Source organism: Thioalkalivibrio sulfidiphilus HL-EbGr7, assembly GCF_000021985.1.
Classification (GTDB): Bacteria; Pseudomonadota; Gammaproteobacteria; order Ectothiorhodospirales; family Ectothiorhodospiraceae; genus Thioalkalivibrio_A; species Thioalkalivibrio_A sulfidiphilus.
This window is the reverse complement of the sequence record NC_011901.1, coordinates 1-55,619: the sequence shown is the minus strand read 5'-3', so window position 1 is coordinate 55,619 and position 55,619 is coordinate 1. Positions and strand designations below refer to the sequence as shown.

57 protein-coding genes (1 of these 57 running past the window's edge) are annotated in these 55,619 nt (G+C 67.7%); 19 read left to right on the top strand and 38 right to left on the bottom strand.

The genetic code is table 11. From position 1 onward, the window contains the following. Positions 1-176: the 5' portion of an ATP-dependent protease subunit HslV gene (gene hslV / locus TGR7_RS00275; protein ID WP_012636649.1), read on the bottom strand. Its footprint begins 358 nt before the window's first position; 176 of the gene's 534 nt are visible here — the first part of the coding sequence; its start codon is at positions 174-176; the stop codon falls past the left edge of the window. Positions 177-357: 181 nt separating this feature from the next. On the opposite strand from hslV, the gene TGR7_RS00270 reads away from it, so the two are divergent. Further along, complete coding sequence (locus tag TGR7_RS00270; protein ID WP_012636648.1) at positions 358-1,110, top strand: ferredoxin--NADP reductase; 753 nt, start codon at positions 358-360, stop codon at positions 1,108-1,110. Positions 1,111-1,254: 144 nt separating this feature from the next. Here TGR7_RS00270 and TGR7_RS00265 read toward each other — a convergent pair whose 3' ends face one another. The 10 genes from TGR7_RS00265 to dapF form a co-directional block, all read right to left on the bottom strand. Continuing rightward, positions 1,255-1,674 carry a DUF3617 domain-containing protein gene (locus TGR7_RS00265; protein WP_012636647.1) on the bottom strand — a complete coding sequence of 140 codons (420 nt, stop codon included), beginning with the start codon at positions 1,672-1,674 and terminating at the stop codon, positions 1,255-1,257. 71 nt (positions 1,675-1,745) lie between these two features. Next, positions 1,746-3,239, bottom strand: coding sequence for a BatD family protein (locus TGR7_RS00260; RefSeq protein WP_012636646.1), 1,494 nt, complete (start codon positions 3,237-3,239; stop codon positions 1,746-1,748). Then, positions 3,236-5,005, bottom strand: a complete 1,770-nt coding sequence (locus TGR7_RS17860; protein WP_012636645.1) for a vWA domain-containing protein — start codon at positions 5,003-5,005, stop codon at positions 3,236-3,238. Before TGR7_RS17860 ends, TGR7_RS00260 begins: the two co-directional genes overlap by 4 nt. A 240-nt stretch (positions 5,006-5,245) precedes the next feature. After that, positions 5,246-6,223: a VWA domain-containing protein gene (locus TGR7_RS00250; protein WP_012636644.1), complete on the bottom strand. Its 978-nt coding sequence runs from the start codon at positions 6,221-6,223 to the stop codon at positions 5,246-5,248. Beyond that, positions 6,220-6,633: a hypothetical protein gene (locus TGR7_RS00245; protein ID WP_012636643.1), complete on the bottom strand. Its 414-nt coding sequence runs from the start codon at positions 6,631-6,633 to the stop codon at positions 6,220-6,222. Before TGR7_RS00245 ends, TGR7_RS00250 begins: the two co-directional genes overlap by 4 nt. Further along, positions 6,630-7,625: a DUF58 domain-containing protein gene (locus TGR7_RS16675; RefSeq protein WP_012636642.1), complete on the bottom strand. Its 996-nt coding sequence runs from the start codon at positions 7,623-7,625 to the stop codon at positions 6,630-6,632. Before TGR7_RS16675 ends, TGR7_RS00245 begins: the two co-directional genes overlap by 4 nt. A gap of 3 nt (positions 7,626-7,628) precedes the next feature. Next, positions 7,629-8,585 carry an AAA family ATPase gene (locus TGR7_RS00235; protein ID WP_012636641.1) on the bottom strand — a complete coding sequence of 319 codons (957 nt, stop codon included), beginning with the start codon at positions 8,583-8,585 and terminating at the stop codon, positions 7,629-7,631. A gap of 70 nt (positions 8,586-8,655) precedes the next feature. After that, positions 8,656-9,552, bottom strand: coding sequence for a tyrosine recombinase XerC (xerC, locus tag TGR7_RS00230; protein WP_012636640.1), 897 nt, complete (start codon positions 9,550-9,552; stop codon positions 8,656-8,658). Between the two features lie 172 nt (positions 9,553-9,724). Beyond that, on the bottom strand, positions 9,725-10,411 hold the full coding sequence (locus TGR7_RS00225) for a DUF484 family protein (RefSeq protein ID WP_012636639.1): 687 nt from the start codon (positions 10,409-10,411) through the stop codon (positions 9,725-9,727). Next, positions 10,408-11,244 (bottom strand): diaminopimelate epimerase, encoded by an 837-nt coding sequence (gene dapF / locus TGR7_RS00220; protein WP_012636638.1) that lies wholly within the window; start codon positions 11,242-11,244, stop codon positions 10,408-10,410. Before dapF ends, TGR7_RS00225 begins: the two co-directional genes overlap by 4 nt. A gap of 167 nt (positions 11,245-11,411) precedes the next feature. On the opposite strand from dapF, the gene TGR7_RS00215 reads away from it, so the two are divergent. Beyond that, positions 11,412-11,690: a type II toxin-antitoxin system RelE/ParE family toxin gene (locus TGR7_RS00215; protein ID WP_012636637.1), complete on the top strand. Its 279-nt coding sequence runs from the start codon at positions 11,412-11,414 to the stop codon at positions 11,688-11,690. 13 nt (positions 11,691-11,703) lie between these two features. Beyond that, positions 11,704-12,003: a HigA family addiction module antitoxin gene (locus TGR7_RS00210; RefSeq protein ID WP_012636636.1), complete on the top strand. Its 300-nt coding sequence runs from the start codon at positions 11,704-11,706 to the stop codon at positions 12,001-12,003. A 16-nt stretch (positions 12,004-12,019) separates the two neighbouring features. On the opposite strand, the gene TGR7_RS00205 is transcribed toward TGR7_RS00210, so the two are convergent. From TGR7_RS00205 to lptM, 3 genes are all read right to left on the bottom strand, one after another. After that, positions 12,020-12,691, bottom strand: coding sequence for a class I SAM-dependent methyltransferase (locus tag TGR7_RS00205; RefSeq protein ID WP_012636635.1), 672 nt, complete (start codon positions 12,689-12,691; stop codon positions 12,020-12,022). A gap of 122 nt (positions 12,692-12,813) precedes the next feature. Next, positions 12,814-14,058, bottom strand: a complete 1,245-nt coding sequence (gene lysA, locus TGR7_RS00200) for a diaminopimelate decarboxylase (RefSeq protein ID WP_012636634.1) — start codon at positions 14,056-14,058, stop codon at positions 12,814-12,816. 98 nt (positions 14,059-14,156) lie between these two features. Further along, a complete protein-coding gene (gene lptM / locus TGR7_RS16910) occupies positions 14,157-14,315 on the bottom strand; it encodes an LPS translocon maturation chaperone LptM (RefSeq protein ID WP_012636633.1) in 159 nt (52 codons plus the stop codon). Positions 14,316-14,437: 122 nt separating this feature from the next. Between lptM and TGR7_RS00195 the strand changes: the two genes are divergently transcribed. From TGR7_RS00195 to TGR7_RS00170, 6 genes are all read left to right on the top strand, one after another. After that, positions 14,438-16,405: a sensor histidine kinase gene (locus TGR7_RS00195; protein WP_012636632.1), complete on the top strand. Its 1,968-nt coding sequence runs from the start codon at positions 14,438-14,440 to the stop codon at positions 16,403-16,405. Positions 16,406-16,462: 57 nt separating this feature from the next. Then, a complete protein-coding gene (locus TGR7_RS00190) occupies positions 16,463-17,830 on the top strand; it encodes a sigma-54-dependent transcriptional regulator (RefSeq protein WP_012636631.1) in 1,368 nt (455 codons plus the stop codon). A gap of 174 nt (positions 17,831-18,004) precedes the next feature. Beyond that, on the top strand, positions 18,005-18,472 hold the full coding sequence (gene soxY, locus TGR7_RS00185) for a thiosulfate oxidation carrier protein SoxY (protein WP_012636630.1): 468 nt from the start codon (positions 18,005-18,007) through the stop codon (positions 18,470-18,472). Positions 18,473-18,523: 51 nt separating this feature from the next. Next, positions 18,524-18,832 (top strand): thiosulfate oxidation carrier complex protein SoxZ, encoded by a 309-nt coding sequence (gene soxZ, locus TGR7_RS00180; protein WP_012636629.1) that lies wholly within the window; start codon positions 18,524-18,526, stop codon positions 18,830-18,832. Between the two features lie 190 nt (positions 18,833-19,022). Continuing rightward, on the top strand, positions 19,023-19,688 hold the full coding sequence (locus tag TGR7_RS00175) for an alpha/beta hydrolase (RefSeq protein ID WP_012636628.1): 666 nt from the start codon (positions 19,023-19,025) through the stop codon (positions 19,686-19,688). Positions 19,689-19,923: 235 nt separating this feature from the next. Continuing rightward, entirely contained in the window at positions 19,924-22,344 is a 2,421-nt protein-coding gene (locus TGR7_RS00170; RefSeq protein ID WP_012636627.1) for an EAL domain-containing protein, read from the top strand. Between the two features lie 287 nt (positions 22,345-22,631). Here TGR7_RS00170 and argH read toward each other — a convergent pair whose 3' ends face one another. Next, the gene (gene argH / locus TGR7_RS00165; RefSeq protein WP_012636626.1) at positions 22,632-24,035 is read right to left on the bottom strand and encodes an argininosuccinate lyase; all 1,404 of its coding nucleotides are present in this window, start codon (positions 24,033-24,035) and stop codon (positions 22,632-22,634) included. Positions 24,036-24,226: 191 nt separating this feature from the next. Here argH and TGR7_RS17855 point away from each other — a divergent pair, with 191 nt between their 5' ends. Both TGR7_RS17855 and TGR7_RS00155 read left to right on the top strand, forming a co-directional pair. Further along, positions 24,227-25,321, top strand: a complete 1,095-nt coding sequence (locus tag TGR7_RS17855; RefSeq protein WP_012636625.1) for a sensor histidine kinase — start codon at positions 24,227-24,229, stop codon at positions 25,319-25,321. Next, positions 25,299-26,030, top strand: coding sequence for a LytR/AlgR family response regulator transcription factor (locus TGR7_RS00155; RefSeq protein ID WP_012636624.1), 732 nt, complete (start codon positions 25,299-25,301; stop codon positions 26,028-26,030). Before TGR7_RS17855 ends, TGR7_RS00155 begins: the two co-directional genes overlap by 23 nt. Positions 26,031-26,168: 138 nt before the next feature. Here TGR7_RS00155 and TGR7_RS00150 read toward each other — a convergent pair whose 3' ends face one another. Then, the gene (locus tag TGR7_RS00150) at positions 26,169-26,678 is read right to left on the bottom strand and encodes a thioredoxin family protein (protein ID WP_012636623.1); all 510 of its coding nucleotides are present in this window, start codon (positions 26,676-26,678) and stop codon (positions 26,169-26,171) included. A 110-nt stretch (positions 26,679-26,788) separates the two neighbouring features. Here TGR7_RS00150 and hemC point away from each other — a divergent pair, with 110 nt between their 5' ends. The 4 genes from hemC to TGR7_RS00130 are packed head-to-tail and all read left to right on the top strand — an operon-like array spanning position 26,789 to position 30,997. Next, the gene (gene hemC / locus TGR7_RS00145; RefSeq protein ID WP_012636622.1) at positions 26,789-27,739 is read left to right on the top strand and encodes a hydroxymethylbilane synthase; all 951 of its coding nucleotides are present in this window, start codon (positions 26,789-26,791) and stop codon (positions 27,737-27,739) included. Next, positions 27,736-28,554: a uroporphyrinogen-III synthase gene (locus tag TGR7_RS00140; protein WP_012636621.1), complete on the top strand. Its 819-nt coding sequence runs from the start codon at positions 27,736-27,738 to the stop codon at positions 28,552-28,554. Before hemC ends, TGR7_RS00140 begins: the two co-directional genes overlap by 4 nt. Continuing rightward, positions 28,544-29,818: a uroporphyrinogen-III C-methyltransferase gene (locus TGR7_RS00135; protein ID WP_012636620.1), complete on the top strand. Its 1,275-nt coding sequence runs from the start codon at positions 28,544-28,546 to the stop codon at positions 29,816-29,818. The genes TGR7_RS00140 and TGR7_RS00135 overlap by 11 nt, the downstream gene beginning before the upstream one ends. Before the next feature lie 6 nt (positions 29,819-29,824). Beyond that, positions 29,825-30,997, top strand: coding sequence for a heme biosynthesis HemY N-terminal domain-containing protein (locus TGR7_RS00130; RefSeq protein ID WP_012636619.1), 1,173 nt, complete (start codon positions 29,825-29,827; stop codon positions 30,995-30,997). A 69-nt stretch (positions 30,998-31,066) separates the two neighbouring features. On the opposite strand, the gene TGR7_RS00125 is transcribed toward TGR7_RS00130, so the two are convergent. Beyond that, a complete protein-coding gene (locus TGR7_RS00125; RefSeq protein ID WP_012636618.1) occupies positions 31,067-32,089 on the bottom strand; it encodes a CDP-6-deoxy-delta-3,4-glucoseen reductase in 1,023 nt (340 codons plus the stop codon). An 89-nt stretch (positions 32,090-32,178) separates the two neighbouring features. On the opposite strand from TGR7_RS00125, the gene TGR7_RS00120 reads away from it, so the two are divergent. Continuing rightward, entirely contained in the window at positions 32,179-33,060 is an 882-nt protein-coding gene (locus tag TGR7_RS00120) for an SDR family oxidoreductase (RefSeq protein ID WP_041440610.1), read from the top strand. A 163-nt stretch (positions 33,061-33,223) separates the two neighbouring features. On the opposite strand, the gene TGR7_RS00115 is transcribed toward TGR7_RS00120, so the two are convergent. From TGR7_RS00115 to gloA, 8 genes are all read right to left on the bottom strand, one after another. Continuing rightward, positions 33,224-33,637: a DUF4168 domain-containing protein gene (locus tag TGR7_RS00115; RefSeq protein WP_012636616.1), complete on the bottom strand. Its 414-nt coding sequence runs from the start codon at positions 33,635-33,637 to the stop codon at positions 33,224-33,226. 183 nt (positions 33,638-33,820) lie between these two features. After that, on the bottom strand, positions 33,821-35,182 hold the full coding sequence (locus TGR7_RS00110) for a sigma-54-dependent transcriptional regulator (protein ID WP_012636615.1): 1,362 nt from the start codon (positions 35,180-35,182) through the stop codon (positions 33,821-33,823). After that, entirely contained in the window at positions 35,175-36,632 is a 1,458-nt protein-coding gene (locus tag TGR7_RS00105; RefSeq protein WP_012636614.1) for a sensor histidine kinase, read from the bottom strand. The genes TGR7_RS00110 and TGR7_RS00105 overlap by 8 nt, the downstream gene beginning before the upstream one ends. A gap of 178 nt (positions 36,633-36,810) precedes the next feature. Further along, entirely contained in the window at positions 36,811-37,272 is a 462-nt protein-coding gene (locus tag TGR7_RS00100; protein WP_012636613.1) for a YqaA family protein, read from the bottom strand. A gap of 13 nt (positions 37,273-37,285) precedes the next feature. Beyond that, entirely contained in the window at positions 37,286-37,660 is a 375-nt protein-coding gene (locus TGR7_RS00095; RefSeq protein ID WP_012636612.1) for a CoA-binding protein, read from the bottom strand. Between the two features lie 13 nt (positions 37,661-37,673). Further along, complete coding sequence (locus TGR7_RS00090; protein ID WP_012636611.1) at positions 37,674-38,150, bottom strand: hypothetical protein; 477 nt, start codon at positions 38,148-38,150, stop codon at positions 37,674-37,676. A 19-nt stretch (positions 38,151-38,169) separates the two neighbouring features. Next, positions 38,170-39,117, bottom strand: coding sequence for an alpha/beta fold hydrolase (locus TGR7_RS00085; protein WP_012636610.1), 948 nt, complete (start codon positions 39,115-39,117; stop codon positions 38,170-38,172). A gap of 73 nt (positions 39,118-39,190) precedes the next feature. Next, positions 39,191-39,730, bottom strand: a complete 540-nt coding sequence (gloA, locus tag TGR7_RS00080) for a lactoylglutathione lyase (RefSeq protein WP_012636609.1) — start codon at positions 39,728-39,730, stop codon at positions 39,191-39,193. A gap of 114 nt (positions 39,731-39,844) precedes the next feature. Here gloA and ppnP point away from each other — a divergent pair, with 114 nt between their 5' ends. Then, a complete protein-coding gene (gene ppnP / locus TGR7_RS00075) occupies positions 39,845-40,126 on the top strand; it encodes a pyrimidine/purine nucleoside phosphorylase (protein ID WP_012636608.1) in 282 nt (93 codons plus the stop codon). Positions 40,127-40,221: 95 nt separating this feature from the next. Here ppnP and TGR7_RS17975 read toward each other — a convergent pair whose 3' ends face one another. Genes TGR7_RS17975 through TGR7_RS17965 form a run of 3 tightly spaced genes read right to left on the bottom strand, consistent with a single transcriptional unit; the run spans position 40,222 to position 40,974 of the window. Next, positions 40,222-40,581, bottom strand: a complete 360-nt coding sequence (locus TGR7_RS17975) for a BCCT family transporter (RefSeq protein WP_342606934.1) — start codon at positions 40,579-40,581, stop codon at positions 40,222-40,224. A 5-nt stretch (positions 40,582-40,586) separates the two neighbouring features. Further along, positions 40,587-40,754: a BCCT family transporter gene (locus TGR7_RS17970; protein ID WP_342606933.1), complete on the bottom strand. Its 168-nt coding sequence runs from the start codon at positions 40,752-40,754 to the stop codon at positions 40,587-40,589. Then, positions 40,705-40,974: a BCCT family transporter gene (locus tag TGR7_RS17965; protein WP_342606932.1), complete on the bottom strand. Its 270-nt coding sequence runs from the start codon at positions 40,972-40,974 to the stop codon at positions 40,705-40,707. Before TGR7_RS17965 ends, TGR7_RS17970 begins: the two co-directional genes overlap by 50 nt. Positions 40,975-41,258: 284 nt before the next feature. On the opposite strand from TGR7_RS17965, the gene TGR7_RS00060 reads away from it, so the two are divergent. After that, positions 41,259-41,720, top strand: coding sequence for a hypothetical protein (locus tag TGR7_RS00060; protein WP_012636607.1), 462 nt, complete (start codon positions 41,259-41,261; stop codon positions 41,718-41,720). 344 nt (positions 41,721-42,064) lie between these two features. Here the strand turns inward: TGR7_RS00060 and TGR7_RS00055 are convergent, their stop codons facing one another. The 6 genes from TGR7_RS00055 to prlC form a co-directional block, all read right to left on the bottom strand. Further along, positions 42,065-42,268 carry a tautomerase family protein gene (locus TGR7_RS00055; protein ID WP_012636605.1) on the bottom strand — a complete coding sequence of 68 codons (204 nt, stop codon included), beginning with the start codon at positions 42,266-42,268 and terminating at the stop codon, positions 42,065-42,067. 34 nt (positions 42,269-42,302) lie between these two features. Then, positions 42,303-42,620, bottom strand: a complete 318-nt coding sequence (locus TGR7_RS00050) for a DUF1840 domain-containing protein (RefSeq protein ID WP_012636604.1) — start codon at positions 42,618-42,620, stop codon at positions 42,303-42,305. A gap of 5 nt (positions 42,621-42,625) precedes the next feature. Next, positions 42,626-43,261, bottom strand: a complete 636-nt coding sequence (locus tag TGR7_RS00045; protein ID WP_012636603.1) for a nucleotide-binding protein — start codon at positions 43,259-43,261, stop codon at positions 42,626-42,628. A 143-nt stretch (positions 43,262-43,404) separates the two neighbouring features. Further along, the gene (ubiD, locus tag TGR7_RS00040; RefSeq protein ID WP_012636602.1) at positions 43,405-44,868 is read right to left on the bottom strand and encodes a 4-hydroxy-3-polyprenylbenzoate decarboxylase; all 1,464 of its coding nucleotides are present in this window, start codon (positions 44,866-44,868) and stop codon (positions 43,405-43,407) included. A gap of 147 nt (positions 44,869-45,015) precedes the next feature. After that, positions 45,016-45,783: an exodeoxyribonuclease III gene (gene xth / locus TGR7_RS00035; RefSeq protein WP_012636601.1), complete on the bottom strand. Its 768-nt coding sequence runs from the start codon at positions 45,781-45,783 to the stop codon at positions 45,016-45,018. Between the two features lie 37 nt (positions 45,784-45,820). Next, entirely contained in the window at positions 45,821-47,881 is a 2,061-nt protein-coding gene (prlC, locus tag TGR7_RS00030) for an oligopeptidase A (protein WP_012636600.1), read from the bottom strand. 323 nt (positions 47,882-48,204) lie between these two features. Here prlC and TGR7_RS00025 point away from each other — a divergent pair, with 323 nt between their 5' ends. Continuing rightward, entirely contained in the window at positions 48,205-49,080 is an 876-nt protein-coding gene (locus TGR7_RS00025; protein ID WP_012636599.1) for a substrate-binding domain-containing protein, read from the top strand. A gap of 95 nt (positions 49,081-49,175) precedes the next feature. On the opposite strand, the gene gyrB is transcribed toward TGR7_RS00025, so the two are convergent. The 4 genes from gyrB to dnaA all read right to left on the bottom strand — a co-directional run bounded on the left by gyrB (position 49,176) and on the right by dnaA (position 55,481). Next, positions 49,176-51,599, bottom strand: a complete 2,424-nt coding sequence (gene gyrB / locus TGR7_RS00020) for a DNA topoisomerase (ATP-hydrolyzing) subunit B (RefSeq protein WP_012636598.1) — start codon at positions 51,597-51,599, stop codon at positions 49,176-49,178. Between the two features lie 48 nt (positions 51,600-51,647). After that, positions 51,648-52,730, bottom strand: coding sequence for a DNA replication/repair protein RecF (recF, locus tag TGR7_RS00015; RefSeq protein WP_012636597.1), 1,083 nt, complete (start codon positions 52,728-52,730; stop codon positions 51,648-51,650). 31 nt (positions 52,731-52,761) lie between these two features. After that, positions 52,762-53,862, bottom strand: coding sequence for a DNA polymerase III subunit beta (gene dnaN, locus TGR7_RS00010; RefSeq protein ID WP_012636596.1), 1,101 nt, complete (start codon positions 53,860-53,862; stop codon positions 52,762-52,764). Between the two features lie 251 nt (positions 53,863-54,113). After that, positions 54,114-55,481 carry a chromosomal replication initiator protein DnaA gene (gene dnaA, locus TGR7_RS00005; protein ID WP_012636595.1) on the bottom strand — a complete coding sequence of 456 codons (1,368 nt, stop codon included), beginning with the start codon at positions 55,479-55,481 and terminating at the stop codon, positions 54,114-54,116. Between the last annotated feature and the right edge of the window lie 138 nt (positions 55,482-55,619).

Sequence of the window (55,619 nt, the reverse complement as noted above, 5' to 3'; positions counted from 1 at the left end):
GCATCGGCGGTGCCGCCGGCGAAGCCGGCCAGCACCTTGTCGCCGTACAGGCGGCGCACCTTGCGGGCATTGCCCTTCATCACCGTATTGCCCAGGGTCACCTGGCCGTCGCCGCCCAGGGCCACCCGGCCGTTGCGGCGCACGCAGACGATGGTGGTTCCGCGAAACTGTTCCAAGGTCTGAACTCCCGATCATGCAAAGACGGTCATTGTAGCCGCTGGCCTGCGGCAAGTCTCATGGCCACGGGCCCGCCGTGGACATGGGCCTGCGGATAATTCCCTACTTCTACACTCTGTTATTACCCGGGGCGCTCTGGTAGCGTGATGGACAGATCCACAACCAGGGAGGTTCAAGCCCGTGCCCTACCAGGAACAGCGCGTCACCTCGGTCCACCGCTGGTCGGAGAAGACCTTCACCTTCACCACCACCCGGCCCGAGGGCTTCCAGTTCAAGGACGGCGAGTTCGTCACCCTCGGTCTGCGCGACGAGGGCAAGCTGATCGCCCGGGCCTACTCCATCGCCTCCAGCAACGACACCGAGCACCTGGAGTTCCTGAGCATCCACGTGCCCGACGGCCCGCTCACCAGCCGCCTGGCCCGGGTGCGGGAAGGTGAGAGCGTGTGGGTGAACACCAAGCCCACCGGCTCCCTGACCGTGAACCACGTGCTGCCGGGACGGCATCTCTACCTGCTGGCCACGGGCACGGGACTCGCCCCTTTCATGTCCCTGGTGCGGGGCCGCGGCGTCTATGAGCGCTTCGAGCGGGTGATCCTGGTGCACAGCGTGCGCACCGTGGTGGAACTGGCCTACCGGGCAGAGCTGGAGTCTCGCAGCGGCGATAAGCTGGTGTACGTGCCCACCGTGACCCGGGAGCCCTTCGAGACCCCGGAGCGGGGCGCGGACCTGTTCCGTTCCGGCGCCCTGTTCGAGCGCCTGGGCCTGCCGCCCGCGGACATGGACCAGGACCGGGTCATGCTGTGCGGCAACCCGCACATGAACCGGGAGATGAAGGACTACCTGGAATCCATCGGCGGGGTGATGACCAACTACAAGGGCGTGGGCAGCTTCACCGTGGAGCAGGCCTTCGTGCTGCACCACGCCGGGGACTGAGGCGGTTGTCTTCCCGCACCCGGCTGATCACGCAAAGGGCGCAGAGACGCGGAGGCCGCAAAGGAATGACCTGACAAACCTTCGCGAGCTCTGCGTCTCTGCGCCCTTTGCGCTGCTTTCCTGAATCAAATCATGGCGCCCTGATCAGCAGTCCCCGATGCGCCGCCCCGTGATGTTCATGTGCATGCTCATGGGCCCCATGGGCGTGTCCATGTCGGCGCGCATGGTGCCGTCCACTTCGATGCCACGAAAACGCATGTCCGCGTTCATCTTCATGCGCACCCCCTGCTGGGTGCATTCCATGGCGTACTTCATGCCGTCCCGGCGCAGGTCCATGTGGGTGACCTGACAGTCCTCCGGCGCCTCCAGGAAGGCCTCGCCCTTCTTGATGTCCTCAATGGTGATGCATTCCCGGTTGCTGTGGGTCTGCTCGGGCATGGGCATGCCCTCGAAGCGGGTGACGTTGGTGTACTCCCACTGGCCGGGGGTGATGTTGGGTTCGGCGGCGAAGGCCGGCAGGGTCAGGCTGGCGGCCAGTAGAACGGCGATGGCGTACGGGCGCATGAGGTTTCCTTGGACTGTTCAGAATGAGGCGGGTTGCCTTTCGGGCACCTTGCCAGCCCGGCCCCGGTGGGTCAACGCGACGGGTTCACAAATCCGCCCGGCAGCACCAGGCGGTGGCCGCGCAGTGCCGCCAGCAGGTCCTTGCGCAGGGCCTCCCGATCCGCCCCGGCCTGGCCGTAACAGGCCACCTCCAGGGCGCGCACCGCCCGGGTCAGCGCGGGCCCTGCCCGCTGGGTGCGCAGCCACCGGCCCAGGGCGGCGGGTGAGCCGGGCACGGCCCGCAACGCGGCCGCCATGGCCGGGGCATCCGCCGCCTGGCGGATGCCCGCCCGAAGGGCCCGGCGCACCCGCAGCCGACACAGCCACGCCAGCAACCCCCAGAGCATCAGCAGACTCAGGGCAAGGCCCAGCAGGGCGAGCGCCGAACGCCACAGCAACACCCGAAGCGGATCCCGCACCGTCAGTGCCAGTGCAGGCAGCTCGGTCACCGCCAGTCGCCCTGTGCCGGTATCGAACCAGGGCAGGCGCAGGCCGGGCAGGGCGTGGTCGCCCCCGGCCCGGGGCGTGACCGGCACCTCCACCCGCAGCAGGCGCTCCCCCGGGGACAGGTCCGGGCCGTCCAGCTGCCGGATCACCGGCGCGTGCAGGCGCAGGCCCTCGGGGGCGGTCAGCTCACGGGCCAGCCAGCGCTCCAGGGCCCGGGGACTCAGGCCCCGCCCCCGCACATCCAGCACCCACAGCAACGGCTCCCCCCGCAGCGGCTCGGCCCCTTGCGGATCGCCCCCCTCCAGTCGCTGGCTGGCCCGGATCGGCGCCAGGGGCAGGTCCACGGGCAGGTAAGCGGGCAGTTCCCGGACCTGGGCGCGCAGCCCCGGGGCCAGGTAGCGCAGCTGCACCCCCTGGCGCTGGAAATCGTGCACGGCCAGCCAGTCCAGGGGCAGTGCCAGCTCGCCCGGATAGAGCGGCGTCAGCAGCCACTGGTAGCGCAGCCGGTAGCGGCCGTCGGCGAGCCGCTCCCGGCTGCGGCCCAGGGCCTCCACGTGCACCGCCCGGGACAGGATGCGCGGGGGCTCGCGCAGTTCGAACTGGTCGTGATCCGTGTCGATCTCCAGCCAGGCCAGCACCGGCTCGCGCAGGAAGGGCATGTCATGCTCCAGGCCCGCCCGCAAGGCCAGGCCCAGGCGCCGGGGCGCCTGTACCTGGACGGTGAGGGGCGGGCTGCGGGCATCCAGCAGCGCCAGGGCGGGCAGCGCCAGCTCGCCGCTGCGCCGGGCATAGAGCCGCAGTTGCAGCTCCTGCCGGGCCCAGACCCGGTCGGGTCCCCGGCTGCCGCGGCTGCGCTGCTCCCAGCGCCAGTCAAAATCCCGGTCCAGGGCGGACAGGTCCAGGGCGAACAGGTCCCCGGCGCTGTGCTCCGCCCGCAGGCGCAGGATCAGCGGCTCGCCCAACTCCAGGCGGGTGGTCTCCGGGAGCACCTGCAGGCGGGGCGTGTCGGCGCCCGCCGGCGCCCAGAGCAGCAGGGCCGCCAGACAGACCCACAGCCAGCGCCACCGCCACCGCCTCATGGCGCGCCCCCGCCACCGGGCGATTCGCGGTCGCGCAGGGCGCGCCAAAGGCGCAGATCCCGGTCCTCCAGCTGATCCTGCTTGAGCAGGGCTGCGTCGTATTCCCGGTCCACGGCCAGGCGCCGCCCGGGGCCGCCCGCCGGCCGCTCGGCCCGGCCCTCCAGCTCGCCCCGGGCCACCGCCTCACCCAGGGCCTCCCGGTCCCCCTCCTCGGTGGGCAGCCGGGGCGTCTCCTCGTCCTCGGGAAACCCCGGGGTCTCCTCCAGGTCCATGCGCCCCACGTCCTCGGTGGCCTGGCGGGCGCGGCGCCCCGCCAGGCCGGGGCCGCCCGCCTCCCGCTCTCGGCCTGCCGCCAGGGCCAGGTTGTGCTCGATGGCCTGGCGATGGGGCGAGGGGTAGGCCAGGGCCCCCCGGTAGGTCTCCACGGCGGCGGCGTAGTCCTCCTGGCGGAAGCGGGCATTGCCCAGGTTGAACAGGGCCTCGGCCCGCTCCCGGTCGCCGGGGGCCGTCAGCCAGGCCTGGATGAAGGCCTCGGCGGCGTGCTCGAAATCCCCCAGCCGGTAGGCGCTGGCCCCCTCCCCCAGGCGCCCGGGGTGGCCGGGCAGGCGTGCATAGGCGTTCAGGGCCCGGGCGAAGGCCCCGGCGTTCCAGGCGCTGTGTGCCTGCAGCGCCAGGGCAGGCTCGTCGGCCGACACCGGGGCGGGCTGCAGGGGCAGCAGCAGCGCCAGCACCAGGGCGGACGCGGGCGCGGGCGCGGGGCGCAGCCAGGAGAGCAGCAGCAGGACCAAGCCCGGCGCCAGCAGCCAGGGGTGGAGTTCCTGCCAGTGGGTCACGGAACGGCTGCTGGGCAGACGGACCACCGCGTCGGCGTAGAGCCGCTCCCAGGCCCGGCCCAGTGAAGATTGGCCCAGTGCGCCGGCCTGGGCATAGTGGCCGCCGCCGACCTCGGCCAGGCGGGTGAGCGCCTCGGCATCCAGGCGCGAGAGCAGGGTCTCGCCCCCCTCCCGCAGCAGGCCACCCGCGCCGTCGGGCACCGGCACCGGCTCCGTGCCCCCCACGCCCAGCACGTACAGGGTGTGGCCCGCGTCCCGCAGGGCCCGCGCCTGGGTTTGCATGGCGGCCAGCCGCGCCCCGGCAAAGGCCCGGGCGTCGCCATCGGTAATCAGCACCACCGCGCCGCTGCCTTCCAGGGCCTCGCCGGCCAGTCGCAGGCCTTCGGCCACGGCCCGGCTGGCGGACAGACCGGCGGGGTCCGCCAGGGCCTCGGGGCCCCGGGACAGGTAATGGCTCAGCAGGCGGCGGTCGTGGGTGGGCGGGGCGAGCATCAGGGCGCGCCCGGCGAAGGCCACCAGGCCCACCCGCTCCCCCCGCAGCCCTTCCAACATGCCATCCACCTCCAGCAGGGCCCGGGTCAGGCGCCGGGGGGCGAGGTCCTGCGCCTGCATGGTGGCCGAGACGTCCAGCACCAGCATCAGGGAGACATCCCCCCGGTGGCCCTCCCCGGCCACCTGTACCGGGGCCGGTACCCGGGGCCCGGCCAGAGCGGCGGCCAGCAGCAGCCAGGCCAGGGCATGGAGCCCGAAGCGCAGCCCCGTGTCCCGGCCGGCCTGGTACAGGGCCCAGGGCCGCAGGGCACGGTCGGCATAGCGGCGCAGGGGCCGCTCCCGCAGCCGCCCCAGGGCCGCCAGCAGCCAGGGCAGCCCGGCCAGCAGCAGCCACAGGGGCGCGCGCCACTCCAGCAGCGCCAGTTGTGTGCCCAGGTTCATGGACCGACGCTCATGGCCCGAACCCCCGGCCCGCCTGGGCTACCCCGTTCGCGGCGGGGTCGCCGCTCCTACGGGACCTGGGATGCCCCGCATCCCGCAGCCGACCTTCACACCCCACCGCAACAGGTTTAACCCCTGTAGGAGGCCCGACCCCGGGCCGAACGCCCGTTCGCGGCGGGGTCGCCGCGCCTACGGGATCGGGGATGCGCCTCACCCCGCAGCAGACCGTCATGGCGGCACTCACGGGCCGCGCCTCAGGGCCAGCAATCCGGCGACGGCCAGCAGGGCCAGGGCGCCGCCCAGGGGCAGGGGATACCAGGGCCGCCACAGGCGCTCGCCGCCCGGAGGGGCCGCCTCGGCGGCCTCCAGCCGGTCGATGGTGGCGATCACGGCCTCCAGGTCGGCACTGCGGGTGACGTGGAAATGGCGTCCGCCGGTGGTCTCGGCCATGTCCGCCAGGCTCGGCTCGCCCTCCACCGGGGCCAGGGCCTGGCCGCCGGTGATCTCCACGGTATAGAGCGCCACCCCCGCCGCCCGGGCCAGGGCCAGGGCCTCGCTGGGGCGCAGGAGGCCTGCGTTGCTCTCGCCGTCGGAGAACAGGATCAGCGCCGGGCGGCGCTCGGCCCCCGAGGCCTGCAGCTGGCGCAGGGCCAGGGCGATGCCGTCGCCGATGGCGGTGTCGTCCCCCAGCATGCCCGCCCGCAGGCGCGCCAGCTGGCTGGCCACCAGTTCCCGGTCCCCGGTCAGGGGCACCAGGGTGGCGGCCTCCTCGGCCATGGGGATCAGGGCAAAGCGGTCCCCCTCCCGGGCGCGCACGAAGCGGGTGACCACCCCCTGCAACACCTCGATGCGCGACACCGGGCGGCCCTCGGCCCGGTAGTCCCGCACCAGCATGCTGCCGGAGGTATCCACCACCAGGACCAGGTCCCGGCCCGCCACGGGCTCGGGGATGAACTCGCCGGGGCTGCGGGGCTGGGCCAGGGCCAGCAACAGCAGGGCAAGCGCCAGCACCCGCAGCCAGGGCACGGCGCCCGCCCCCCGTTGCCGGGCAGCGCTGCCCAGGCCCGCCGCGTCCGGGTGACGCAGCCAGGTCTGCCCCCCTTCCACGGGCCGCCCGCCTAGGCCCGGCCACAGGGGCAGCAGGGCCAGGGGCAGGAGCAGCAGCCACAGGGGCGCCGCCAGTTCCAGGCCGACGCCCAAGCCCAGTGAGGCATTCACGCGCGGGTCCTCAAGTGGACCCGCGATCGGACCCGTAATTGGGCCCGTAATCGAGCAAGAGCCTCCCCCAAGCGGGCGCTGTCCGGCACTGCGCGGCCGTAGCTCAGGGCGTCCAGGCGGGCGCGCAGCTCGGCCAGCTCCCCGCACGGGGCGGGGCCGAAGGCCCGGTGCAGCAGGGCCAGGGCCTGGCGGGCCAGGGTCCGGGGCGGCCGCTGGCCCCGGGCCAGGCACCGGGCCAGCCACCAGGCCCGCAGGGCCAGACGCCGGCGCCACAACAGGGCCAGCCCCAGGGCAAGAACGAGCATCAGCAGCAACAGGACTGCCAGCCACGCCGGCCCGGCGCCGCCCAGGCCCGCCGACGGCACCAGGGCCGGGGCCTCGGGGGGGAAGATGTCGATCAGCTCGCTCACGGGTGCCGCCGAGGCGCCCGTGGCACCCCCGGTCCGGCCAGTTGCCGGACCCAGATCCGCGCCGGGGTCTCGGCGCCCAGTTCCAGCAGCCCCACGCCGGCGCCGCTCAGCCAGCGCCGGCAGTCCCGGGCGCGGGCCTCGGCGTGGGCGTCGAAGGCGGCGCGCACCCCCGGCCGGGCAGTGTCCAGCCACAGGGGCCGGTCCGAACCGGGCAGCCGGAACGGCACCCGGCCCATGGGGGGCAGGCTGCGCTCGGCGGTGTCGGTGATGCGCACCACGGTCACGGTCCGTCCACCGGCGGCCAGACGCCCCAGGGCCGCCGCCTGCTCAAGGTCCAGCCAGCGCAGGTCGCTGAGCACCAGGATCCCGGCACCGGCCGGCAGCAACCGGGGCAGGCCAGCCAGCAGGGCGGCCAACTGGGCGGCACCTGTCGCCGTCGCCTCAGATTCCAGGGGCGGGCAGGGCGCGGCCAGCCCCCGGGCCAGTGCCAGGGCATGGCCCCGACCGCCGCGCACCGGCCACTGGCGGGGGTGATCCTCCCCCAGCACCGCCGCGCCCACGCTGCCGCCCTCGCCCACGGTGGCCAGGGCCTGGTGAATGGCGATGCGCGCCGCCTGGGCCGCCTTGAGCCGCACCCGGGTGCCGAAGCGCATGCTGGCCCCCAGGTCCACCAGCAGGTACAGGCAGGGGCGGGGCTCCAGGTGATGCAGGCGGATGTGGGGGGTGCCGGTGCGGGCGGTGGTGCGCCAGTCCATGGCGCGCACGTCATCACCGGCCTGGTAGCGGCGCAGCTCCTGGAAGTCCAGGCCGTGGCCGCGCAGGGGCGAGGGCCGTTCGCCGCCGGGCAACTCGCCGCCGGGGGGGCGGGGCGGGGCCTGTTCCGCGAGCCGCAACAGGGTCTGCAGTTCGTCCGCCGCCAGCAGGGGCCGGACGGCCGGATCGGCGCCTGCCCCGGGGCGGCGACGCCAGCGTGCTTGCAGCCAGGCGCGCATGGATCAGGGCACGGGGACCGCGCCGATGAGCCCGGCGAGCACCGTGTCCCGGTCCACCCCGTCCATGTGGGCCTGCATGCTGAGCATCACCCGGTGGCGCAGGCAGTCGGGGGCCACGGCCAGGATGTCGTCGGGGCTCACGTAGTCCCGGCCGCGCAGGTAGGCCTCGGCGCTGGCGGCCCGGGCGATGGCCAGGGAGGCCCGGGGCGAGGCGCCCAGGGCCAGCTGCCCGGCGCCGGCGCCGCTGCGGGTGGCGCCCACCAGGGCGACGATGTAGGCCTCCAGTGACGGGTCGATGTGCAGATCCGCCACCTCCGCCCGGGCCGCCAGCACGGTCTCCACGGTCACCGGGCCGTGGTCAGTGTCCGGACGTTCGCCCCGCAGCCTGGCCCGGTCCAGGCGCAGGATGGCCAGCTCCTCTTCGGCGGAAGGGTAGTCCAGCACCACGTGCAGCAGGAAACGGTCCAGCTGGGCCTCGGGCAGGGGGTAGGTGCCCGCCTGTTCCAGGGGGTTCTGGGTGGCCATGACCATGAACAGGGGCGGCAGGGGCCGGGTGACCCCGGCCACGGTGACCTGGTGCTCCTGCATGGCCTCCAGCAGGGCGGACTGCACCTTGGCCGGGGCGCGGTTGATCTCGTCCGCCAACAGGATCTCGTTAAACAGGGGGCCCTCCCGGAACACGAACTCATGGCGGTCAGCCAGGTAGACCTCGCTTCCGGTGAGGTCCCCGGGCAGCAGGTCGGGGGTGAACTGCAGGCGCTTGAAGCGGGCGTGCACACCGTCGGCCAGGGCCTTCACCGCCGTGGTCTTGGCCAGGCCCGGCAGGCCCTCCACCAGCACGTGGCCGCCGGTGAGCAGGCTGATCACCAGGCGATCCAGCAGCCGGTGTTGGCCCACCACCACGGTGTTGAGTTGTTCGCGCAGGGCGAGGATCTGCTGCTGGACGGTCATGGTGTTCATGGTTTCCTGGGGCTCAATGTGTCAGGACGCGGGCCCCGCCCGCGGCATTCCATGGATAGCTCGCCAAGGATCAGCTGGAGGGCTTGCGCCGGGCCCGGGGATGGGCGGCGTCGTAGACCTTGGCGAGGTGCTGGTAGTCGAGATGGGTGTAGACCTGGGTGGTGCTGATGTCGGCATGGCCCAGCAACTCCTGCACGGCGCGCAGGTCGCCGGAGGATTCCAGCAGGTGGCTGGCGAAGGAATGGCGCAGCAGGTGGGGATGCACGCGCCGGTCCAGGCCCTGCAACCCCGCATGGCGCGCCAGCCGGGTCTGCACCGCCCGGGCCCCCAGGCGCCGGCCCCGCTGGCCCACGAACAGGGCCTGTTCATCGGCGGCGGCGAGCCCCGCGCGCATGGGCAGCCAGGCCTTGAGCGCCGCGACGGCGTGGCGGCCGATGGGCAGGTCCCGGGCCTTGCGGCCCTTGCCGGTGACCCGCAGCTGGGCATCGCCGAGATCCACGTCCACCAGGTCCAGACCCACCAGCTCGGCGAGACGCAGGCCCGAGGAATAGAACAGCTCCAGGATCGCCCGGTCGCGCACCACCAGGGCCTCGTCCCCGGGCAGGTCCAGCAGCCGGGCGACCTGGTCCACGTCCAACACCCCGGGCAGCTTGCGCCCGGACTTGGGCGCGCGCACGTCCAGGGCCGGGTTGGCGTCCGCCACCCCTTCCCGGATCAGGTAATTGAAGAAGCCCCGGATGGCCGACAGCAGGCGCTGCAGGGTCTTGCTGCCGGCCCCCTGGCGGTGTTCCTTCGCCACTAGGGCGCGGATGTCATGGACCTTCACCGAGGACCAGTCATCGCCCACCGCTTCACACAGGCGGCGAAGGTCCCGGGCGTAGTTCTCGACGGTGTGGGGGGAGTAGCGACGCTCCTCGCGCAGGTGGCGGAGATAACGATCGATCCAGGGCGATTTGGCGACGCTCAAGGGGCTGCGGTCCGACAGAAAAGGGAAGGGGTCCGCAAATAAACGCGAAGAACGCAAATAGGGGACAAGAACGTCGAATACCTGTGCCCCGGCTTCGATTTGCGTTGATTCGCGTTTATTTGCGGACCCCCTCTATGAACGCAGGAAAGTCTGCCCGGCGCGCAGGCTGGCGTCAGGCCTTGAGCCTTGTCGCCACCGCGTGGGAGATGATCTCTCCCAGGTAGCCGATGAACAGGGTGCCCATGCCGGGATGGAAACGGGTGTCCTCGCGGCTGCCCAGGGCCAGGATGCCCAGACGGCGGTTGCCGTCCATGAGCGGCACGGCCACGGCGGACTGCACCGGGGTGTCGGCCTCGGGGAGCAGTGCGGTGAGCTGTTCATCGCTCAGGCGTCCGCACAGGGGGCGGCGGGTCTCGAACAGGGATTCCAGGGAATTGAGCGCGGGGTCGCCCTCGGCCACGAAATGCAGACCCTGGGCGGGATCACCCAGCAGCCGGACCACCACGTGGTCGGCGCGGAACTCGGTGCGCAGCTGCTCCTGGGTGGTGGCCAGCACCGCGTCCAGGCTGTCGGCGTCCATCAACCCCAGGGCCAGGTGATGCATGTGCTGGCTCAGGCGCTCGTTCTCCCGGGCCAGTTGCACCAGGTCCAGGAGCTTTCTTTCCAACTGGCGGTTTTTGTCCCGCAGCCAGCCGATCTGGCGCTCGATCAGGGAGACCGCGCCGCCGGAGGCGTGGGGCAACTTGAGCACGTCCAGCAGGGCCAGGTGGCGTTCGAAAAAATCCGGATGACTGCGCAGCCAAGCCTCCACGGCCTCTTCGCTGAGCGCTTCCTCGGCCAGGTTCGTATGGGTGCTCATATGTCGATGCTGCCTGTGAAGACCTGAGTGGCGGGGCCGGTCATCATCACCGGCGCCTCTTCTTGTCCGGCCCAGTTTATCACAAGCCGTCCACCGGGCAGGTCCACGGCCACGGTCTCGTCCAGCAGGCCCTGGATGCGCCCGGACACCACCGCGGCACAGGCCCCGGTGCCGCAGGCCAGCGTTTCGCCCACGCCCCGCTCGTAGACCCGCAGGCGGATCTCGCCCGGAGAGACCACCTGCATGAAGCCCACGTTCACGTGGCGGGGAAAGCGCGGGTGGGCCTCGATCAGCGGACCGAGCCGGGCCACCGGCGCGGTCTGCACGTTGTCCACCCGCAGCACCGCGTGGGGGTTGCCCATGGACACGGCACCGATCTCATAGGTCTCGCCCTCCACCTCCAGGGGGTAGGAGGTCATGGCGCTCTCCGCCTCGAAGGGGATCTGCCAGGGCTTGAGGCGGGGCGGGCCCATGTCCACGGTCACCTGCCCGTCCGGCTGCACCTGGAGATGGATGATGCCGGCTGCGGTCTCCACCGGGATGTGGTCCTTGGCGGTGAGCCCCCGCTCGCGCACGAACACCGCGAAGCAGCGGGCGCCGTTGCCGCACTGCTCCACCTCGTTGCCGTCGGCGTTGAAGATGCGATAGCGGAAGTCGGCTGCCGCCGGGTCCGAGGGGCGCTCCACCAGCAACACCTGGTCGCAGCCCACGCCGAAGCGCCGGTGTGCCAGCAGGCGCACCTGATCGGGGCTCAGATCCACCGGCTGATGGATGGCATCGATGACCACGAAATCGTTGCCGAGGCCGTGCATCTTGCTGAATTGTATGCGCATTCCGGTAGCGTAGACGCTCACCGGGGGGAAGGAAAGGCATTTTTGAAGTGGGAAGTGGGAACGGGGAAGTTGGAACGGGTGAAGGGGTGACCAGTCTCCCGGATCATCCATGAGCTGCACCGCCTGTTCCGCTTGACGTATTACGTGGCGCGTAATAACCTCAATCCATGATCAAGAGCTTCGCGGATAAGGATACCCGCGCCTTGTTCGAAGGCGGTGACCCACGCCGCTTTCGGGCATTTCGCGCTCAGGCCGAGCGGAAGCTGGCCCTGCTCGATGCCGCAACGACGCTGGAATTCCTGCGCAGTCCACCGGGCAACCGCCTCGAGGCCCTGACCGGCGACCGGAAAGGACAATGGAGTATCCGCATCAACCAGCAGTGGCGATTGTGCTTCTGCTGGCAAGATGGCAATGCCTATGACGTCGGGATCGTCGACTATCACTAGAGGACAGGACACCATGGCCACCCACCGCATGCGTCCCATTCATCCAGGGGAGATCCTGCGCGAGGAGTATCTGGCGCCACTTGGCATGAGCGTGAATGCCCTGGCCCGCGCGTTGCGGGTCCCGGCCACGCGCCTGCATGAAATCGTCAATGAACGTCGTGCAGTGAGCGCGGACACCGCCTTGCGTCTCGCCCGTTTCTTCGGCGGGGACGCCCAGTCCTGGCTGAATCTTCAGAGCACCTATGAGCTCCGCCTGGCCGAGGCCGAGCGCGGCGACATCATCAAGAAAGAGGTCGCGCCCCGCGCGGCGTGAGCCTCGGCAACCCGGCTCACCCGGCGCGCATCAACCCACTCACCACCAGGTGTCGATCACTCACAGCCCGCACATCCAGGCCGGCCAGGCTGGCCCTGTCCAGTTGCTCACGCACCTCGTCCACGCGAAACGCCGCCAGCAGGGAGTGGAAGAAATCCCGCTGTAGCACCGGCGGCTCGTCGGCCGCGTACTGCGCCACCATGGCCTCGGCGGATGCCCGTGAATCGGGGCGCATGAGATCCATGATGAACACGAAACCGCCGGGCTCGGTGTAATGGGCCACGGCATCCCAGAGCACGGCGGGTTCATGGAGATGGTGCAGCAGGCTGTTGGAGATCACGCCCCGGTAGCGCTCGCGGGGCGGGGCATCCGCCGGCAGGCAGGCCTGCACCAGGCGCACCCGACCCTCGAGCCCGCTCCCGGCGAGCAGGCGCTCGCCCTCGGCCAGCATGGCCGGGGCGCCGTCCACTCCGTCCACGTTCGCCTCGGGGAAGGCCCGGGCGAAGCGCATGCTGATGTCCCCGGGTCCGCAGCCCAGATCCAGCACCGGACCGCTGACCGCCAGACCGGGGAAGGCCTCCCGGAACAGCTCGACGAAGCGGCTGTGGGGCGCCTCGAAGTCCGCCTCCGCGTAGGCCCGGGCCTGGTCCGGGTCGAGCATCAGTTCGGGTTCGGGGGTTCGGTGCATGGAAAAAACCAAACGGCAAGGGAGTTGACAGGATTTACATGATTAACGGGATTAAAGGCCTTTAAACACAATCCTGTAAATCATGTGAATCCTGTCGATTTTCTTTTGAATCGAACAGCCCGCTACGGCAGCAGCGTCTCCCGCGCCATGAGCTCTTCCAGGCTCTCGCGGCGGTTGACCAGATGCACCTGCTCGCCGTCCACCATCACCTCGGCGGCGCGGGGGCGGGTGTTGTAGTTGGAGCTCATGGTGAAGCCGTAGGCGCCGGCGGAGCGCACCGCCAGCAGGTCGTCCTCGGCCAGCACCAGGGCGCGCTCCTTGCCCAGGAAGTCACCGGTCTCGCACACCGGTCCCACCACGTCGTAGGTGCGCGACTCGCCCAGGCGGGGCGCCACCGGCACGATCTCCTGCCAGGCGCCGTAGAGGGCCGGGCGGATCAGGTCGTTCATGGCGGCGTCCACCACGGCGAAGTCCTTGTGCTCGGTGTGCTTGAGGTATTCCACCCGGGTGAGCAGCACGCCGGCGTTGCCGGCAATCGCCCGGCCCGGCTCCAGCAGGATCTCGTAGCGGGTGTCGGCCAGGCCCTCGAACAGGGCGCGGGCATAGGCGTCCGGCAGGGGCGGTTCCTCGTCCCGGTAGCGGATGCCAAGCCCGCCGCCCAGGTCCAGGTGATCCAGGCCGATGCCGTCCGCCTCCAGGGTGCGGGCCAGCTCCAGCACGCGCTTGAGGGCATCCACGAAGGGGCTCAGGCCCGTGAGCTGGGAGCCGATGTGGCAGTCCACGCCCACTACCCGGATGTGGGCCATGTCGGCGGCCTGGCGGTACAGGGCCGGGGCGACGCGGATGTCCACGCCGAACTTGTTTTCCTTCAGTCCCGTGGAGATGTAGGGATGGGTCCTGGCATCCACGTCCGGGTTCACCCGGATGGACACCGGCGCCTCGACGCCCAGCTCGCCGGCCACGCCATTGAGGCGCGCCAGCTCCGCTTCGGACTCCACGTTGAAACAGCGGATGCCCACCTCGAGCGCCCGGCGCATCTCGTCGGCGCGCTTGCCCACCCCGGAGAACACCACCCGCGATGCCTCACCGCCGGCGCGCAGCACCCGCTCCAGCTCGCCCACGGAGACGATGTCGAACCCGGAACCCAGGCGCGCCAGCACGTTCAGCACCGCCAGGCTGGAGTTGGCCTTCACCGCGTAACAGATGAGATGCGGATGGTCGCCCAGGGCCGTGTCGAAGGCCCGCCAGTGCCGCTCCAGGGTGGCCCGCGAGTAGACGTAGCAGGGCGTGCCGTGGGCGGCGGCGATCTGGCTCAGGGGGACTTCCTCGGCGTGCAGCACACCGTCGCGATACTGGAAATGATCCATGCAGGGCTTGGCTCCGATGGGCCGGGGTTGGGGGTTTCCGCCACGCGACCCAACTCCGGGCCGCATGGCGGGAATGACTCGCGTCGTTGAGAAATAGACTACGGACGCGGCGTTTCGTTGCGCGTCTCCTCGGCCGGCGCCGCCTCGGCCTCGGGCAGGTAGAGGTCGCCCTTCTGACCGCAGCTGGCCAGCAGCGACAGGCTGCCCAGGGCCACCACCACGGCGATCATGAGGAGATTGGACCAGCAGATGCGCATCGGCTTGCGTCCTCGATAAGACGATGAATGGCTGGGCATTATAGCGTCAGTGTCGCGCCGTCCCACAGTGCGTCGCGGACATTTCTGCACGCCCATGACGGCGCGCGCCGGGGCATGCGAGAATGGCCCGAATTCCGGCCGCCCCGAACACGCCCTTGCGCCTTCGCACCAACATCTTCCTGTGGGTCTCCCTGGCCACCGTGCTGCCGCTCACGGTGCTGGTGCTGGTGGTCACCGCCTACAGCGAGCGCCAGTACAGCCAGGACCTGGACCGCCAGGTGGGTCAGAGCCTCAATACCCTGGTGGCGGAGATGGACCGGCGCCTGCGCTTCGAGCGGGAGGTGATCGGCGCGCTGGTGAACTCGGCGCCCATGCAGGGCTTCCAGTCGGTGCTGGAGCAGGCCCGGGACGGGCGCAAGCACCCCCAGTTCAACCTGCGCGCCGCGCAGCTCGGCATCTTCCTGGAAGAGTTCACCGCCCTGATCCCGGACATCGGCACCATCCGCGTGCTGGACACCCGGGGCAACACCCTGATCATGATCCGCGAGCGCCAGGTCATGCCCACCCACTACCCGGGCATGGACCCCTACCCCTACGCCGAGGAGGAGCTGGATGATCCAGCCTTCCTGCAGCGCCTGCGCGCCCTGCCCCGGGGCGAGGTGAGCTACCTGCTGCTGCCTGAGAGCCGCAGCGACTACATCTTCGGCGCCATCCCGCCCATGTACGACGCCGCCGTGCCCATCGAACGGGAGGGCGAGGGGGTGGTCGGCTACCTGCTGGCCAACTCTACCGGCCTGCAGATCGACCGCATGCTGGAACTGGCCCCGCGCCTCAACGAGGGACGCCTGAGCCTCGCGGAACTCAATCCCGATTATCCTTACCGGGACGGCCTGATCCTGTTCGACGAGGCCTCCGGCCTGCTGTTCACCAGCGCCAAGCATCCGGAGATGCGCGTGGCCAACACCTTCTGCGAAGGCCTGGCCCGGCAGGTGAACGTGCAACCCTTCGGCGCCGCCAACCTGCAGACCCGCCCATCGCGGGTGTTCTTCGCCGAGTACCACCCCTACCCGAACCAGCTGGTCAGCTGGGTGGTGATCTCCGAGATCCCCCATGACGCCATCGGCGCGCCCTTCAAGCGCATCCGCCAGGGCATCCTGCTGATGGCTGGCCTGGCCCTGCTGGTCAGTCTGCTACTGGCGCAGCTCAGTGCCCGGCGCATCGCCAAGCCCATTACCCGGCTCACCCACAACCTCAAGGCCTACGCCCTGGGTGAACCCCTGGAGCAGAACGAGCCCCACAACACCCAGGAGATCCGCGAGCTGCAGGACTCCTTCACCTACATGGCCGAGACCCTGGAGAAGGCCCGCACCGACCGCGACCAGGCCCAGCGCATGCTGCTGCAGTCCGCCAAACTCGCCTCCATCGGCGAGATGGCCGCCGGCATCGGCCACGAGCTCAACAACCCCCTGAACAACATCCTGTCCCTGGCCAAGCTGATCCGCCGGGAACTGCCCGATGACGACCCGCGCGCCCGGGAAGACCTGCGCGCGCTCACAGACGAGGCGGAGCGGGCCACGCGCATCGTCAACGGCATCCTCAACTTTGCCCGCCAGGTGCCGCCCCACTACGTGCCCATCGACGTGCGCCCGTGGCTGGAGGAGACCCTGATCCTGGTCAACCAGTCCGCCCGGGACCAGCAGGTCAGCGTGCGCCTGGAGGTGGAGGAGGGCCTGGTCATGGAAGGTGACGTGAACCAGCTCCGGCAGGTGCTCATCAACCTGCTGCTCAACGCCATCCAGGCGAGCCAGGCCGGCGACGAGGTGGTGATCATGGCCCGCCACGACCCGGACGGGGAGGTCAACGTGTGCGTCTGCGACCAGGGCTGCGGCATCAAGCCGGAGGTCCAGGACCGTATGTTCGACCCCTTCTTCACCACCAAGCCCGTGGGCAAGGGCAGTGGCCTGGGCCTGTCCATCAGCCTCGGCATCGTCGAGCAGCACGGCGGGAATCTGGACATCCGTCCCAACGAGCGTGGCGGCGTCACCGCCACGGTGCGCCTGCCGGCTGCCCGCCGTCAGGCCGCGCCATGACCGGTCTCGCAGTTCGGGAACGAACCGGCGCGAAAAGCATCAAGTTAAACTGACACCATGAGCGAAGCCGCCAACATCTTCTTCGTCGACGACGACCCCCGGGCCGGCGAGCTGTTCCTGCGCTTCTGCGAGGGCACCCCTCACCAGGTGCACGTGTTCCGCGACCCCCAGCAGGCCCTGACCGCGTTCATCGAGCAGGGCGCCGACCTGATCATCACCGACCTCGCCATGCCCGGGCTGTCCGGCATGGACCTGCTGTCCCGCATCCGCGACGTGGATTCCGACGTGCCGGTGATCATCATCACCGGCTACTCCTCGGTGGACAACGCCATCGAGGCCCTGCGCCTGGGCGCCACGGACTTCATCAAGAAGCCCTACGACACCGACGAACTGCTGCTGCTCATCGAGCGCACCCTGGAGGGCGAGCGCCTCAAGCGCGAGAACCGCCTGCTCAAGCGCCAGCTCAAGGACGAGCGCCTGCGTTACGGCATGGTCGGCCACGGCGACGCCATGGAGTCGGTGTACCGGCTCATCGACAAGGTGGCCGACATCCGTTGCAACGTGATCATCGAGGGCGAGTCCGGCACCGGCAAGGAACTGGTGGCCCGGGCGATCCACACCCAGGGCCCCGACGCGGACAAGCCCTTCGTGGTGATCGACTGCGGCGCCATCAACGACACCCTGCTGGAATCCGAGCTGTTCGGCCACGAGAAGGGCGCCTTCACCGGCGCCGCCCACACCAAGGCGGGCCTGCTCGAGACCGCCACCGGCGGCACGGTATTCCTGGACGAGATCTGCAATATCTCCGATGCCATGCAGGTGAAGCTGCTGCGGGTCGTGCAGGAGCAGCAGGTGATGCGCGTAGGCAGCGTGCGGCCGATCCCCATCGACGTGCGCTTCATCGCCGCCACCAACCGCAACCTGGAGGCCATGATCGAGGCCGGCGAGTTCCGTCACGACCTCTATCACCGTCTCAACGTGGTGCAGATCCACATGCCGCCCCTGCGTGCCCGGCGCGAGGACATCCCGCCCCTGGTGCAGGCCTTCGTGGAGGAATTCGCAAAGCGCTACCACCGCCAGGTGGAGGGCTTCGACCCCCACGCCCTGGAGCGCCTGCAGACCTACGACTGGCCCGGCAACGTGCGCGAGCTGCGCAACCTGGTAGAACGTACCATCGCCCTGGCCGACGGCCCGGTGCTGCACCTGGACCGCCAATGGCCCAGCACCGGCGCCGCCTCCACTGCGGCTGCGCAGGCCCTGGACGCCGACCAGCCCGATCTCGCCACCCTGGAGAGGCGCTACATCCTGAAGACCCTGCAGCGCCTGGACGGCAACCGGGAGCAGACCGCCAGGGCCCTGGGCATCAACAAGTCCACTCTCTGGCGCAAGCTGCAGCAGTACGAACAGGAAGCCGACCCCTCCTGAGGGTTGCGAATTGCAACTTGCAGCCATTGCAATTCGCAATGATGCGGGTGGTATTCGTCACGCCTGCCCTGCCTATCCCATTGATCCCGCAATAATTTCTACGAATGGCACAGGGCTTGCTGTATCCCTGTTGACCGTAAACCGTGTCACACCACTACAAGCAGGAGAGATGACATGAATAGCAAGCGTCGTGTATTTCTGAAGGGCACCCTGGCCGCCAGCGCCGTGGGCGTCGCCGTGGGCGCGGGCATGCTCGCCCCCCGTACCGTCCTGGCCGCATGGCCCGAATCCGCCTTCGGTCCCCGTTCCGTCTCTGACGCCATCAAGAACGCCATGGGCTCCGACTCCATGTCCGCCGGCGACATCAGCATCCAGGCCCCCGACATCGCCGAGAACGGCGCCGTGGTGCCCATCACCGTGGAAACCGGCATGAGCGGCGTCACCGACATCGCCATCCTGGCCGCCACCGCCAACGCCCCCCTGACCTCCAGCTACAAGCTCGGCGAGGGCGCCAAGCCCTTCGTCTCCACCCGTATCAAGATGGGTGAGACCTCCGACATCATCGCTGTGGTCAAGGCCAACGGCCGGCTCTACAACGCCTCCAAGGAAGTCAAGGTCACCATCGGCGGCTGCGGCGGCTAAGCCCCCCACCGACACCTTGATTGCCTAACGACTATTTGAAGGAGACATACCATGTCCAGCATTCGTGTACGTGCTCAGCTCGCCGGCGACACCACCACCGTGCGTGCCCTGATGAGCCACCCCATGGAGACCGGCCAGCGCAAGAACAAGGCCGGTGAGCCTATCCCCGCCCACTACATCAAGGAAGTGGTCGCCGAGGTCAAGGGCAAGAACGTGCTGACCGCCTACTGGGGTCCGGCCATCTCCCGCAACCCCTACCTGTCGTTCCAGTTCACCGGCGCCGCCGCCGGCGACACCCTCAAGATCTCCTGGGTCGACAACAAGGGCGAGGCCGATTCCACCGAAGTCCAGGTGGGCTAAGTCTCAAAGCCCAAAGGCCGGGCTCCGCAAGGGGCCCGGCCTTTTTTGTGCCTGCTGGAACATACCGAACCCCATTCTCTCGCGGAGGCGCAGAGGCGCTGGAAAATCCAACGCGTCAGGACTATTCCCTGCGTCTCCGCGTCCCGGCGAGAGAATCATGTTTCATCGTATCGGGTTATCATCCAAAGCCATGGATTCACCACCCCGCCTCGAAACCCTCCAGATCGACACCGGTCCCGAGCCCCGCACCGCCATCCTCTGGCTGCACGGCCTGGGTGCCGACGGCTACGATTTCGAACCCCTGGTCCCCGTGCTGCGCATCCCGCAGGCCACGCCGGTGCGCTTCGTGTTTCCCCATGCCCCGGTGCGGCCCGTGACCATCAACGGCGGCATGGCCATGCGCGCCTGGTATGACCTGCTGAGCCTCTCGCCGCTACGGGAATCTGGGCCCGACCTGCGTGAATCCATCGCCGCCATCGAGGCCCTGGGTCGACACTTGCGCGCGAGCTGCCCCCGGCTGCTGCTGGGCGGCTTTTCCCAGGGGGGCGCCGTGGCCCTGGCCACGGCCCTGTGCACCGAGCTGCGGCCGGAGGGGGTGTTCGCCCTGTCCACCTACCTGCCGAACCTCACCCATGCCGGCCTCGAGCCCCTGGCCGGTCCGCGCACCTCCGCCATCTACCAGGCCCACGGCCAGGCAGACCCCATCATCCCCCTGACAGCGGCCAGGGCGGCTACTCAATCTCTCGAGGACCTGGGACTTTCGGTGGAATCCCATGAGTACCCCATGGCCCACCAGGTCTGCGAGGCGGAGATCTCCGACCTGCGCGCCTGGTTTCTGGCGCGCCTTGCCGACTGATCCCTCTCTCCGGCCGGCAAAACGCCGGTTTACGGCCCCGAATGCTTGTTATCACTGACGGGCGGTGTTGGCGATTCCTGATCTTCGGGGCATAGTTGGCCTGTAGGACGGCACAAAAACATAAAAAATACGCCTCATCAGGGACGTATCAATAACAAGAGCGTGTTTTCCCCGTGTCTTGCGCGGGGATACCCGGTTCTGGCCGGGCAAACACCCTTCTGGAGGAGACGCCGGGGTGAAGGACAATCAGGTGCAATTGGCCGAAAGACCACACTCGCCGGTCTTCGCGGCCCGTTCCCGCAGCACCATCCTGGTCGGTTTCGGCATCGTGCTGTGCCTCATGGCGATCATGATCGTGCTGGGACTCAGCCGCATGGCCCACGTGCAGGACCGGCTGGAACGCATCGTCCACGAGCACAACGTCAAGACCGAGCTGCTGGGCAACATGCGCAATGCCGCCCGGGAACGCTCCGTGACCCTCCTGCGCCTGGCCATCACCACGGACCCCTTCGATCTGGACGCGGGCATCATGGACTTCCGCCAGGAGGCCTCGCAATTCATGGTCAACCGCGGCCGCCTGACCCAGATGAGCCTGAGCGCGCGGGAAGAGGCCCTGCTGGAGGATTCCCGGGGCCTGACCGTGCGCGCGGTGCAGGCCCAGGAGGCGGTGCTCGAGCACATCCTGAACGGCGAGGCCGAGCACGCCAACCGGGTGCTGCTGGAACAGGCCATCCCCTTGCAGAATGCCGTGCTCGCCAACCTCGACGCCCTGCTGGCGCTGCAGCGGGAAGCGGGCGAAACCATGGTCGAGGAGGCTGCCGCGCGCTACCGCTCCGCCGTGATCCTGATGAGCCTGCTGGGGCTGGCGGCGCTGCTGCTGGGCGCACTGGTGGGCCGAACGGTGGGCCTGCGCACGGCCAGGGTGGAAGCCGATCTCTATCGGGAGAAGGAACGGGCCCAGGTGACCCTGCACGCCATCGGCGACGCGGTGATCACCACCGACACCCAGGGCCTGGTGGATTACCTGAACCCGGTGGCCGAACACCTCACCGGCTGGCGCAATCACCTGGCCCGCGGCCGTTCCCTGGCGGAGGTGTTTCGCACCTTCCACGAGGGCAGCGGCGATCCCGTCCCCCATCCGCTCATCCATGCGGTTCCCGATGCCACCGCCTCCAGCCTGCACCAGGGGGTGGTGCTGGTTTCCCGCGATGGCCGTGAGTTTGCGGTCGAGGAGGTCTCCGCGCCCATCCGCGACCGCGACGGCCACGTGATCGGCGCGGCCCTGGTGTTCCGGGACGTCACCCAGGCCCGCGAGATGGCGCGCAAGCTCTCCTGGGCCGCCACCCATGACAGCCTCACGGGCCTGGTCAACCGCGCCGAGTTCGAGCGCCGCCTGGATCTCTTGGTCACCACCGCCCGCCAGGAAGGGCGCGGCCATGCGGTGCTGTTCATGGACCTGGACCAGTTCAAGCTGGTCAACGACACCTGCGGCCACGCCGCGGGCGACGAACTGCTGCGCCAGCTCACCCGCCGCCTGCAGGGACAACTGCGGGACAACGATACCCTGGCACGATTGGGCGGGGACGAGTTCGGCGTGCTGCTCGAGGGCTGCCCCATGGAGCGTGCCGGGCAGATCGCTGAGACCCTGCGCGCCACGGTCGCCGAGTTCCGCTTCCAGTGGCAGGAGAAGATCTACACCGTGGGGGTGTGCATCGGCGTGGCGCCCATCGATGAGCATATCAAGAGCGTGGCCAGCCTGATGAGCGACGCGGATGCCGCCTGCTACCTGGCCAAGGAACAGGGCCGCAACCGCATCCACATCATCCAGCACGGCGACCAGGCCCTGAGCCGGCGCCAGGGAGAGATGAGCTGGGTGCAGCGCATCAACGAGGCCCTGGAGCGGGATCGCTTCTGCCTCTATCACCAGCACATCGTGCCGGTGTCCGGGAACGAGCCCCCCCACACGGAGGTGCTGGTGCGCATGCTGGATGAGGACGGCGCCATCATCGCGCCCATGGCCTTCATCCCCGCGGCGGAACGCTACGGCCTGATGCCGGCCATCGATCGCTGGGTCATCGCGCGGGTCCTGAACCACCTGCGCATCCCGGGTCCGCGCCCGCACGGGCTCTACGCCATCAATCTCTCGGGTCAGTCCCTGTGCGACAACCAGATGCTGGACTTCATCCTCGACATGCTGGCGCGCACCGGGGTGGAGCCCGGCCGGGTCTGCTTCGAGATCACCGAGACCACCGCCATCGCCAACCTCACCCAGGCCGAGCGTTTCATGTCGGCACTGAGAAACCTGGGCTGCCGGTTCGCCCTGGACGACTTCGGGACCGGCATGTCCTCCTTCGGCTACCTGAAACAGCTCAAGGTGGACTTTCTCAAGATCGACGGCAGCTTCGTGCGCGACATGAACGAGGACCCCATCAACCGGGCCATGGTGGAAAGCATCAACCACATCGGCCACATCATGGGCATCCAGACCATCGCGGAATGCGTGGCCCACGAGGCGGTGATGGATCACCTCAAGGCCATCGGCGTGAACTACGGCCAGGGCTTCGGCCTGCACATGCCCGCGCCCCTGGAACCCGCGGCCCTGCCCGGGCGCGCCGACAATGTCATTCCCCTAAGCACAAAAAAGGCCGGGGCCTGACAAGGCCCCGGCCTTCCTCACTGCACCCTTTAGCCCGCATATCTCACCGGGATCGCGGGAGCAGGCGAAGGATTCGTGTCTGTAGACGCCGCTCTGGAGCGAAACCCATAGCAATAGCTATGGGTTGAGTGAAGAGCAAGCCTACGGGCGCGAAGACGAGCCTGAACCGCGATAGGACTCCGGCGGGAACAGACTGTCATGCTGAGATTGCCGACGATTTCAGAGTATTCCACTCGCGTTTCAGCCTGTTACGCGTCCGCCGGTGTCCGACCGGTGAGATATGCGGGTTAGCCCTTTGCCGGCATCAGCTTCGCCCGGGCGGCGCGGATGCGCGCGCGCACCTGCGCCGGCGCCGTGCCGCCGTGCACGTTGCGGGCGGCCACGGAGCCTTCCAGGGTCAGCACCTCGAACACGTCCTGCTCGATGGTCTTTGAGAACTTGCGCAGCTCATCCAGGCTCATCTCGGCGAGATCTTTTCCGGTCTCCACACCGTGGCGCACGGCGCGGCCGACCACCTCGTGGGCGTCGCGAAACGGCATGCCGCGACGTACCAGGTAGTCGGCCAGGTCCGTGGCGGTGGCAAAGCCTCGGCTCGCGGCGGCGCGCATGACCTCGGCGCGCACCTGGATGTGGGGCACCATGTCGGCGAAGGCGCGCAGGCTGCCGGCCAGGGTGTCCACGGTGTCGAACAGGGGTTCCTTGTCCTCCTGGTTGTCCTTGTTGTAGGCCAGCGGCTGGCCCTTCATCAGGGTGAGCAGGGCGATCAGGTTGCCGTTGGCCCGGCCGGTCTTGCCGCGCACCAGCTCGGGCACGTCCGGGTTCTTCTTCTGGGGCATGATCGAGGAGCCGGTGCAGAAGCGGTCCGGCAGGTCGACGAAGCCGAACTGGGCGCTGGCCCAGAGGATCAGTTCCTCGGAGAAGCGCGACAGGTGGGTCATGATCAGCGCGCCGGCGGCGCAGAACTCGATGGCGAAGTCCCGGTCGCTGACCGCATCCAGGGAGTTGTCGGTGACCGCATCGAAACCCAGCAGTTCGGCGGTGTAGTGGCGGTCAAGCGGGTAGGGGGTGCCGGCCAGGGCGGCGGCGCCCAGGGGCAGCACGTTGACCCGCTTGCGGCAGTCGGCCAGGCGGCCATGGTCGCGCTCCAGCATCTCGTACCAGGCCATCATGTGATGCCCGAAGGTCACCGGCTGGGCGGTCTGCAGGTGTGTGAAGCCGGGCATGATGGTCTGGGCCTCACGCTCGGCGAGATCCACCAGCCCGCCCTGCAGGCGACGGATCTCCTGCATCAGGGCGTCGATGGCCTCGCGCAGGTAGAGACGGATGTCGGTCGCCACCTGGTCGTTGCGCGAACGGCCGGTGTGCAGCTTCTTGCCCACGTCGCCGATGCGCTCGATGAGCCGCGCCTCCACGTTCATGTGCACGTCTTCCAGCTCCACGGACCAGGCGAAGTCGCCGCGCTCGATGTCGGCCAGGATGGCATCCAGCCCGTCGTGGATCTTGTCGCATTCCTCCTCGGTCAGCACACCCACCCGCGCGAGCATGCGCGCATGGGCCTTGGAGCCCTGGATGTCGTGACGGTAGAGGCGCTGGTCAAAACTCACGGAGGCGGTGAAGGCCTCGACGAAGGCATCGGTGGGCTCGGAAAAGCGACCGCCCCAGAGCTTGTCGCCGGAATGCTGGGTACTCATGGATGATCCTCGCTGGTCTGAACCCAACATTATACCTACTCCCCTAGGAGCCTGTCGGACTTAGGTGCCCGTAGCGAGCCGAGTGGGAACAACCTAAGTCCGAGAGGCTCCTAAACTCCCGCGCCGGCAAGAACACCGACACTTCCCAAGCGTCCCCGCGCGCTTCACACTAGCCGGCGGGGAGGATACCGATGACCGAGGAAAAACAGTCGGCCCAGGGGACAGGCAACGGTGCGGACGCGGGTGCGTTCCTGCCCAACTTCTGCTCCAGCCACACCCTGTTCCTGGTGGTGCTCATCGCCCAGCTGCTGGCCTTCATCCTGGCGCTGGCCCGGGGACCCGCGCCGGAGGGCTTCTGGGTGGCGCTCGCGTTCACCTCGCTGTTCGTGCAGTGGGTGGCGCTCGGTACCGTGCTGGTGCTGTGCCTGGCCCGTCGCAGCCTGCTCAGCCTGCCGCCCCTGCAGGCCGCCGGCGCCGCCTGGCTGATCGTGCTGGTGGTGACGGTGATCTTCTCCCTGCTGGCGCTGTGGACCGGCAGCTACCTGGGCCTGAAACCCCACATGCCGGTCACCGATCACCTGGGCTTCCTGGGCCGTACGGTCTCCATCAGCGCCATCGTCAGCGCCGTGGCCCTGCGCTATCTGTACGTGCAGCACCAGTGGAAGCAGAACGTGGAGGCCGAGGCCCGCTCCCGCATCCAGGCCCTGCAGGCGCGCATTCGCCCCCATTTCCTGTTCAACAGCATGAACACCATCGCGAGCCTCACCCGCTCTCGCCCCGATGCCGCGGAGATGGCGGTGGAGGACCTGGCCGACCTGTTCCGCGCCACCCTGACCGACAAGGACACCCTGACCCTGGGCGAGGAACTGGAGCTTGCGCGCCGCTACGTGCGCATCGAGGCCCTGCGCCTGGGCGAGCGCCTGAACGTCCACTGGCAACTGGACGAGGCCCTGCCCATGGACTATCCCATGCCAGGGCTGGTGCTCCAGCCGCTGGTGGAGAACGCCATCTACCACGGCATCGAGCCCCTCACCGAGGGCGGCGAGATCACCATCGGCTTGAGTCTTTCCGACAAGAACCTGAAGATTGAGGTGGTCAACCCGCTGGCACCGCCCCGCAACCGGCGCAAACCGGGCAACCGCATCGCCCAGGACAACATCCGCCAGCGCCTGGACCTGGCCTTCCGCGGCCAGGCACTGATGGAAGTGATCGAAGAGACCGACCGTTACCGGGTCATCCTGGTCCTGCCAAGGAGGAATGTTGATGAAAGTACTGGTCGTCGATGACGAGGCCCCGGCCCGGGAGCGTCTCGTCTCCCTGCTGGAATCCCTCAGCCAATACGAGGTCTGCGGCACCGCCGCCAACGGCGTGCAGGCCGTGCGCCTGGCCCAGGAGACCCAGCCGGACATCGTGCTCATGGACATCCGCATGCCCGGCATGGACGGCCTCGAGGCGGCGCGCCACATCTCCCAGATGGACACGCCGCCTGCCGTCATCTTCGTCACCGCCTACGAGGAACACGCCATCGAGGCCTTCGAGACCCACGCCGTGGGCTACCTGCTCAAGCCCGTACGCGGCGAGCGGCTCAAGGCGGCCCTGGAGGCGGCCGGCCGGCCCAACAAGGCGCAGATGGGTGCGCTGGGCGGTTCCGTGGGTCAATCCAGCCGCAGCCACATCTGCGCCCGGGTGCGCGGCAACCTGGAACTGATCCCGGTGGAGGACATCCACTTTTTCCAGGCGGACCAGAAATACGTCACCGTGCGCCACACGGGCGGCGAGGTGCTCATCGAGGAGCCGCTGAAGTCACTGGAAGAGGAGTTCGCCGACAGCTTCCTGCGCATCCACCGCAACGCCCTGGTGGCTAAGCACAGCTTCGGCGGCATGGAGAAGAACGCACAGGGGTGTTTCGAGGTGGTGCTCAAGGGCACCGGGGAGCGCCTGGAGGTGAGCCGTCGTCACGTGGCAGAAGTACGCAAGTTCCTCAAGTCCCTGTAGGCGACCAGGCGGCGGGGGCCCGGTCGAGATCTGGATATGAACGCAGAGAGCGCAGAGCTTTTGATCAAAATCCCCTTTGCGATCTCTGCGTCTTTGCGCTCTCTGCGTTGATCAAGCGGCCTTGGAAGAACAGCGGGCTCAGCGTGCCGCTACCACCTCGGGCTGGCCGCGCTCGGCCATGGCCTGTTCGGCCTCATCGATGGCCCGGTCCAGGTAGCCGCCGTAGAAATCCACGGTCTTCAGACCCACCACCGGGCGGGACAGCAGTTCGCCCTCGGGGCTCAGCACCACAACCGTGGGGGCCATGCGGGCGCCGTAGCGGGCGGCCAGTTCATGGGTGCGGATCTCCTGGCCGTCGAAATCGATCACCGTTCTGCGATCCATGGACAGCTTGCGGATCAGCACCCGGTCCTCGTAGGCGCCGCTGCGGATCATGGGCTTGAGGAACTCCTCCTCCGCCACCCGGCAGTAGGGGCAGGCATGCAGGGCGAATTCCACCAGGATGGGCAGGCCATGGGCCGCCTCCTCGCGCAGGTCGGTGATCTCGCGCAGCAGTTCGCCCTCGGCGTCCCGGCTGCCCGACTGGGCCCAGGTCACCACGCCCAGCAGGGCGGCGAAGACGATCAGTGCGCGGAACAGGTTCTTCATCAGTCAATCCCGTGGTCAGGCATAAATGGATATAATCGCCTATTTGCCTCATAGGACGCCATGGGGCAGCCTTTAGTTCAATCCGTACCCCAACCTGGACTCCGACCCTCATGCCCCTGGACACCCTTCGCATCGCCACCCGCAAGAGCCCGCTGGCCGTCTGGCAGGCGGAACACGTCGCCGCCCTGGTGAAGGCCCGTCACCCCGGGGTGCGGGTCGAGCTGGTGGGCATGACCACCCAGGGTGACCGCATCCTGGACACCCCGCTCGCGAAGGTGGGCGGCAAGGGCCTGTTCGTGAAGGAGCTGGAGACCGGCCTGCTGGAGGGTCGCGCCGATATCGCCGTGCACTCCATGAAGGACGTGCCCATGGAACTGCCCGAAGGCCTGTGCCTGCCGGTGATCCTGGACCGGGAGGATCCCCGGGACGCGTTCGTGTCCAACACCTTCAAGAGCCTGGACGAGCTGCCCCGGGACGCCCGGGTGGGCACCTCCAGCCTGCGCCGCCAGTGCCAGCTGCGCCACGACCATCCCCATTTCCAGATCCTGGACCTGCGCGGCAACGTCAACACCCGCCTGGCGAAGCTCGACGCCGGCGAGTTCGACGCCATCATCCTGGCCGCCGCGGGCCTCAAGCGCCTGGGTTTCGAGGTGCGCATCGCCTCGGAGATCACCCCGGAGCAGAGCCTGCCCGCCATCGGCCAGGGGGCCATCGGCATCGAGTGCCGGGAGAACGACCCGGAGGTCATGGCCCTGATCGGCAGTCTGGACGACCCGGACACCCACGTGCGCGTGGCCGCCGAGCGGGCCATGAACGCACGCCTCAACGGCGGCTGCCAGGTGCCCATCGCCGGCTACGCGGAACTGACCGATGCCGACACCCTGCGCCTGCGCGGCCTGGTGGGCGAACCGGACGGCAGCCTGATCCTGCGCGCCGAGCTGTCCGGCCCCCGCGCCGAGGCCGAGGCCCTGGGCCGGGCCGTGGCGGATCTCCTGCTCCACGAGGGCGCCGGCCCGATCCTGGCCGAACTGGGCCTGGGCCCGGACGCGGACCGGTCATGAGCCAGCCCCAGCAGCAGGCCGTGATCGGGCCGCTCAAGGGTGCCGGCGTGCTGGTGACCCGCCCGGCCCACCAGGCCGAGGTCTTCTGCCGCATGATCGAGCAGGCCGGAGGCGTGCCCCTGCGCTTCCCGGTGCTGGAGATCCTGGAGCCCCGGGACAGCGGCCGGCTGGACGCCCTGATCGACCGACTGGACGCGTTCGACATCGCCATCTTCATCAGCCCCAACGCCGTGTCCATGGCCGTGAACCGCATCCATGCCCGACGCCCCTGGCCGGAGCATCTGCGCATTGGCGCCGTGGGCCAGAAGTCCGCCCAGGAACTGGCCCGGGCCGGACATCCGGCCCACATCTGTCCGCCCCGGCGTTTCGACAGCGAGGCCCTGCTGGAAGAACCCGAATTGCAGGACGTGGCCGGCAAGCGCATTGTGATCTTTCGCGGCGACGGCGGACGCGAACTGCTGGGGGATACGCTAAAAGAACGGGGAGCGGTGGTGGAATATGCCGAAGCCTACCGGCGCGGCCGCCCCGATGCGGACACGGGCAAACTCATGATCCACTGGTCCCGGGGCGAACTGCACCTGGTGACCAGCACCAGCAGCGAGGGCCTGCGCAACCTGTTCGACATGGTGGGCAAGCTGGGCCGCATGTGGCTGCGCAAGACGCCGCTGCTGGTGGGCGCGCCGCGCATGGTGGAGACGGCACGGGAACTGGGCTTCAACGGCGACCCCTGGGTGGCCGAGGACCCCAGCGATGAATCGATGATGCAGGCAGTGTTGCAATGGGCACAGGCCCGGGAGCCGCAGCATGAGCAATGACAAGGACAAGGGCGCAGGCGCCGAGGACAAGGCCGAGGTCACCGCCACCGGCAGCGAGACCGCCACGACCGAATCCTCCACCGCCAGGCCGGGCACGTCCCCGGCCGCCGAGTCCAGGCCCGGCCGCAAGGGCGGCGCCAGGAAGGGCGAACCCAAGCCCGAGCGCACCGCCTCCGCTGCAGCCAGTGGCAAGGAAGAACCCACTGTGAGCAAGACCACCCCCACGCCGGCGAAATCCGCCGACACTGCGGCCCGCGCCTCGTCCCCCGCCCGCGGCCAGTCCGCCGCCCTGCTGATCGCCACCCTGGCCTTCCTGCTGTCCCTGGGCGTGGGCGCCGCCCTGTTCTACCTCTGGCAACAGGGCGAGGACGTGCGCACGGACCAGGCCCGCCAGCTGGAACGCCTCACCGCCGAGCTGCAGGCCCGGGATGAGCGCCTGGCCCGGCTCGATGCGGGGCTGGGGCGCGAGACCGCCGGCCGCGAGGAACTGTCCACGCGCATCGACACCCGCCTCGGCACGGTGGAGCAGGGCCTGACCCGGCTGCAGGATCGCACCACCCGCCAGGAACGGGGCTGGCAGCTCATGGAGGTCAAGCACCTGCAGCGCATGGCCGCCCATCGCCTGCGCCTGATGGACGACCCGGACGGCGCCCGGCGCGCCCTGGCGGCCGCCGACGAGATCCTGGCCGAGCTGGGCGATCCGCGCCTGCTGCCGGTGCGCGAGGCCATCGCCGCCGAGGTCCAGGCCCTGGAGGACATGGCCCGCCCGGACATCCCCGGCATCGCCCTGCGCCTGGAGCGCCTGGCCTCGGAGCTTCGCCCGATCCCGCTCAAGGGACAGGTGCCCCAGGACGTCGGCCTCGGTGCCGAGGACCGGGGCCTGATCGCCGGCGATGGCGCCGACGCGGAGGCCCCCTGGTGGGTGCAGGCCTACAGCGAGATCCGCGCCGCCCTGGCCGAACACATCTCCATCCGGCGCCATGCGGAGCCCATCCGTGGCCTGCCCGATGCGGAGGTGGAACTGTTTCTGCGCCAGCTCCTGACCCTGCGCCTGGAGGCCGCGCGCATCGCCGTGCTGCGTCGCGACGACGCCGAATTCCAGCGCCACCTGGACGGGGCCACCGCCCTGCTGGACGAGCATTTCGACGCCGCGGCAGGTGCCGGCCTGCGGGAGCGCCTGCAGGCCCTCAAAGGGGTGACCCTGCGCCCCGAGCCGCCGGACATCAGCGGCTCCTTCACCCTGCTGGACGAGCTGGAAGGATAAGCCCCCATGCTGCGCCTGCTGTTCATCCTGCTCATCGCCCTGCTGGCCACGGCCGCGGTGACCCACTTCTTCCTCACCGAGCCGGGCTACGCCCTGCTGGCCTACGGCAACCTGAGCGTGGAGACCTCGCTGGCGGTCTTCCTGGTGGCGCTGGTGCTGCTGTTCTTCGGCCTGTACCTGCTGCTGCGCCTGCTCACCCGTCTCTGGGGCCTGCCCGGCGGGGTGCGTGATCTGCGCCGACGCCATCAGGCCGAGGCCGCCCGGCGCGGTCTCAACCAGGGCCTCATCGAGATGGCCGAGGGCCGCTGGGAACGGGCCGAGAAGCTCCTGGTGCGCTCCGCGCGCCGTTCCCAGACCCCGCTGATCCACTGGCTGAGCGCCGCCCGCGCCGCCCAGATGCTGGGCGCCTACACCCGCCGGGATCACTACCTGGCCGAGGCCAGCCGCTGCGAGTCCGGCTCCGACGTGGCCGTGGAGCTGACCCAGGCGGAGCTGCAGATCGCCCACGGCCAGCATGAACAGGCCCTGGCCACCCTCAACCACCTGAACGAGCTGGTGCCCCGGCACCGCTACCTGCTCAAGCTGCGCGCCCGGCTGCACGAACGACTCAACGACTGTGCCGCCCTGTTCGAGCTGCTGCCGGAACTGCGCCGCGCCAAGGTCCTCCCGGAGACGGACCTGGCGGATATGGAAAACCGCGCCACCCGGGAGCTGCTCGCCAAGGCCGCCGACGCCGACGCCGTGCGCCGCCTCTGGGAGCGGCTGCCCCGGGATGCCCGCCACCGGCCGCGGCTGGTGGAGGCCCACGCCCGCGCCCTGATCCGTCTCAAGGAGATCAACCAGGCCGAGCACCTGCTGCGCAGCGCGCTCAAGTCCGGCTGGGACGAGGGCCTGGTGCATCTCTACGGCACCCTGCCGGTGGAAGACCCTGCCCGGGCCCTGGAGACCGCCGAGGGCTGGTCGAAGCAGCACGGCCGGGACGCCGCCCTGCTGCTGACCCTGGGCCGCCTGGCCCGACGGGCGAAGCTCTGGGGCAAGGCCCGGGCCTACCTGGAGGCCAGCACCGGCCTGCGCCCGCGCCCCGAGACCTACCGGGAACTGGCGGAACTGCTGGAAGAGATGGGCGAGAACGAGCGTGCCCAGGCCTGCTATCGGGATGGCCTGCGCCTGGCCGAATAAAGGCAGTGGCAAGTCTCAAGTGGCAAGTTAAACCGTCGAGGTTTATCCCTTGCCACTAGCCACTTGAGACTAGCCACTGACTTTCTCACCGTACTCGAAGGAATCGAAATACAGCTGCTCCTCCGGCAGGCCGGCAGCCGCGAACGCGGCCCGGGCGGCCTGGATCATGGGCGGCGGGCCGCTCATGTAGACGTCGAAGCCGGCGAGATCCGGATACTGGCGCAACAGGGCCTCGTGCACGTAGCCGGTCTCGCCCGTCCAGGCATCCTCGGCCTGGGGTTCGGAGAGCACCGGGGTGTAGCGGAAATGCTCGTGGGCCTCGGCCCACTGCCGGGGCAGTTCATCCAGGTACAGGTCCCGCTTCGCGCGCACGCCCCAGAACAGGTGCAGGGGGCGTTTCACGCCGATCTCGAAGGCGTGCTCCAGGATGGCCTTGAGCGGGCCGAAACCGGTGCCGCCGCCCATCAGCAGGACAGGGCGCTCCGAGTCCTCCCTCAGGAAGAAGCTGCCCAGGGGGCCCTCGATACGCATCAGGGCCTTTTCCTTCATCTCGCCGAACACCTGGTCGGTGAACACGCCGCCGGGCACGTGGCGCACGTGCAGTTCCAGGAATTCGTCCCGGTGCGGGGCGTTGGCCAGGGAGAAGCTGCGCCGGCGGCCGTCCTTGAGCAGCACGTCGATGTACTGACCCGCCAGGAACTGCAGGCGCTCGGTGGCCGGCAGCTTGAGCTGCATCTCCATGACGTCGTGGTTCAGCCGGTTGAGCTTCACCACCCGGCAGGGCAGGGTCTTGATGACGATGTCCCGGGCGGCGCCGATCTCGCGCACCTCGATCTCCAGGTCGCTCATGGCGATGGCCTGGCAGAACAGGGCCTTGCCCTCGGCCTCGTCCTTCTCGCTGAGCGCCGGCGGGCGCTTCGGGCCGTGATCCACCTCGCCGGAGAGCACCTTGCCCAGGCAGGATCCGCAGGCCCCGTTGCGACAACCGTAGGGCAGGGCGAAGCCCTGGCGCAGGGCCGCCTCGAGGATGGTCTCGTCGTCCTCGGCCTCGAACACGTGACCGCTGGGCCGGATGGTGATCTCAAAGCTCATGGGGGGTTCCTTGATGCGCCCGGCCGGGCGGCCGGGGAGTGTAGAATCAAAGCCCGCTATTCTCGCCCATCTGCGCAAGGGGAAAAACCTTGGAACCAGTAGTGATCATCGGCTGTGGCGACGTGGGCCTGCGCGCCGCCCGGCAACTCATGGCCCGCGGCCGCGAGGTCCTGGCGGTGGTGCGCAGCGCCGAGCGCGCCGAACGCCTGGCGGCCGAGGGCATCCCGGTGCACCGTGCCGACCTGGACATCCCGGAACAGGCCGCCGGCATCCCCCTGGCGGGCCGGCCGGTGATCTACCTGGCCCAGCCCCCGGAGCCGGGCATCAGCGACCCGCGCATGGGCGGCTTTCTTGCCGCCTGCGCGGCGCAGCCCCCGGCGCGCATCGTCTACGTGAGCACCACGGGCGTGTACGGCGACCAGCGGGGCGCCGAGGTCACCGAGGACACACCCACCCGGCCCCAGACCGACCGGGCCCGCCGGCGCATGGACGCCGAGAACCAGCTGCGCGCCTTCATGGCCGCGCACGGCACGCCGGTGGTGATCCTGCGGGTGCCGGGCATCTACGGCCCCGGCCGCCTGCCCCTGGAGCGCATCCGCAACCGTACCCCGGTGATCTGCCCCGAAGAGGCGCCACCCGGCAACCGCATCCATGCCGAGGACCTGGCCAGCCTGTGCATCGCCGCCCTGGAGCGGGGCGAACCGGGCGACGTGTTCAACGTGGGCGACGGTCAGCACGCCTCCATGACCGACTTCATCTACACCGTGGCCGACCTGGCGGGGCTGGAACGCCCCCCCTGCGTGCCGCTCTCCGAGGCGGACAAACACATCTCGCCCGCCATGATGTCCTTCATCCGCGAATCCAGGATCATCAAGGCGGAAAAGGGCCTCCAGGCCCTGGGCGTCCAGTTGCGCTACCCCAACATCGAGTCCGGCATCCGCGACGCCCTGCGCCAGGAGCCTGACCGGTAGGTCGGCCTTCAGGCCGACAGCAGCGGCCTCGATACGCATCGGTCGTCGGGCTTGAAGACCGACCCACGCCTCTGCTGTTTCTTGCCTCTAGCCACTTGCCTCTTGTCTCTGCCCACAAAAAAGCCCCGCCCCTCAAAGGAGGGGCGGGGCTTTTTTGTGCGGCTTACATGCGTTCTTCAGCCATCTGCTGGACCCGCTGCATCATGGCCGGGTCGGACTGCAGGGCCATGGCCACCTGGTTGTACTCCTCCACGTTCAGGCCCTTGTCCTCCACGGCGCTGATCATCTCCTCCTGGGCCTCCTGCTGCATGGCCTGGGCCTCGGCCTCGTTCTCCACCCCCTGCAGGCGCTCGGAGAAATCCTGGCGGATCTCCTGCACGGCCACGAAGGCGTCCACGAAGCGGTCCAGGGTCTGGGGATCGATCTGCGCGCCCTGCTGCTCCATGCCGGCCGGGGGCTGGGCGCCGTAGCTCGGGTCACCCTGCTGGGGCTGGCCCTGGGCATGGGCGGCGGCGGAGAAGCCGAAGGCGGCGGCGAGGGCAATGGCGAGGGGAAGCTTGCGGAATGTCATGGGCATGGATCCTCCGGATCGTTGCTGTGAATGTTCCCCGTATACGTTGCAGACACCATGCCATCCCTTTCCCGAGCCACGGCATCCCGTACAACTTCATGTTTATCAATGCTTTCTCGCCTGGGTCTCTGGCGGGCAGCTTGGCCCGAAAACCGTGTCATCCTGACACATGGGTCAGCCTGGACCGTGTCAGTCTTCCCCCAGACGCCGGTAGAGGGTGCGCCGTCCGATACCCAGCAGCCTGGCCGCCTGGCGCTTGTTGCCACCCACCCGCTCCAGCACGTGGCGGATGTAGCGCTCCTCCACCTGGGCCAGGGTGGGCAGGGACTCGGCATCCCCCCACAGGGCCTCTGCCCCCGCTGAACGCGCGGCATCTTCAAGCACGCGTTCGGGCAGGTCTGCCTCGGTGATCTCCTCGCCCCGGCAGAAGGTGACCGCCCGTTCCAGGATGCTCGCCAGTTCGCGCACGTTGCCCGGGTAGGGGTAGCGGCGCAGGGCGCGCAGGGCCTCGGGGGTGATGCCGCGGATGGCCCGGTCCTGGGCGGCGGCGGCCCGGCGCAGGAAGGCCAGGGACAGGCGCTCCACGTCCTCGCCCCGCGCCCGCAGCGGCGGGACCGCGAGATGGAAGGTCTCCAGGCGATAGAACAGGTCCTCGCGGAAATCGCCGTCCCGGATCAGGGATGCCAGGTCCCGGTGAGTGGCGGCCAGGATGCGCACGTCCGCGGGCTGCTCCCGATTGCTGCCCACCGGGCGCACCCGTCCGTCCTGGAGCAGGCGCAGCAGCTTGGCCTGCATGGTCACGGGCATCTCGCCGATCTCGTCCAGCAGCAGGCTGCCGCCGTGCGCCTCGGCGAACAGGCCCTTGCGGGCGCCGGTGGCACCGCTGAAGGCGCCGGCCACGTGGCCGAACAGCTCCGACTCCAGTAGCTCCATGGGGATGCCGGCGCAGTTGATGGCCACGAAGGGCCCTTCGGCGCGCTCGCTTTCGGCGTGCACCGCCCGGGCCACCAGCTCCTTGCCGGTGCCGGACTCGCCGGTGATCAGCACCGGTCCCGGGGCCCGGGCGATGCGCCGGATGGCCTCGCACAGTTCCAGCATGGGCGGGCTCGATCCGATCAGGCCGTGGAAATCGCCGCCGTTCAGCAGCGCCCGGTAACGGGATACCTCCGCCTGCAGGGCACGGTGGCGCAACACCCGCCCCACCGCCAGCACCAGGTGCTCCAGGTCCACGGGCTTGGTGAGGAAGTCGTCCGCCCCTTCCCGCAGGGCCTGCACCGCCTGGGGGATGGTGCCGAAGGCGGTGATGATGATGAAGCCCGGGGCGGCGGCCATGCGCCGGCAACGGGCCAGCAACTCCAGGCCGCTCGCCCCGGGCAGGCGCAGGTCGCTCAGCACCAGGTCCAAGCTCTCCGCATCCAGCTGCGCCAGGGCGGCCTCTGCATCGGCCACGGCGGTGACCTGGTGACCGGCGTCCGTCAGCTCGTCGCGCAGCAGGCCACGGTGGCCGGTGTCATCCTCCACCACCAGGATGCGTGCCTTCGCCTCAGTCATGGCCGGCCTCCCGGGGCAGGCTGAGGGTGAAGCGGGCACCGCCCAGGGGGCTTCGGTCCACGACCAGCGTGCCGCCGTGGTCACTCACCGCCCCGTGGGCCACGGACAGGCCCAGGCCCGTACCCTCGCCCACCGCCTTGGTGGTGAAAAAGGGCTCGAACAGCCGCGCACGCACCGACGGATCGATGCCCGGTCCGTCGTCTTCCACCACCACCCGGGCCTGCCGGTCATCATGGGACCAGGCGACGCGTACCCGGGAACGGGCCGCCTGAACGGCGTTGCGCAGCAGGTTGCCCAGGGCCTGCTCCAGGCGCGACCGGTCCAGGGGCAGGGGCGGCATCTCGCCACCCTCCTGCACCTCCACCGCCACCCGGCATCCCCCCCGGGTCACACGCCGCGCCTCGGCGCGCACCAGTTCCGGCAGGGATTCCGGGCGCCGGCGCAGGGGATTGCGCCGACCGAAGTCCATCAGCTGGCGCACGATGCCGCCCATGCGTGCCACCTCGGCGCGGATCTCGCCCAGGTCTCTCTTGAGGGGGTCGTCGTCCATCAGCCGGCGCAGACCGCGCTGCGCCTTGCCGTCGATCACCCCCAGGGGCGAGCCCAGCTCGTGGGCCACGCCGGCGGCCAGCTGGCCGATGGCGGCGAGCTTCTCCGATTCCCGCAGCCGCGCCTCCAGGGCCCGCTGTTCGTCCTGCTGCCGAGCCAGGGCCGCCTCGGAACGCTCGGTGCTGTCCAGCATGGCGTTCATGGCCTTGGCGAGACCGCGCAGTTCCTGGGGCCCGGCGGGTGCCACCCGGCAGCGCCGTTCACCGGCGGCCACCCGGGCCATGGCCTTGACCATCTGGTCCACGTGCCGGCCCACGGCGCGCTGGTGGCCCAGCACGACCACCCCCAGGAACAGCAGGGTAAGCGCCGCCAGCAGGGCCAGGGCCTGGCCGCGCAACTGTGCCAGGTCTTCCCGGAAGTCCGCCCCGTGGCGGGTCACCTGGAGCAGGCCGTTGATGCGCCCGCCGGCATCGGTGAGCGGCAGGAAGAAGGAATACACCGGGCCGCCGGGCTGTTCCTGGTAGAGCCCCTGGCTGCCGCCGATGGTCAGGTCCCGGGCCTGCTGGCGAATGGCCATGGAGGGGCTGCGCGGACCGCTGGCGGCCACCAGCTCGCCGGCGGCGTCATAGACATAGGCACCGTAGACCTGGTCGATGCGAAAGGCGGAATCCAGGGACTGCTGCACGCTGCCCCGCCGGTCCCGTTCCAGGGCATGGCTGAGGGGCAGCTGGATGGCCCGGGCCACCAGCTCGATGTCCTGTTGCATGCGCGCCTCCAGGCGCGCCTCCACGGCGCGCAGCCCGGAGGCGCCCACCAGCAGCATCACCCCCAGCAGGGGCAGCAGCACGAAGGCGAGCAGGGCGGTGCGAAGACTGACGGGAGAAACAGAAGGCAGACCCATGAGAAGCGGTCCCCTGGAATGCATGGGTGTGCCATTTTAACACATTGCTGTGCGGGCTTCGGTGGTCAAGCAGCTAACGCAAAGGGCGCAGAGACGCAGAGTCCGCAAAGTGTTTTAGCTTCAAAAGCTTTTCTTTGCGGACTCTGCGTCTCTGCGCCCTTTGCGTTGGAATCACGATTCAGCTTCCCGCCACCGGGATCAGCCACAGCAGCAGGGCGTAGCGGGCCGCCTTGCCGATGGCGATGGCCAGGGCGCAGAGCCAGAAGTTCACCCGCAGCCAGCCGGCGGCGAGGCACAGGGGGTCACCGATGACCGGCAGCCAGGACAGCAGCAGCACCGGCCAGCCGAAGCGGCGCACCCGCTCGAGGGCCTTTTCCTGCTCCGCCCTGACCAGGCGCCGGGCCGGGTAACGGGTGGCGATCCAGCGGCCCAGCCACCAGTTGGTCAGGCCGCCCAGGGTGTTGCCCAGGGTCGCCACCCACAGCAGGTTCCAGGGATCGAAGCCGCTCAGACGCGAGGCGGCCAGCACCCCTTCCGAGGAACCCGGCAGCAGGGTGCTGGAGACGAAGGCGCTGGCGAACAGCACCCACAGGGCGTTGTCCTCGTTCCACCAGTGCTCGGGCCGCCACCAGTCGCCCACCGGGCCGTGCGCCTCAGAACCGCCCGCCGTCGAGCATCAGCAGGGTGCAGTCGTGCACCCAGGCGATGCCGGCCCCGTCCAGGGCGTCTTCCAGCTCGGCGGACTCGGTGCCCGGGTTGAGGATCACCCGCTGCGGCGCCAGGGCCAGGATGGCGTCGATCTCCTGCACGCTTCTGGCCGGTCCCAGGTACAGGGTGAGCGTGTGCACCGGCTCGTCCACCTCGTCGAGCCGCTGGCGCACCGGCCAGCCGCCGATCTCCCCGGGACGCGGACCCACCGGGATGACCCGGTGGCCATGGCGGGTCAGCGTCAGGATGGCCTTGTGGGCGAAGCGTTCCGGCTTGGGGCTCGCGCCCAGCACCAGCACGGTTCGGGACTCGTTGCCCATGGAAACTCCTGGTTCAGAAGGGCCAGTCGGCCCGGTCGGGGCGACGCCAGGCGATGTCCACCGCCTGCCAGTCACCGCCGCGGGTCTCGCGCAGGCTGACATCGAAGCGGTGCAGGTCGGCGCGCAGCAGGCCGATGTCCTGTTCCGGGAAGGGCCGCCCGGCCATCGCCACGTACACGGTCACCGTGGCCAGGCCCGGTTCGGGGAAACCGATCTCGCCCACCCGGGTGAGCAGGTGCACCGACTGGTGACGCAGGAACAGCACCCGCAGGATGTTCACCAGGTCGCCCTTCTCCCGGCCCTGGGCATCCCGGTAGTCGTCGGCGATCAGATTGCGCAAGGCGGAGAGATCCCGGGCCTCGGCGGCCTCCCGGGCCTCACTGACCAGGGCTCGGATACGCTCCTCCGGCGGCGGCAACTCCCGGCCGCAACCGGAGAGGCCCAAGACCAGCAGGAACAACAGGGGCAGAAGCGTGCGTCGGGGATGCATGGCGGGGGATTGTACGGGATCAGGCGGGGCAGTGACGGTTCACGGCGTATTCATTTCGCTTGCCATCCAGCCAGGCGAGGATCTCACCGGCCACGGCCTCCCGGTCCGGGCCGTGCAGCAGCAGGTGCGGCCAGTGGTCGCGAATACGCAGGTCCACCTGGCCCGTGGCGTGATGCCGCGCCAGGTGACAGATGGCCTCCTGGCGGATGGTGCGGTCAGGCTTGCCGTAGAGCACCAGCATGGGCACCCGCACCCGGTCCGCGCGCCGGGAGGCGGTCTCCGCCAGCCACACCAGCCCCGCATAGGTATCGGTCCGGATGCGGCGCAGTACCTTCGGGTCGTCCCGGAAACGGGCCACCGCCTCCGGCGCCAGCACCCCGTCGTAGTCCTGGTTGATGGGCACCGTGAGCCCCGGCGCGAGGCGCTCGGAGAGCCGCAGGGCACCGTCCCAGAAGGGCTTGGCGGGGATGCCCTCGCGCACCCCGGGGGCAGCGAGGATCAGGCCCGCCACCGCCGGCGCCTGCCCATCGCCCATCAGCGCCAGGGCCACGGATCCGCCCATGCTCTCGCCCAACAGGTACACGGTCAGGCCCGGTTGTTCCCGGTGGATCACCGCGACGAGATCGCGCACGTCATCGAGCATGGCCTGCTCGCCGGCCCAGTAACCCCGGTGCGGTGCATCACCGAAACCCCGCTGGTCCATGGCCACGAGGTCTATGCCGCGCGAAGCGAACCAGGGCCCCAGTTGATCGTAGGCGCCGCGGTAGTCCCGGAAGCTGTGCAGGGCGACGATCACCGCCCGGGGCGTCTCGGCCTCGAAGCGGCTCACCGGCAGCCGCGCACCGTCCCGGGTGATCAGCGCGCCGTCCTCGATCACCGGCGTCTTCACCGCCTCACCCGGCGCCACCCGCACCGGCGCGCAGGCGGCGAGCAACAACAGGACCAGGATGAAGGGAATCAATCGCACCGCTCATCTCCAGGCAATCACGGCCCTTTGCAGGGTTCTGTCTTCCAACCTCCCAATTCACCCTTCCCACTTTTCATGTCTGTCCCAGCCTGCCCAGCCGCGCCGGCTCCAGGATCTCGATCCAGTAACCGTCCGGGTCGGTGACGAAGGCCACGTCCTTGAGGGCGCCGTCCTCCGGGCGTTTCACGAACCTCACCTGGTTATCGTCCAGCCACTTCACGGCGGCATCCAGGTCCGGCACGGCGAAGCAGATGTGGCCGAAGCCCTGGGGCTCGGCGTTGCCGTCGTGGTAATGGAAGTCCGGGTCGATCTCGGTGCCGTAGTTGTGGGTCAGCTCCAGTATGCCCCGCTGGGAGAAGGTCCAGCGGGTACGCTCGCCCACGTCCTCGGGCACGGTCTCGCCCTCGTCCAGGGCGGCGAGGAAATACAGGGAGAAATCCAGTTCCGGGAAGTCCAGCTTGCGCAGCAGACGCATACCGAACACCCGGCTGTAGAATGCCAGTGAGCGCTCGGGGTCCTTCACCCGCAACATGCTGTGGTTGAGGCGAAAGCCGCGGGTCTGGGGCGCGGGGGTTTCGGTCATGCCGGGCTGATGTTCAGTCTTAAAGCTCATGGGTGACGTCTCCATTCATACTGTGTCCGTTGTTTGACAGACCCCGAATCCGGCAGCGGGTTTCATGGGCTCATGGCATACTTTCGCACCGCCAAACCCTTTGGAGCCTGATCCATGTTCAAGACCAACCAATATTTCGACGGCAAGGTGATGTCCATTGCCTTCCAGGCCGAGAACCTGCCCGCCACCGTGGGTGTGATGGCCCCGGGCGAGTATGAATTCGGCACCGCCGAACGGGAGACCATGACCGTGGTGAGCGGCGCCCTGACCGTGAAGCTCCCCGGCCAGGATGACTGGATCACCTTTGCCCAGGGCGACAGCTTCCAGGTGCAGGCCAAGGAGAAGTTCCAGCTCAAGGTGGCGGTGGATACCGCCTACCTGTGCCTGTACGGCTGATACACGATCAAACGCCAGCCCTGACCCCGGTCCGAACGGCTTGCCTGCATCGGCGATGGCGGTTCGTGCCGGGGTCGGCGTGTCCACACAGGGCCTCAGCGCACGGCCGTCAAAAAGTGCATGTGCCGTTCGTACTGATCCAGCACATCCGTGAACAGCAGGGCGCTGGCAATGGTCGCCGTCTGTAGCGCACTCAGGCCGCCCGCCACCAGCAGCACCGCCGCGATGACGCCTTCCACTTCCCGGATGCTGCGACCCCTGGAGACGCACGCGATGAACATGCCCACGAAGGGCAACCATGCGAGGACCAGGTTCAGCTCCGAGATTCGCCGGATGCCACCATCCAGACCCACCACCACCGAGAGCGTGGCCACCGCCGTGATGGCCGCGATGAGGATCACCTGAACCGAGATGTTGTTGGGCATGCCGAACAGGTATTCAAGTCCCGAGTTCACCTGCATCACGCCGGCGGGGACAGATAATGCATGATGGGTTCCGCCACGCCGAAGAACATGAGGCCGATGCCCATGCCCGCGGAGAACAGCATGGCAAACCAGGAACCGTAGCTGTAATCCGGTTCACTGTGGTCGGGACCCAGCTTGATGCGCCCGAAATCGGTCAGCGCCATGACCACCACGAACACCAGGAAATAACGCCACGGACAGGATGTAGAACCAGCCCGCGGAATGGGTCACCCATTCGTGGATACTTGTGAACAACCACGCCGCAGACTCGGTGAACACCACCGCATACAAGACGAACGCCAGGGCGAGGATCGCCGAGGCATAGAACACCGGTGGGTTGATGCGTGCGCGGGGCTGCGGATCAGCCTGCTTTGCATCGCTCATGTCACGTGTCCTTAGTCAGGGTTTCGTTGCATTGTTGCGGGGATGGGACCTACGCGGGCATTGCACAAGGCGACTGAAAATCTCGGGGGGCTCGACACCGTGAAGTGTTTTTTCGATCCCTTTTTCTCACTTCAGGCACGCCGGTGACGTTGCAGTCATGGCGCCTGGCCGTGTTTTCCATTGACGAGTTTTTAGCGGTTTTCCTCAACGTGTTATAGACTCCTGTTGACCACGCCCTCAACGGCGTTGAAAAAACATCTTCACTCACACGTCTGGAGTCCTACATGGCCGTCAAAAAGAAAGCCCGCAAGAAGCCCCAGAGGAACGTCGCCCCCGGTACCGTTTTCGGCCGCGCCATTGAACGCGCCGGCAAGGACGTAGCTCGCGCCGAGGCGAAGATCGCCTCTGCCAACAGCAAACACGCCAAGGTGGCCGAGCGTGTCGAGAAGGCCAAGGCCCGCGTCGCCGCCACCAGCGGCAAGGCCAAGGAAGCCGCCCGCAATGCCGTCGCCAAGGCCAATGACGAGATGCGCAAGGCCAAGGAGGCCGTCAAGGGCGCGATCGCCGAACACAAGCAGGCCAGCAACTGGATGTCCCAGCTCATGGCGCGCGCCACGCGCCTGGAAAAGGCCGCCGAGCGCGAACTGGGCAAGATGGAAACCGCTCTGGCGAAGAAGCTGCGCGCCGCTGCGCGTCCCAAGCGTCGCCGCGTGAAGAAGAAGGCCCCGACCCAGAACGCGGGCTGACAGGGAAACGGGGTATGGTCGGGACCCTACCCCATCCTGGAAGCGTCAACACAGGGGGTGAACGACTGCAGTTCGTTCACCCCCTGTGCGTTTTCAGGGCCTGGCCATACGGGTCAGGTCACGCGCCTCCGCGGGGCGGACCGTGCCCGCCATCAGCCGCAGGTTCACGATCAGCCGGCGGCCATGGGCCGCCCTATGCAACCGGGTCGGTCGTACCGTGATGCAAAGGCCGCGGACTTCCAGACAAATCGCCATAGGGCGGGCCGTGCCCGCCGTCAGCCGCCCCCACGGTCAGCCGCAAGCTTCGCGACAGGTCCCTGCTTTGCCCTGGTGCACGGGCCTGGTTAGTCGCCCCGGGCGCGCCGCACGGTGATGCTCTCGCCGCCCACGCCCCAGTTGTCCGTGTCCACCTCTTCGATCACCACCACGGTGGTGTTCGGGTTCTTGCCCAGCACGTCCACCAGCAAGCGGGTCGCACCCTCGATGAGCGCCTGCTTCTGTTCACGAGTAGCGCCCTCGCGGGTGATCTTGATGTTCACGTATGGCATGGCTCTGGCTCCGAAACAGGGGTGGGTCGAAACGCTATTTTGATTCCCACATCACGTAGGCACGGGCGGCGGCCGCGGCCTCCAGCAGTTCCACGAGGGGCAGGGCGCGGTTGCTCAGGGGCACGGGTGTCTCTTCCTCGGACTCGTCTTCCTGTTCACGGCTTGCGGCCCCGGAACGGGGCACACTCGCGGCGAGTCCCGCCTTGAGACGGGCCAGCGCCGCAGGGACCTCCTCGGCGTCGATGGCCCCGGGCACCGTACCGCTATGGCCCATGAGCCGGATCAGTGCCTCGGCGATCTCGCCGAAATAGGTGATGTCGCCATGGGCGGGTGATTTGAAGATGATCAGCATGGATGTCAGGGCTGGCTGCGCTTGCTGTTGAGCCAGCTGATGATGGGCTTCCACTGCTCACGGTCCAGGGCGGTGGCGTAGGGGGCCATCTCGTGGATGCCGATGCCGCGCTCGGCGGCACGGATGTAGTTCATGGAATCCCGCAGGTGGGTCAGGAAGGGTATCTTGAGGGTGCCCAGGAAGGCCTCCAGCTCCCAGTAGATGTTGGTCACCTCCCGCGCCCGGTTGGCCACCAGAGCGAGCTTGACCTTCTTGCCGGAGACCGGCGCGGAGTCCTTCACCTCGTGGATGAATTTCGCCACCGCGCGCATGTCGATGGGCGAGGGCAGCACCGGGATGAGCACGGTCTCGGCGCGACGCAGCAGCGCGGTCAGGTCCTTGCCGTGCACCGCCGCCGGGGAATCCATGATCATCACGTCCGCCTTGCGCACGCCCTTGAGGCCGTCACCGGCCCCATTCATGCCATGGATCCTTGGCCGCCCGGCGCCGCGCGCCTCCAGCCAGGCCAGGCTTGAACCCTGGGGGTCGAAATCGGCCAGCACCACGTCCTTGCCGGTACTGGCGTAATAGGCTGCAAGATTGGTCGCCAGCGTGGTCTTGCCTGAACCACCCTTGGCGTTGAGCACCATGATGTGACGCATGCGGATTCCCCTCTCCTGATCGTTTCGGCTTCAGACCCGATCAATGAGTGTGGACGATATAAGCGCCGTGGCAAGTCTCACGTGGTGAGTGGCAAGGAAATCAGGTGGTTTTTCCTTGCCACTTGAGACTTGCCACTGGCCACTTATAACCCCAGCGTTTCCCACATCTCGTCGACACGCCGCTTGACCGCCTCGTCCATGACGATGGGCGTGCCCCATTCGCGGGTGGTTTCACCGGGCCACTTGTTGGTGGCGTCGAAGCCGATCTTGGAACCGAGGCCGGAGACGGGGGAGGCAAAGTCCAGGTAGTCGATGGGCGTGTTCTCGATCATCACCGTGTCACGGGCGGGGTCCATGCGCGTGGTCATGGCCCAGATCACGTCCTGCCAGTCCCGGGCGTTCACGTCCGCGTCGGTGACGATCACGAACTTGGTGTACATGAACTGGCGCAGGAAGGACCAGACGCCCATCATCACCCGCTTGGCATGTCCCGGATACTGCTTGCGCATGGTCACCACGGCGAGCCGGTAGGAACATCCCTCGGGCGGCAGGTAGAAGTCCACGATCTCGGGGAACTGTTTCTGCAGGATGGGGATGAACACCTCGTTGAGGGCCACGCCCAGGATGGCCGGCTCGTCCGGCGGACGGCCGGTGTAGGTGCTGTGGTAGATGGGATCCCTGCGCGAGGTGATGCGCTCGATGGTGAACACCGGGAACTGGTCCACCTCGTTGTAGTAGCCGGTGTGGTCGCCGAAGGGCCCTTCCGGTGCGGTATCTCCCGGATGGATCACCCCCTCCAGGACGATCTCGGCGGAGGCGGGCACCAGCAGGTCCGAGCCCAGGCACTTGACCAGTTCGGTGCGTGAGCCGCGCAGCAGCCCGGCGAAGGCGTGTTCCGAGAGGCTGTCTGGCACCGGGGTCACGGCGCCCAGGATGGTGGCCGGATCGGCGCCCAGGGCCACGGCCACGGGGAAGGGCTCGCCGGGATACTTCTCACACCAGTCGCGAAAATCCAGGGCGCCGCCCCGGTGGGACAGCCAGCGCATGATCACCCGGTTGGGTCCGATCACCTGCTGGCGGTAGATGCCCATGTTCTGGCGTTCCTTGTGGGGACCCTTGGTGACCACCAGTCCCCAGGTGATCAGCGGTCCGGCATCGCCGGGCCAGCAGGTCTGCACGGGGATGCTGGAAAGATCCACGTCGGCGCCTTCCCTTACCAGATCCTGGCAGGACGCGCTGCCCACCTTCTTGGGCGCCATGTCCAGCACCTTCTTGAAGATGGGCAGGGTCTTCCAGGCCTCCTTCAGGCCCTTGGGCGGATCCGGTTCCTTGAGGAAGGCCAGCAGCTTGCCCACCTCCCGCAGGGCCTCGACGGAATCCTCGCCCATGCCCAGGGCCACGCGACGGGGCGTGCCGAACAGATTGCCCAGCACCGGCATGGTGTGTCCCTTGGGTTTTTCGAACAGCAGGGCGGGGCCGCCGGCGCGCAGGGTGCGATCGCAGATCTCGGTCATCTCGAGATGCGGGTCCACCTCCACGCCGATGCGCTTGAGTTCACCCAGGGCTTCCAGCTGGGCAATGAAGTCTCTCAGGTCTCGGTATTTCATGATGCGGCGATATTACCGCGAATGCGGCGGCTGTAGGAGAAACGACTGTAAGGCAAAGCAAACCGCGCAGGGTCCTTAGCAAGACCAAAAATTCTGGCGTCCTTTGCGCATACATTCGCCTGCCTTAGCGGTTTGCTTTTAATCACGTTAACTCACGAACTCCGCCACCACGGGTGCGTGATCGGAGGGACGTTCCAACCGCCTCGGTTCCACGTCGATGATGCAGGCGGTGCAGGTCTCGGTGAGCGCGGGGCTCGAGAGGATCAGGTCGATGCGCAGGCCCAGGTTGCGCCGGAAGCCCGCCGCACGATAGTCCCACCAGGAGAAGCTCTGCTCCGGCTGCTCGAAGCGGCGGAAGCAGTCGCTCAGGCCCAGGTCGAGGATCTTTTTCAGCGCCTCGCGCTCCGGGGTGGAGCAGAGGATCTTCTCGTGCCAGGCCTCGGGGTCGTGCACGTCCCGGTCCTCGGGGGCGATGTTGAAATCCCCCAGCACCACGAGCTTTTCGTGGCGCTTCATCTCCCCGGCGATGAAACCGGTGACCTTGCCCAGCCAGTCCAGCTTGTAGGCGTACTTCTCAGAACCCACTTCCGAGCCATTGACCACGTACAGGTTGATGACGCGCACGCCGTCCACCGTGGCGGCGAGGATGCGCCGCTGGGGATCATCCAGTCCGTCGATGTCCGTGAGCGGATCGAGCAGCTCGTGCCTGGCCAGAATGGCCACGCCGTTGTAGGTCTTCTGGCCCGAGTACACGCAGTGATAGCCGGCCTCGCGGATGGCCTCCACCGGGAAGGCGTCATCGGTGAGCTTGGTCTCCTGGAGCGCCAGCACGTCCGGCTGCTGCGCGGCCAGCCAGTCGAGCACCTGGGGCAGGCGCACCTTGAGAGAGTTGACGTTCCAGGTGGCGATTTTCATTTGATGCTCTAGAGGCAAGAGACTTCCAAAGCCGCCTTCATGCGGCTGCGCCTCTGGACTCCTCGATCAGTCCCGAATGCCTCAGCAGGGCATCAATCTTGGGCTCGCGTCCCCGGAATGCCTTGAACAGCTCGATGGCGGGCGCGGAGCCGCCCTTCTCCAGCACGTTCTCAAGGAACGCCCGGCCCACGTCGGGGCTGAACAGGCCTTCCTCCTCGAAGCGGGCGAAGGCATCTGCGGACAAGACCTCGGCCCACTTGTAGCTGTAATAGCCCGCCGCGTATCCGCCGGCGAAGATGTGCGAGAAGCCGTGCTGGAAGCGGTTGAAGGCCGGCGGTTTGACCACCGACACCTCGGCGCGCACCTGGTCGAGGATCTCCTGGATGCGCGCACCCCGTGCCGGATCGTACTCGCCGTGAATGCGCACGTCGAACAGGGAGAATTCCAGCTGGCGCACCATCTGCATGGCCGCCTGGAAATGGCGCGTGGCAATGAGCTTGTCGAACAGCGCCTGGGGCAGCGGCTTGCCCGTCTGGTAGTGGCCGGCGAACAGGTCGATGGCCTCTTTTTCCCAGCACCAGTTCTCCATGAACTGGCTGGGCAGTTCCACCGCGTCCCATTCTACGCCGTTGATCCCGGCGATGTCCGGATAGTCCACCCGGGTGAGCATGTGGTGCAGGCCGTGGCCGAACTCGTGGAACAGGGTGATCACCTCGTCATGGGTGAACAGGGCCGGCTTGTCGCCCACCGGCGGGGTGGAGTTGCAGGTCATGTAGGCGACCGGGATCTGCACCCGGTCCCCGTCCCGCACCCGGTTCATGCACTCGTCCATCCAGGCGCCGCCGCGCTTCTTGGGCCGGGCGTAGAGGTCCAGGTAGAACTGTGCGCGGGGCGTGCCGTCGGGATCACGGATCTCGTAGAAGCGCACGTCCGGATGCCACACGTCCACGCCGTCCACTTCTACGATGCTCACCTGGTAGAGGCGCTCCACCAGGCTGAACAGGCCGGGCACCACCCGGTTCACCGGGAAGTAGGGCTTGAGATCCTCCTGGGACAGGGCATAGGCATGCTGGCGCAGCTGCTCGCTGGCGTAGGCGATGTCCCAGGCCTGCAGATCATCGATCGAAAGGTGCTCGGCGGCAAAGCGGCGCAGTTCGTCGAGTTCCTGCTCTGCACGGGGCTTCGCGCGTGCCGCCAGGTCCTTGAGGAAGTGCACCACGGCCTCGGGTGATTCCGCCATCTTGGTGGCCAGCGACAATTGCGCGAAATCGCCATAGCCGAGCAACTGGGCCTGTTCATGGCGCAGGGCCATGATCTGTTCCATCAGGGCGCTGTTGTCGTACTTGCCGTCATGGGGCCCCTGGTCGGAGGCCCGGGTCACGTAGGCAGTGTAGAGCTCCTTGCGCAGCGCACGGTCCTCGGCATGGGTCATCACCGCGTAGTAGGCGGGGAAGTCCAGGGTAATCAGCCAGCCTTCCTGATCGGCGTGCCGGGAGGCCTGGGCCAGCATGTCCAGGGCGGAATCGGGCAGTCCGGCCAGGGCCGCACGGTCCAGCACCGGTTTCTTCCAGGCGTGGGTGCTGTCCAGGATGTTCTCCTCGAAACGGGACTGGAGATTGGACAGTTCCTGGGCAATGGCCTTGTAGCGGGCCTTCTTGTCTTCCGGCAGATCCACGCCGCTCAGATGGAAGTCACGCAGGGCATCGCGCACCACCTTGCGCTGGGCCTCGTCCAGATCCCCGGCGCCGGGACCCTCGCTCAGGGACTTGTAGGCCGCGTAGAGCGCCGCGTTCTGGCCGATCTCGGTGCCGTAATCGGAGAGCTTGGGCAGGCAGGCGTTGTAGGCGGCGCGCAGCTCCTCGCTGTTGACCACCGAGTTCATGTGCCGAACCGGCGACCAGGCCCTGTTGAGCCGGTCCTCCAGCAGGGACAGGGGATGCACCAGGTTCTGCCAGGTAAAGCCACTGTCCCGATCCAGCAGTTTCGCAATGGCGGCGCGGTTCTCGGCCAGCAGGCGATCGATGGCCGGCTCCACGTGTTCGGGTCTGATCTGGCTGAAGGCCGGCAGGCCTTCCTGCTTGAGCAAGGGGTTTTCCATGGCGGGTCTTGGGGTCTCGATCAGTCAGATGTTTGCGACCCTCACTTTATCACGCGGCTCTTCACGGCCGTAATGTCCCTGCTCCCTGGACTGATATGCGCGCAGCGATGGAATAAGGCTGGGCTTGGATGCATCTTATATTTTCTGCATCAACAACAAGATAGTGATTTTCCTCACATATTTCCCAGAAATGTGACGATCAGCGGCTGTTTGCTACCGTCTGGACAGGGACACATTGTCAACAGCCAAGACAAATACTTTAAATAGAGACATAAATCACAATAAAAGCGCGAACTGCGCCACACTACCAAAGGGTGATGAACATGATGCGCAAAATCGTTCTTGCAGGCCTGCTGGGCCTGACTGCCAACCTGGCCTACGCCGAAACCACCCTGTCCTGGGCCGGTTGCGGTATTTCCCGTCATGCCTTCATGGAAGAACTGGCGGTCGCCTTCAAGGAACAAACCGGCATCACCATCGATCTGGTCGGCGGTGGAGCCTCGCGCGGCATTCGCGAAACCGTCTCCATGGGTGCCGACATGGGCGGTACCTGCCGCCTGCCCCTGGATGGCCATGAGGCCGAGGTCGGCGCGCACCTGGAGCCGGTGGCGTGGGATGCCCTGGTGGTGATGGCCCACAAGGACGTGCCGGTGGATAACATCACCCTGGAGCAGCTGCGTGACATGTTCCTGGGCCGGCTGACCAACTGGAGTCAGCTGGGCGGTCCTGACCAGCCCATGCTGGTCTATGCCCGCCAGGGTAAGACCTCCGGCGTTGGCTTTGCCAAGCGCCGCCTGATCTATGCCAACATGGATCAGGAATTCACCGCCACCCAGTTCTTCGCTTCCAGCGGTCCCCTGGAGCGCGCCATCGAGGCAACGCCCTGGTCCGTGGGCGTGACCGGTATCAGCTCGGCCCAGCGCCGTGACGTGAAGATCCTCAAGCTCGATGGTCTGGAACCCAGCTACGACAACATCCGCACCGGCGCCTACACCCTGTACCGCCCGCTGTACGTGGTCTCCAACCCGGACAACCCCAAGAATGCCGAGGTGCAGCAGTTCGTGCGCTTCGTGGGAACCCGTCAGGGTCGCGACGTGATCCGCGCCAACGGCTGCGTGCCCTACACCGACGCCCTGGCCCTGATCATGAAGCAGCTTGACCAGGAACGCCGCGCCCGCGACATGGGTCTGTACAACTGATCGGCTGAATCTCTCCAGCCCACAAAAAAGCCCGGGATCAACCCGGGCTTTTTTGTGTCCGCACGCCGGACGCTTGGAAGTAAAACCCTTTAAAATCAGATATCTATGTTGGAGGCTGTGAGGGCATTGGCCTCGATGAACTCGCGTCTCGGCTCCACCTGATCACCCATCAGGGTGGTGAACACCTCGTCTGCGCGCACCGCATCCTCGATCTTCACCTGCAGCAGGCGACGGGTCTCGGCATTCATGGTGGTCTCCCAGAGCTGTTCCGGGTTCATCTCGCCCAGACCCTTATAGCGCTGCACGTTCAGGCCCCGGCGGGCCTCGCCCAGCAGCCAGTCCATCACCTGGCGGAAGTTGCTCACCGGCTGACGGCGCTCGCCACGGTGCACGGCGGCACCCTGGTCCAGGAGACCGTCCAGGCGCTCTGCCAGATCCCGGATGGCCCGGTATTCCGGGGAGGCGAAGAAATCCCGTCCGAAGCGCTCCACCTGCTCTGCGCCATGGATCAGGCGGGTGACGCGCACCTCGGTGCCGCCTTCGCCATCAGGCACCGCATCCACGGTGTAGCGGGCGGCCCCGGCGGCATCGCTGCGCAGGCCCTCCACCAGCCCGTCGAACCAGGCACGGATTGCCTGGGGGTCCTCGATCCGGGCGGGATCCATGGGGGTGGAGAAGATCATGCGTTCCAGCAGATCCCGGTCATGGCGGCGGGACAGGCGCTCCACGGCCCCCATGACGCCGATGTAGCGGCGCGCCAGGTCCTCCAGGGCCTCGCCGCTCACCGGCGGGGCCTCGGGATGGATCATCAGCCGGGCGTCCTCCAGGGCCATCTGCAGCAACAGGTTGTTGAGCTCCAGCTCGTCCTTGACGTACTGCTCCTGCTTGCCCTTCTTCACCTTGTACAGCGGCGGCTGGGCGATGTAGACATGACCGCGCTCGATCAGCACCGGCATCTGGCGGTAGAAGAAGGTCAGCAGCAGGGTCCGGATGTGGGAGCCGTCCACGTCCGCATCGGTCATGATGATGATGCGGTGGTAACGCAGCTTGTCAGCGTTGAATTCATCCTTGCCGATGCCACAACCCAGGGCGGTGATCAGGGTACCCACCTCCGCCGAGGACAGCATCTTGTCGAAACGGGCCTTTTCCACATTCAGGATCTTGCCCTTCAGGGGCAGGATGGCCTGGGTGCGACGGTCGCGACCCTGCTTGGCTGAACCGCCGGCGGAATCACCCTCCACCAGGAACAGTTCGGACAGGGCGGGATCCTTTTCCTGACAGTCCGCCAGCTTGCCGGGCAGGCCGGCCACGTCCAGGGCACCCTTGCGCCGGGTCATCTCCCGGGCACGGCGGGCCGCATCCCGGGCGCGCGCGGCATCGATGATCTTGGCGGTGATGACCTTGGCATCACCCGGGTTCTCCAGCAGGAAGCTCTGCAGGTGGTCGTAGAGCACCCCTTCCACCACGGCCTTGACCTCGGAGGACACCAGTTTGTCCTTGGTCTGGGACGAGAACTTGGGGTCGGGCACCTTCACCGACAGGACCGCGGTCAGGCCTTCCCGTGCATCATCACCGGTGGTGGCCACCTTCTGCTTCTTCAAAATGCCCTCGGCCTCCATGTACTGGTTCAGGCCACGGGTCAGGGCGGCGCGGAAACCCGCCATGTGCGTGCCACCGTCCCGCTGGGGGATGTTGTTGGTGAAGCAGAAGATGTTCTCCTGGTAGGAGTCGTTCCACTGCAGGGCCACTTCCACGGTGATGTCGTCCCGGTCCGCCACGCAGTAGATCACGTTCTGGTGCAGGGGGGTCTTGTTGCGGTTCAGATGCTCCACGAAGGCACGGATTCCGCCCTGGTACTCGAACACATCCTCCTTGCCGCTGCGCTCGTCGCTCAGCTGGATGCGCACACCCGAGTTCAGGAAGGACAGCTCCCGCAGGCGCTTGGACAGGATGTCGTAGTGGAATTCGGTGTCCGAGAAGATCTCGGTGCTGGGTCTGAAATGCACCCGGGTGCCGGTCAGTTCCGTGTCACCCACCTCCGCCAGGGGGGCATCGGGCACACCCAGGCGATAGACCTGGCGATGCACGCGGCTGTTGCGGAAGATGGTCAGTTCCAGCCATTCGGACAGGGCATTCACCACCGACACACCCACACCGTGCAGACCGCCGGAGACCTTGTAGGAATTGTCGTCGAACTTGCCGCCCGCATGCAGCACCGTCATGATGACTTCCGCGGCGGACCGACCTTCTTCCGGGTGGATATCCACCGGGATGCCCCGGCCATCATCCTGCACGCTCACGGAGCCGTCGGAATGGATGATCACCTGGATCTTGTTGCAGTAGCCGGCCAGGGCCTCGTCGATGGCATTGTCCACCACCTCGAACACCATGTGGTGCAGGCCGGTGCCGTCATCCGTGTCACCGATGTACATGCCGGGGCGCTTGCGGACGGCGTCCAGCCCCTTGAGCACCTTGATGTTGGATGAGTCGTAAGTCTTGGCCTGCTGCGGATCAGTCATACCTTGTCCTCTGGTAACACAGTCGCCCATTATACCACCGACCGCTCTTCAATCCCCGACCCGAAGGGTTCCATGTTCCACGTGAAACATCTGCCAGGAATCCCAGCCTGACAGGGGAACCTGATCCGACTCGATGGCCGTGACGAAAACCTGCGACCCCAGACCCTGCAGGCAGTTCATCAACCAGCCCCGGTGTCTTGCATCCAGTTCCGCCGGCAGGTCATCCACCAGGACTACCGGTGGAAATCCCAGTGTTTCCATCAGCCAGAGGGATTGGGCCATCTTGAGCATCAGCACCACGGATTTCTGCTGACCGCGGGACGCAACCTGTGCCACAGGCCGTCCATCGAGGCGGCACAGCAGTTCTGCACGATGGGGGCCGACCTGGGTGAATCCTGCCGAGCGGTCCCGTTGTACGGAGTGAGCAAGCGACTCCGACAAAGACTCTTCTGGATTCCAGCCCCTGCGGTACTCGAGGGCGAGACCAGAAGTCTCAGGCAGTTCCTGCTTGAGGGAATCAAGGTAGGGAAGGAGTGTCTGCAGGTGCGTGGCACGCGCCAGATCCAGTGCGCTGCCCGCCTCACCCAGGGCCGTGTCCCAGGCCGACAGCAGCCTGGCTGGGGACCGGTCCCGGAGCGCGGCATTACGCTGGCACAGCAGGTGACGGTAACGGCGCCAGTGGTCGTGGTAGGCCGGATCAGTGTGGAAGCAGCCCCAGTCCAGGAAGGCACGGCGGTAACCGGGTCCGCCGCTGACCAGCAGATGACTTTCCGGGTGCATGACCTGGAGCGGGAGCAGGCGGGCCAGATCCGCGAGGCTGCGGACGTTCTCGCCACGGATACGAGCTGTCGTGGAGTCCCTGGTTTTACGGATGCCCACCGGCCAGGGTTCGCCGCCGCCAGTAGATTGGATGCGGGCGACCACTTCGACGGCATCGCAATCGGGCGCGAGAAGGGGAGACAACTGCCGGGTACGGAAGGAATGGCCGGTGGAGAGGAGATGGATGGCTTCCAGCAGGCTGGTCTTGCCGGCGCCGTTAACACCATGGACGAGATTGAGCCCGGACACGGGATCCATGCGCACGTGACGCAGGATCCGCAGGCCTCGGACTTCCAGCCGGTTGAGGATCATGGGTGTCCGGGCAGGCGGCCCGGATCAGCGATCAAAGGCGCATGGGCATGACCACGTAAAGCGCATCCGTGGCGCCCGGGTCACGCATCAACACGCTGGAGTTGGCATCCTTGAAGGTGGCCTCGATCACGTCACCCTCCACCGTGTTGAGCACATCCAGCAGGTAGGTGACATTGAAGCCGATCTCCATGGCGGTACCGGTGTACTGGGCCTCGATCTCGTCCTCGGCCTCTTCCTGCTCCGGGTTGTGCGCCTGGATGCGCAGCAGTCCGTCACCCAGCACCAGGCGGATGCCGCGGTATTTCTCGTTGGACAGGATCGAGGCGCGGGCCAGTGCCTTGCGCAATGCTTCCCGCTCGACCTTCATGACCTGGTCGCCATCCTTGGGGATCACCCGGTCGTAGTCGGGAAAGCGGCCATCGATGAGCTTGGAGGTGAAGCGCAGCCGCGGCAGGGTGGCGCGGATATGGTTCGCACCGATCTGCAGGCGCACCGGTTCATCACTGTCCTCCAGCAGGCGCAGCAGTTCCTGTACGCCCTTACGCGGAATGATGACTTGCTGGGAGGAGGCGGTGTCCACCGTGGTGTTGAGCTCACACAGGGCCAGGCGATGGCCGTCAGTGGCCACGGTGCGGATCACGTTCTGACCCACCTCCAGCATCAGCCCGTTGAGGTAGTAACGCACGTCCTGATTGGCCATGGCGAAACTGGTGCGCAGGATCAGGTGACGCAGTTCCCGTTCCGTGAGGGTGAGTTCCTTGCTGCTGGAGATCTCGTCCAGGGCAGGGAAGTCAGCGGCGGGCAGGGCACTCAGGGTAAAGCGCGCACGACCGGAGGTGATCAGTACGCGGTCTCCTTCCGCCTGTATCTCCAGGCTTGCCTCGTCGGGCAACGCCCTGCAGATGTCCAGCAATTTCCTGGCGGGTACCGTGGCCTCGCCGGGGCTGGCACTGACCTCAGAGGCCTCGGCCACCAGCTCCACTTCCAGGTCCGTACCGGTGACGCTCAAACGATCCTCATCCGCCTTGATCAGCACGTTGGCAAGAATGGGCATGGTCTGACGGCGCTCCACCGCCCCGATGACCTGCTGCAGGGGCTTGAGCAGGTCTTCTCGCTGGATGCTGAATCTCATGGCTGGGTCCCGAATAGTTATTAAGTGTTTATAGGATGATGATAGTAATAAGCACGCCTGATTGACAGGTATAAGTCATTTTATTCTATTAATATCAAAGCCTTGAAATGTCTCTGCCTGTGGGCTTCAGGTGTTTATCCTGCTCAACAGCCTGTGTATGGATTGTGGATAAGTCAGCACAGGGGCGCTACCCCCGGGTTCCACACAACTTGTCCACAGGTTTATGCCCGATCACCTTACACCCTGCATGCTCAGCTGCTCAGGGTACGCAGCAGGTTCACATAGTCCTCGTTGATGCGCGGATCCGTTTCCCGCAGCTCCACCACCTTGCGGCAGGCATGCAGCACCGTGGTGTGGTCCCGGCCTCCGAAGGCATCGCCGATCTCCGGCAGGCTGTGATTGGTCAGCTCCTTGGCCAGTGCCATAGCCAGCTGGCGTGGCCGGGTAATGGAGCGGCTGCGCCGGGTGGAGTGCAGGTCCGAGACCCGGATCTTGTAGTACTCCGCCACGGTCTTCTGGATGTTGTCGATGGTGATCAGCTTGTCCTGCAGCGCCAGCAGGTCCCGCAGGGCCTCCTTGGCGAAGTCCAGGGTGATGGGTCGGCCGGTGAAGTGGGCATTGGCCACCACCCGGCGCAGGGCGCCCTCCAGTTCGCGGATGTTGGAGCGGATGCGCTTGGCCATGAAGAAGGCCACCTCGCTGGGCAGCTCCGTGTTGGCCTGCTCCGCCTTGCGCTGCAGGATCGCCACCCGGGTCTCCAGTTCCGGCGGCTCAATGGCCACCGTGAGCCCCCAGCCGAAACGGGACTTGAGCCGCTCCTCCAGACCGTCCACCTCCTTGGGGTATCGGTCGCAGGTCAGGATCACCTGCTGCTGGCTTTCCAGGAGCGCATTGAAGGTGTGGAAGAACTCTTCCTGGGAACGCTCCTTGCCGGCGAAGAACTGGATGTCGTCGATCAGCAGCGCGTCCACGGAACGGTAGTAGCCCTTGAACTCGTCGATGGCGTTGTGCTGCAGGGCCTTGATCATGTCGGCTACGAAGCGCTCGGAATGCAGGTAGACCACCTTGGCGCCGGGCCGATGGGCCAGGATGGCGTTGCCGATAGCATGCATCAGGTGGGTCTTGCCCAGGCCAACGCCGCCGTACAGGAACAGCGGATTGTAGGCCAGCCCCACGTTGGCGGCCACCTGCAGGCTTGCCGCGCGGGCCAGCTGGTTGGACTTGCCCTCGACGAAGTTGTCGAAGGTGAAATTGGGATTGAGGTTGTTGGTGAACTGCGCGGAGCTGGCGGCAGGCCGGTGTGAAACCGGCTGCACGTTCACCGCGGCGGTCACCGGCGCCGGGCTCGGACGCGGTTCCACGGTCGGGGCCGGCGGGCGGCCGGAACCCACCTCCAGCATCACCCGCCGCTGGGTGCCCAGGTCCGTGACCATGGCGTCGATGCGCTGGAAGAAATGGTCCCGGACCCAGTCCATGACGAAGCGGTTGGGGGCCAGCAGACGCAGGGCGTGGTCGTCCTCCACCGCCTGGAGGGGGCGAATCCAGGTGTTGAGCTGCTGTTCGGAGAGCTCGCTCTCGAGCCTCGCCACGCACTGTTGCCAAAGTGGACTGACGGCCAAGATCTGGGGTCTCCGGGGAGGATTCGTGGACTTCCGGTGAGGGCAAGAGTCTACCCCCGCGCCGAAGACTTATCCACACCCCCGAGTAGCCCTGAAAGCCGCATCATCATTGACATGCGACCGGCGACTGGTTACTTT

Coding starts and splice junctions, on each gene's coding strand:
- TGR7_RS00265 (WP_012636647.1), bottom strand. CDS start 1,674: ATGCGCCCGTACGCCATCGCCGTTCTACTGGCCGCCAGCCTGACCCTG.
- TGR7_RS00260 (WP_012636646.1), bottom strand. CDS start 3,239: ATGAGGCGGTGGCGGTGGCGCTGGCTGTGGGTCTGTCTGGCGGCCCTG.
- TGR7_RS17860 (WP_012636645.1), bottom strand. CDS start 5,005: ATGAACCTGGGCACACAACTGGCGCTGCTGGAGTGGCGCGCGCCCCTG.
- TGR7_RS16675 (WP_012636642.1), bottom strand. CDS start 7,625: ATGCGCGCCTGGCTGCAAGCACGCTGGCGTCGCCGCCCCGGGGCAGGC.
- TGR7_RS00235 (WP_012636641.1), bottom strand. CDS start 8,585: ATGAACACCATGACCGTCCAGCAGCAGATCCTCGCCCTGCGCGAACAA.
- TGR7_RS00225 (WP_012636639.1), bottom strand. CDS start 10,411: ATGAGCACCCATACGAACCTGGCCGAGGAAGCGCTCAGCGAAGAGGCC.
- dapF (WP_012636638.1), bottom strand. CDS start 11,244: ATGCGCATACAATTCAGCAAGATGCACGGCCTCGGCAACGATTTCGTG.
- TGR7_RS00215 (WP_012636637.1), top strand. CDS start 11,412: ATGATCAAGAGCTTCGCGGATAAGGATACCCGCGCCTTGTTCGAAGGC.
- TGR7_RS00210 (WP_012636636.1), top strand. CDS start 11,704: ATGGCCACCCACCGCATGCGTCCCATTCATCCAGGGGAGATCCTGCGC.
- TGR7_RS00205 (WP_012636635.1), bottom strand. CDS start 12,691: ATGCACCGAACCCCCGAACCCGAACTGATGCTCGACCCGGACCAGGCC.
- lysA (WP_012636634.1), bottom strand. CDS start 14,058: ATGGATCATTTCCAGTATCGCGACGGTGTGCTGCACGCCGAGGAAGTC.
- lptM (WP_012636633.1), bottom strand. CDS start 14,315: ATGCGCATCTGCTGGTCCAATCTCCTCATGATCGCCGTGGTGGTGGCC.
- TGR7_RS00195 (WP_012636632.1), top strand. CDS start 14,438: ATGGCCCGAATTCCGGCCGCCCCGAACACGCCCTTGCGCCTTCGCACC.
- TGR7_RS00190 (WP_012636631.1), top strand. CDS start 16,463: ATGAGCGAAGCCGCCAACATCTTCTTCGTCGACGACGACCCCCGGGCC.
- soxY (WP_012636630.1), top strand. CDS start 18,005: ATGAATAGCAAGCGTCGTGTATTTCTGAAGGGCACCCTGGCCGCCAGC.
- soxZ (WP_012636629.1), top strand. CDS start 18,524: ATGTCCAGCATTCGTGTACGTGCTCAGCTCGCCGGCGACACCACCACC.
- TGR7_RS00175 (WP_012636628.1), top strand. CDS start 19,023: ATGGATTCACCACCCCGCCTCGAAACCCTCCAGATCGACACCGGTCCC.
- argH (WP_012636626.1), bottom strand. CDS start 24,035: ATGAGTACCCAGCATTCCGGCGACAAGCTCTGGGGCGGTCGCTTTTCC.
- TGR7_RS17855 (WP_012636625.1), top strand. CDS start 24,227: ATGACCGAGGAAAAACAGTCGGCCCAGGGGACAGGCAACGGTGCGGAC.
- TGR7_RS00155 (WP_012636624.1), top strand. CDS start 25,299: ATGAAAGTACTGGTCGTCGATGACGAGGCCCCGGCCCGGGAGCGTCTC.
- TGR7_RS00150 (WP_012636623.1), bottom strand. CDS start 26,678: ATGAAGAACCTGTTCCGCGCACTGATCGTCTTCGCCGCCCTGCTGGGC.
- hemC (WP_012636622.1), top strand. CDS start 26,789: ATGCCCCTGGACACCCTTCGCATCGCCACCCGCAAGAGCCCGCTGGCC.
- TGR7_RS00140 (WP_012636621.1), top strand. CDS start 27,736: ATGAGCCAGCCCCAGCAGCAGGCCGTGATCGGGCCGCTCAAGGGTGCC.
- TGR7_RS00135 (WP_012636620.1), top strand. CDS start 28,544: ATGAGCAATGACAAGGACAAGGGCGCAGGCGCCGAGGACAAGGCCGAG.
- TGR7_RS00130 (WP_012636619.1), top strand. CDS start 29,825: ATGCTGCGCCTGCTGTTCATCCTGCTCATCGCCCTGCTGGCCACGGCC.
- TGR7_RS00125 (WP_012636618.1), bottom strand. CDS start 32,089: ATGAGCTTTGAGATCACCATCCGGCCCAGCGGTCACGTGTTCGAGGCC.
- TGR7_RS00115 (WP_012636616.1), bottom strand. CDS start 33,637: ATGCCCATGACATTCCGCAAGCTTCCCCTCGCCATTGCCCTCGCCGCC.
- TGR7_RS00110 (WP_012636615.1), bottom strand. CDS start 35,182: ATGACTGAGGCGAAGGCACGCATCCTGGTGGTGGAGGATGACACCGGC.
- TGR7_RS00105 (WP_012636614.1), bottom strand. CDS start 36,632: ATGGGTCTGCCTTCTGTTTCTCCCGTCAGTCTTCGCACCGCCCTGCTC.
- TGR7_RS00095 (WP_012636612.1), bottom strand. CDS start 37,660: ATGGGCAACGAGTCCCGAACCGTGCTGGTGCTGGGCGCGAGCCCCAAG.
- TGR7_RS00090 (WP_012636611.1), bottom strand. CDS start 38,150: ATGCATCCCCGACGCACGCTTCTGCCCCTGTTGTTCCTGCTGGTCTTG.
- gloA (WP_012636609.1), bottom strand. CDS start 39,730: ATGAGCTTTAAGACTGAACATCAGCCCGGCATGACCGAAACCCCCGCG.
- ppnP (WP_012636608.1), top strand. CDS start 39,845: ATGTTCAAGACCAACCAATATTTCGACGGCAAGGTGATGTCCATTGCC.
- TGR7_RS17970 (WP_342606933.1), bottom strand. CDS start 40,754: ATGGCGCTGACCGATTTCGGGCGCATCAAGCTGGGTCCCGACCACAGT.
- TGR7_RS17965 (WP_342606932.1), bottom strand. CDS start 40,974: ATGAGCGATGCAAAGCAGGCTGATCCGCAGCCCCGCGCACGCATCAAC.
- TGR7_RS00060 (WP_012636607.1), top strand. CDS start 41,259: ATGGCCGTCAAAAAGAAAGCCCGCAAGAAGCCCCAGAGGAACGTCGCC.
- TGR7_RS00055 (WP_012636605.1), bottom strand. CDS start 42,268: ATGCCATACGTGAACATCAAGATCACCCGCGAGGGCGCTACTCGTGAA.
- TGR7_RS00050 (WP_012636604.1), bottom strand. CDS start 42,620: ATGCTGATCATCTTCAAATCACCCGCCCATGGCGACATCACCTATTTC.
- TGR7_RS00045 (WP_012636603.1), bottom strand. CDS start 43,261: ATGCGTCACATCATGGTGCTCAACGCCAAGGGTGGTTCAGGCAAGACC.
- ubiD (WP_012636602.1), bottom strand. CDS start 44,868: ATGAAATACCGAGACCTGAGAGACTTCATTGCCCAGCTGGAAGCCCTG.
- xth (WP_012636601.1), bottom strand. CDS start 45,783: ATGAAAATCGCCACCTGGAACGTCAACTCTCTCAAGGTGCGCCTGCCC.
- prlC (WP_012636600.1), bottom strand. CDS start 47,881: ATGGAAAACCCCTTGCTCAAGCAGGAAGGCCTGCCGGCCTTCAGCCAG.
- TGR7_RS00025 (WP_012636599.1), top strand. CDS start 48,205: ATGATGCGCAAAATCGTTCTTGCAGGCCTGCTGGGCCTGACTGCCAAC.
- gyrB (WP_012636598.1), bottom strand. CDS start 51,599: ATGACTGATCCGCAGCAGGCCAAGACTTACGACTCATCCAACATCAAG.
- recF (WP_012636597.1), bottom strand. CDS start 52,730: ATGATCCTCAACCGGCTGGAAGTCCGAGGCCTGCGGATCCTGCGTCAC.
- dnaN (WP_012636596.1), bottom strand. CDS start 53,862: ATGAGATTCAGCATCCAGCGAGAAGACCTGCTCAAGCCCCTGCAGCAG.